This window comes from Anaerofustis butyriciformans (assembly GCF_036289385.1).
GTDB lineage: Bacteria > Bacillota > Clostridia > Eubacteriales > Anaerofustaceae > Anaerofustis > Anaerofustis butyriciformans.
Window position 1 is genome coordinate 460,529 of the sequence record NZ_JAYFFH010000001.1, and the last position, 57,671, is coordinate 518,199.

General features: G+C 31.0%; 66 protein-coding genes (2 of these 66 running past the window's edge). 16 read left to right on the forward strand and 50 right to left on the reverse strand.

Features of this window, described 5'->3' with window-relative positions:
- A protein-coding gene (locus V2W16_RS02220) for a glucose-6-phosphate isomerase (RefSeq protein ID WP_329380691.1) crosses the window boundary here: on the reverse strand, window positions 1-464 show its 5' end (the start). It extends 763 nt beyond the left edge of the window; only the first 464 of its 1,227 coding nucleotides appear in the window; it begins with the start codon at window positions 462-464; the stop codon falls past the left edge of the window.
- 21 nt (window positions 465-485) lie between these two features.
- Window positions 486-2,111, reverse strand: a complete 1,626-nt coding sequence (locus V2W16_RS02225) for a phospho-sugar mutase (RefSeq protein ID WP_329380694.1) — start codon at window positions 2,109-2,111, stop codon at window positions 486-488.
- An 841-nt stretch (window positions 2,112-2,952) separates the two neighbouring features.
- On the opposite strand from V2W16_RS02225, the gene V2W16_RS02230 reads away from it, so the two are divergent.
- On the forward strand, window positions 2,953-3,723 hold the full coding sequence (locus V2W16_RS02230; protein ID WP_329380697.1) for a hypothetical protein: 771 nt from the start codon (window positions 2,953-2,955) through the stop codon (window positions 3,721-3,723).
- A gap of 50 nt (window positions 3,724-3,773) precedes the next feature.
- Here V2W16_RS02230 and V2W16_RS02235 read toward each other — a convergent pair whose 3' ends face one another.
- Together V2W16_RS02235 and V2W16_RS02240 are read right to left on the reverse strand one after the other, a co-directional pair.
- On the reverse strand, window positions 3,774-5,111 hold the full coding sequence (locus V2W16_RS02235; RefSeq protein ID WP_329380700.1) for an MFS transporter: 1,338 nt from the start codon (window positions 5,109-5,111) through the stop codon (window positions 3,774-3,776).
- Window positions 5,095-5,469 (reverse strand): MFS transporter, encoded by a 375-nt coding sequence (locus V2W16_RS02240; protein ID WP_329380702.1) that lies wholly within the window; start codon window positions 5,467-5,469, stop codon window positions 5,095-5,097. Before V2W16_RS02240 ends, V2W16_RS02235 begins: the two co-directional genes overlap by 17 nt.
- A gap of 172 nt (window positions 5,470-5,641) precedes the next feature.
- On the opposite strand from V2W16_RS02240, the gene V2W16_RS02245 reads away from it, so the two are divergent.
- On the forward strand, window positions 5,642-6,076 hold the full coding sequence (locus tag V2W16_RS02245; RefSeq protein ID WP_329380705.1) for a MarR family winged helix-turn-helix transcriptional regulator: 435 nt from the start codon (window positions 5,642-5,644) through the stop codon (window positions 6,074-6,076).
- Between the two features lie 24 nt (window positions 6,077-6,100).
- On the opposite strand, the gene V2W16_RS02250 is transcribed toward V2W16_RS02245, so the two are convergent.
- The 5 genes from V2W16_RS02250 to V2W16_RS02270 form a co-directional block, all read right to left on the reverse strand.
- Window positions 6,101-7,384, reverse strand: a complete 1,284-nt coding sequence (locus tag V2W16_RS02250; protein ID WP_329380708.1) for an McrC family protein — start codon at window positions 7,382-7,384, stop codon at window positions 6,101-6,103.
- A gap of 20 nt (window positions 7,385-7,404) precedes the next feature.
- Window positions 7,405-9,462, reverse strand: coding sequence for an AAA family ATPase (locus V2W16_RS02255; RefSeq protein WP_329380711.1), 2,058 nt, complete (start codon window positions 9,460-9,462; stop codon window positions 7,405-7,407).
- Between the two features lie 129 nt (window positions 9,463-9,591).
- A complete protein-coding gene (locus V2W16_RS02260; RefSeq protein WP_329380714.1) occupies window positions 9,592-10,110 on the reverse strand; it encodes a hypothetical protein in 519 nt (172 codons plus the stop codon).
- 141 nt (window positions 10,111-10,251) lie between these two features.
- Window positions 10,252-12,996: an SMC family ATPase gene (locus tag V2W16_RS02265; RefSeq protein WP_329380718.1), complete on the reverse strand. Its 2,745-nt coding sequence runs from the start codon at window positions 12,994-12,996 to the stop codon at window positions 10,252-10,254.
- Window positions 12,996-14,132 (reverse strand): exonuclease SbcCD subunit D, encoded by a 1,137-nt coding sequence (locus V2W16_RS02270; RefSeq protein WP_329380721.1) that lies wholly within the window; start codon window positions 14,130-14,132, stop codon window positions 12,996-12,998. Before V2W16_RS02270 ends, V2W16_RS02265 begins: the two co-directional genes overlap by 1 nt.
- 432 nt (window positions 14,133-14,564) lie before the next feature.
- Here V2W16_RS02270 and V2W16_RS02275 point away from each other — a divergent pair, with 432 nt between their 5' ends.
- The 6 genes from V2W16_RS02275 to V2W16_RS02300 are packed head-to-tail and all read left to right on the forward strand — an operon-like array spanning window position 14,565 to window position 16,908.
- On the forward strand, window positions 14,565-14,876 hold the full coding sequence (locus V2W16_RS02275) for a helix-turn-helix domain-containing protein (RefSeq protein WP_329380724.1): 312 nt from the start codon (window positions 14,565-14,567) through the stop codon (window positions 14,874-14,876).
- A gap of 3 nt (window positions 14,877-14,879) precedes the next feature.
- Window positions 14,880-15,428, forward strand: coding sequence for an ImmA/IrrE family metallo-endopeptidase (locus tag V2W16_RS02280; protein WP_329380728.1), 549 nt, complete (start codon window positions 14,880-14,882; stop codon window positions 15,426-15,428).
- A 33-nt stretch (window positions 15,429-15,461) separates the two neighbouring features.
- Window positions 15,462-15,626 carry a hypothetical protein gene (locus V2W16_RS02285; protein ID WP_329380731.1) on the forward strand — a complete coding sequence of 55 codons (165 nt, stop codon included), beginning with the start codon at window positions 15,462-15,464 and terminating at the stop codon, window positions 15,624-15,626.
- 17 nt (window positions 15,627-15,643) lie between these two features.
- Window positions 15,644-16,309: a DUF4417 domain-containing protein gene (locus V2W16_RS02290; RefSeq protein ID WP_329380733.1), complete on the forward strand. Its 666-nt coding sequence runs from the start codon at window positions 15,644-15,646 to the stop codon at window positions 16,307-16,309.
- Window positions 16,309-16,719 carry a DUF6883 domain-containing protein gene (locus V2W16_RS02295; RefSeq protein WP_329380736.1) on the forward strand — a complete coding sequence of 137 codons (411 nt, stop codon included), beginning with the start codon at window positions 16,309-16,311 and terminating at the stop codon, window positions 16,717-16,719. Before V2W16_RS02290 ends, V2W16_RS02295 begins: the two co-directional genes overlap by 1 nt.
- A gap of 3 nt (window positions 16,720-16,722) precedes the next feature.
- Complete coding sequence (locus V2W16_RS02300; protein WP_138269480.1) at window positions 16,723-16,908, forward strand: DUF4926 domain-containing protein; 186 nt, start codon at window positions 16,723-16,725, stop codon at window positions 16,906-16,908.
- 470 nt (window positions 16,909-17,378) lie between these two features.
- Here the strand turns inward: V2W16_RS02300 and V2W16_RS02305 are convergent, their stop codons facing one another.
- From V2W16_RS02305 to V2W16_RS02370, 14 genes are all read right to left on the reverse strand, one after another.
- Entirely contained in the window at window positions 17,379-18,071 is a 693-nt protein-coding gene (locus V2W16_RS02305) for a metallophosphoesterase (protein ID WP_329380741.1), read from the reverse strand.
- Window positions 18,072-18,142: 71 nt separating this feature from the next.
- Window positions 18,143-18,469: a hypothetical protein gene (locus tag V2W16_RS02310; protein WP_329380744.1), complete on the reverse strand. Its 327-nt coding sequence runs from the start codon at window positions 18,467-18,469 to the stop codon at window positions 18,143-18,145.
- A 33-nt stretch (window positions 18,470-18,502) separates the two neighbouring features.
- Window positions 18,503-21,571, reverse strand: coding sequence for an AAA domain-containing protein (locus V2W16_RS02315; protein WP_329380747.1), 3,069 nt, complete (start codon window positions 21,569-21,571; stop codon window positions 18,503-18,505).
- 33 nt (window positions 21,572-21,604) lie between these two features.
- Window positions 21,605-22,243, reverse strand: a complete 639-nt coding sequence (locus V2W16_RS02320; RefSeq protein ID WP_329380750.1) for a hypothetical protein — start codon at window positions 22,241-22,243, stop codon at window positions 21,605-21,607.
- A gap of 223 nt (window positions 22,244-22,466) precedes the next feature.
- Window positions 22,467-23,045, reverse strand: coding sequence for an exonuclease/endonuclease/phosphatase family protein (locus V2W16_RS02325; protein WP_329380753.1), 579 nt, complete (start codon window positions 23,043-23,045; stop codon window positions 22,467-22,469).
- An 11-nt stretch (window positions 23,046-23,056) separates the two neighbouring features.
- Window positions 23,057-23,218 (reverse strand): hypothetical protein, encoded by a 162-nt coding sequence (locus V2W16_RS02330; RefSeq protein ID WP_329380757.1) that lies wholly within the window; start codon window positions 23,216-23,218, stop codon window positions 23,057-23,059.
- Window positions 23,219-23,552: 334 nt separating this feature from the next.
- Window positions 23,553-25,349 carry a recombinase family protein gene (locus tag V2W16_RS02335; protein WP_329380760.1) on the reverse strand — a complete coding sequence of 599 codons (1,797 nt, stop codon included), beginning with the start codon at window positions 25,347-25,349 and terminating at the stop codon, window positions 23,553-23,555.
- Between the two features lie 54 nt (window positions 25,350-25,403).
- Window positions 25,404-25,544, reverse strand: a complete 141-nt coding sequence (locus V2W16_RS02340; protein ID WP_329380763.1) for a hypothetical protein — start codon at window positions 25,542-25,544, stop codon at window positions 25,404-25,406.
- Window positions 25,537-25,740 (reverse strand): hypothetical protein, encoded by a 204-nt coding sequence (locus tag V2W16_RS02345; RefSeq protein WP_329380767.1) that lies wholly within the window; start codon window positions 25,738-25,740, stop codon window positions 25,537-25,539. Before V2W16_RS02345 ends, V2W16_RS02340 begins: the two co-directional genes overlap by 8 nt.
- Window positions 25,688-26,134: a type II toxin-antitoxin system PemK/MazF family toxin gene (locus V2W16_RS02350; protein ID WP_329380770.1), complete on the reverse strand. Its 447-nt coding sequence runs from the start codon at window positions 26,132-26,134 to the stop codon at window positions 25,688-25,690. The genes V2W16_RS02345 and V2W16_RS02350 overlap by 53 nt, the downstream gene beginning before the upstream one ends.
- Complete coding sequence (locus V2W16_RS02355) at window positions 26,124-26,327, reverse strand: hypothetical protein (RefSeq protein WP_329380773.1); 204 nt, start codon at window positions 26,325-26,327, stop codon at window positions 26,124-26,126. The genes V2W16_RS02350 and V2W16_RS02355 overlap by 11 nt, the downstream gene beginning before the upstream one ends.
- A gap of 604 nt (window positions 26,328-26,931) precedes the next feature.
- Window positions 26,932-27,321, reverse strand: a complete 390-nt coding sequence (locus tag V2W16_RS02360) for a sigma-70 family RNA polymerase sigma factor (RefSeq protein ID WP_329380776.1) — start codon at window positions 27,319-27,321, stop codon at window positions 26,932-26,934.
- A 29-nt stretch (window positions 27,322-27,350) separates the two neighbouring features.
- Window positions 27,351-27,587 (reverse strand): hypothetical protein, encoded by a 237-nt coding sequence (locus V2W16_RS02365; RefSeq protein WP_138269472.1) that lies wholly within the window; start codon window positions 27,585-27,587, stop codon window positions 27,351-27,353.
- A gap of 353 nt (window positions 27,588-27,940) precedes the next feature.
- On the reverse strand, window positions 27,941-28,099 hold the full coding sequence (locus V2W16_RS02370; RefSeq protein ID WP_329380781.1) for a hypothetical protein: 159 nt from the start codon (window positions 28,097-28,099) through the stop codon (window positions 27,941-27,943).
- A gap of 41 nt (window positions 28,100-28,140) precedes the next feature.
- Between V2W16_RS02370 and V2W16_RS02375 the strand changes: the two genes are divergently transcribed.
- Window positions 28,141-29,160, forward strand: a complete 1,020-nt coding sequence (locus tag V2W16_RS02375) for a plasmid recombination protein (protein ID WP_329381537.1) — start codon at window positions 28,141-28,143, stop codon at window positions 29,158-29,160.
- Window positions 29,161-29,213: 53 nt separating this feature from the next.
- Here V2W16_RS02375 and V2W16_RS02380 read toward each other — a convergent pair whose 3' ends face one another.
- The 17 genes from V2W16_RS02380 to V2W16_RS02465 form a co-directional block, all read right to left on the reverse strand.
- Window positions 29,214-30,011, reverse strand: coding sequence for an aminoglycoside phosphotransferase family protein (locus V2W16_RS02380; RefSeq protein ID WP_211963913.1), 798 nt, complete (start codon window positions 30,009-30,011; stop codon window positions 29,214-29,216).
- Window positions 30,012-30,028: 17 nt separating this feature from the next.
- Window positions 30,029-31,477, reverse strand: a complete 1,449-nt coding sequence (gene aac(6')-I, locus V2W16_RS11160) for an AAC(6')-Ie family aminoglycoside N-acetyltransferase (RefSeq protein WP_412112194.1) — start codon at window positions 31,475-31,477, stop codon at window positions 30,029-30,031.
- Entirely contained in the window at window positions 31,477-31,908 is a 432-nt protein-coding gene (locus V2W16_RS02395) for a GNAT family N-acetyltransferase (protein WP_236877649.1), read from the reverse strand. Before V2W16_RS02395 ends, aac(6')-I begins: the two co-directional genes overlap by 1 nt.
- Window positions 31,898-32,881, reverse strand: coding sequence for an ATP-binding protein (locus tag V2W16_RS02400; protein WP_329380792.1), 984 nt, complete (start codon window positions 32,879-32,881; stop codon window positions 31,898-31,900). Before V2W16_RS02400 ends, V2W16_RS02395 begins: the two co-directional genes overlap by 11 nt.
- 20 nt (window positions 32,882-32,901) lie before the next feature.
- Window positions 32,902-34,932: a protease Lon-related BREX system protein BrxL gene (gene brxL / locus V2W16_RS02405; RefSeq protein WP_329380795.1), complete on the reverse strand. Its 2,031-nt coding sequence runs from the start codon at window positions 34,930-34,932 to the stop codon at window positions 32,902-32,904.
- A gap of 11 nt (window positions 34,933-34,943) precedes the next feature.
- Window positions 34,944-37,487 (reverse strand): BREX-1 system phosphatase PglZ type A, encoded by a 2,544-nt coding sequence (gene pglZ, locus V2W16_RS02410; RefSeq protein WP_329380798.1) that lies wholly within the window; start codon window positions 37,485-37,487, stop codon window positions 34,944-34,946.
- Between the two features lie 11 nt (window positions 37,488-37,498).
- On the reverse strand, window positions 37,499-37,798 hold the full coding sequence (locus tag V2W16_RS02415) for a hypothetical protein (protein WP_329380801.1): 300 nt from the start codon (window positions 37,796-37,798) through the stop codon (window positions 37,499-37,501).
- 122 nt (window positions 37,799-37,920) lie between these two features.
- Window positions 37,921-39,132 carry a tyrosine-type recombinase/integrase gene (locus V2W16_RS02420; protein WP_002576318.1) on the reverse strand — a complete coding sequence of 404 codons (1,212 nt, stop codon included), beginning with the start codon at window positions 39,130-39,132 and terminating at the stop codon, window positions 37,921-37,923.
- 145 nt (window positions 39,133-39,277) lie between these two features.
- Complete coding sequence (locus V2W16_RS02425; RefSeq protein ID WP_002576319.1) at window positions 39,278-40,489, reverse strand: tyrosine-type recombinase/integrase; 1,212 nt, start codon at window positions 40,487-40,489, stop codon at window positions 39,278-39,280.
- 84 nt (window positions 40,490-40,573) lie between these two features.
- Window positions 40,574-40,804 carry a hypothetical protein gene (locus tag V2W16_RS02430; RefSeq protein WP_002576320.1) on the reverse strand — a complete coding sequence of 77 codons (231 nt, stop codon included), beginning with the start codon at window positions 40,802-40,804 and terminating at the stop codon, window positions 40,574-40,576.
- 476 nt (window positions 40,805-41,280) lie between these two features.
- Complete coding sequence (locus V2W16_RS02435) at window positions 41,281-41,751, reverse strand: RNA polymerase subunit sigma-73 (protein ID WP_002576321.1); 471 nt, start codon at window positions 41,749-41,751, stop codon at window positions 41,281-41,283.
- Window positions 41,752-41,918: 167 nt separating this feature from the next.
- On the reverse strand, window positions 41,919-42,746 hold the full coding sequence (gene bcrD / locus V2W16_RS02440) for a bacitracin resistance undecaprenyl-diphosphatase BcrD (RefSeq protein WP_002576322.1): 828 nt from the start codon (window positions 42,744-42,746) through the stop codon (window positions 41,919-41,921).
- The gene (locus tag V2W16_RS02445; protein WP_002576323.1) at window positions 42,746-43,495 is read right to left on the reverse strand and encodes an ABC transporter permease; all 750 of its coding nucleotides are present in this window, start codon (window positions 43,493-43,495) and stop codon (window positions 42,746-42,748) included. The genes bcrD and V2W16_RS02445 overlap by 1 nt, the downstream gene beginning before the upstream one ends.
- The gene (gene bcrA / locus V2W16_RS02450) at window positions 43,488-44,405 is read right to left on the reverse strand and encodes a bacitracin ABC transporter ATP-binding protein BcrA (RefSeq protein WP_002576324.1); all 918 of its coding nucleotides are present in this window, start codon (window positions 44,403-44,405) and stop codon (window positions 43,488-43,490) included. Before bcrA ends, V2W16_RS02445 begins: the two co-directional genes overlap by 8 nt.
- A gap of 180 nt (window positions 44,406-44,585) precedes the next feature.
- Window positions 44,586-45,200 carry a bacitracin resistance transcriptional activator BcrR gene (bcrR, locus tag V2W16_RS02455; RefSeq protein ID WP_009269230.1) on the reverse strand — a complete coding sequence of 205 codons (615 nt, stop codon included), beginning with the start codon at window positions 45,198-45,200 and terminating at the stop codon, window positions 44,586-44,588.
- On the reverse strand, window positions 45,190-45,387 hold the full coding sequence (locus V2W16_RS02460; RefSeq protein WP_009246557.1) for a helix-turn-helix domain-containing protein: 198 nt from the start codon (window positions 45,385-45,387) through the stop codon (window positions 45,190-45,192). Before V2W16_RS02460 ends, bcrR begins: the two co-directional genes overlap by 11 nt.
- 128 nt (window positions 45,388-45,515) lie before the next feature.
- Window positions 45,516-45,683 carry a BrxA family protein gene (locus tag V2W16_RS02465; protein WP_329380897.1) on the reverse strand — a complete coding sequence of 56 codons (168 nt, stop codon included), beginning with the start codon at window positions 45,681-45,683 and terminating at the stop codon, window positions 45,516-45,518.
- A 221-nt stretch (window positions 45,684-45,904) separates the two neighbouring features.
- On the opposite strand from V2W16_RS02465, the gene V2W16_RS02470 reads away from it, so the two are divergent.
- Entirely contained in the window at window positions 45,905-46,345 is a 441-nt protein-coding gene (locus tag V2W16_RS02470; RefSeq protein WP_329380899.1) for a helix-turn-helix domain-containing protein, read from the forward strand.
- A gap of 6 nt (window positions 46,346-46,351) precedes the next feature.
- On the opposite strand, the gene V2W16_RS02475 is transcribed toward V2W16_RS02470, so the two are convergent.
- Both V2W16_RS02475 and V2W16_RS02480 read right to left on the reverse strand, forming a co-directional pair.
- Window positions 46,352-47,014 carry a PleD family two-component system response regulator gene (locus tag V2W16_RS02475; RefSeq protein WP_138268519.1) on the reverse strand — a complete coding sequence of 221 codons (663 nt, stop codon included), beginning with the start codon at window positions 47,012-47,014 and terminating at the stop codon, window positions 46,352-46,354.
- Window positions 47,011-47,559 carry a hypothetical protein gene (locus V2W16_RS02480; protein WP_138268520.1) on the reverse strand — a complete coding sequence of 183 codons (549 nt, stop codon included), beginning with the start codon at window positions 47,557-47,559 and terminating at the stop codon, window positions 47,011-47,013. The genes V2W16_RS02475 and V2W16_RS02480 overlap by 4 nt, the downstream gene beginning before the upstream one ends.
- A 190-nt stretch (window positions 47,560-47,749) precedes the next feature.
- On the opposite strand from V2W16_RS02480, the gene V2W16_RS02485 reads away from it, so the two are divergent.
- Both V2W16_RS02485 and V2W16_RS02490 read left to right on the forward strand, forming a co-directional pair.
- The gene (locus tag V2W16_RS02485) at window positions 47,750-47,983 is read left to right on the forward strand and encodes a helix-turn-helix domain-containing protein (protein ID WP_138268521.1); all 234 of its coding nucleotides are present in this window, start codon (window positions 47,750-47,752) and stop codon (window positions 47,981-47,983) included.
- Between the two features lie 57 nt (window positions 47,984-48,040).
- Window positions 48,041-48,304, forward strand: coding sequence for a hypothetical protein (locus V2W16_RS02490; protein ID WP_329380904.1), 264 nt, complete (start codon window positions 48,041-48,043; stop codon window positions 48,302-48,304).
- A gap of 27 nt (window positions 48,305-48,331) precedes the next feature.
- Here the strand turns inward: V2W16_RS02490 and V2W16_RS02495 are convergent, their stop codons facing one another.
- The 5 genes from V2W16_RS02495 to V2W16_RS02515 all read right to left on the reverse strand — a co-directional run bounded on the left by V2W16_RS02495 (window position 48,332) and on the right by V2W16_RS02515 (window position 52,368).
- Entirely contained in the window at window positions 48,332-49,954 is a 1,623-nt protein-coding gene (locus V2W16_RS02495) for a recombinase family protein (RefSeq protein WP_087231426.1), read from the reverse strand.
- Window positions 49,955-50,053: 99 nt separating this feature from the next.
- Window positions 50,054-50,248, reverse strand: a complete 195-nt coding sequence (locus tag V2W16_RS02500) for a hypothetical protein (protein WP_002334813.1) — start codon at window positions 50,246-50,248, stop codon at window positions 50,054-50,056.
- Between the two features lie 72 nt (window positions 50,249-50,320).
- Window positions 50,321-51,265 (reverse strand): MobV family relaxase, encoded by a 945-nt coding sequence (gene mobV / locus V2W16_RS02505; RefSeq protein WP_122790866.1) that lies wholly within the window; start codon window positions 51,263-51,265, stop codon window positions 50,321-50,323.
- A gap of 182 nt (window positions 51,266-51,447) precedes the next feature.
- Window positions 51,448-51,843, reverse strand: coding sequence for a replication initiator protein A (locus tag V2W16_RS02510; protein WP_008666017.1), 396 nt, complete (start codon window positions 51,841-51,843; stop codon window positions 51,448-51,450).
- Window positions 51,844-51,954: 111 nt separating this feature from the next.
- A complete protein-coding gene (locus tag V2W16_RS02515) occupies window positions 51,955-52,368 on the reverse strand; it encodes a cysteine-rich VLP domain-containing protein (protein ID WP_058722955.1) in 414 nt (137 codons plus the stop codon).
- A 338-nt stretch (window positions 52,369-52,706) separates the two neighbouring features.
- On the opposite strand from V2W16_RS02515, the gene V2W16_RS02520 reads away from it, so the two are divergent.
- The 4 genes from V2W16_RS02520 to V2W16_RS02535 all read left to right on the forward strand — a co-directional run bounded on the left by V2W16_RS02520 (window position 52,707) and on the right by V2W16_RS02535 (window position 55,845).
- Window positions 52,707-53,504 carry a helix-turn-helix domain-containing protein gene (locus tag V2W16_RS02520; RefSeq protein WP_002578724.1) on the forward strand — a complete coding sequence of 266 codons (798 nt, stop codon included), beginning with the start codon at window positions 52,707-52,709 and terminating at the stop codon, window positions 53,502-53,504.
- Window positions 53,505-53,528: 24 nt separating this feature from the next.
- Window positions 53,529-54,299 carry a nucleoside phosphorylase gene (locus V2W16_RS02525; RefSeq protein WP_002578723.1) on the forward strand — a complete coding sequence of 257 codons (771 nt, stop codon included), beginning with the start codon at window positions 53,529-53,531 and terminating at the stop codon, window positions 54,297-54,299.
- Between the two features lie 24 nt (window positions 54,300-54,323).
- On the forward strand, window positions 54,324-55,100 hold the full coding sequence (locus V2W16_RS02530) for an ANT(9) family aminoglycoside nucleotidyltransferase (RefSeq protein ID WP_002578722.1): 777 nt from the start codon (window positions 54,324-54,326) through the stop codon (window positions 55,098-55,100).
- Between the two features lie 199 nt (window positions 55,101-55,299).
- Window positions 55,300-55,845, forward strand: a complete 546-nt coding sequence (locus tag V2W16_RS02535) for a P-loop nucleotide/nucleoside kinase family protein (RefSeq protein WP_161213558.1) — start codon at window positions 55,300-55,302, stop codon at window positions 55,843-55,845.
- Between the two features lie 724 nt (window positions 55,846-56,569).
- Here the strand turns inward: V2W16_RS02535 and V2W16_RS02540 are convergent.
- The 3 genes from V2W16_RS02540 to V2W16_RS02550 all read right to left on the reverse strand — a co-directional run.
- The gene (locus V2W16_RS02540; protein WP_329381049.1) at window positions 56,570-56,698 is read right to left on the reverse strand and encodes a helix-turn-helix transcriptional regulator; all 129 of its coding nucleotides are present in this window, start codon (window positions 56,696-56,698) and stop codon (window positions 56,570-56,572) included.
- 129 nt (window positions 56,699-56,827) lie between these two features.
- The gene (locus V2W16_RS02545) at window positions 56,828-57,004 is read right to left on the reverse strand and encodes a hypothetical protein (RefSeq protein WP_171020572.1); all 177 of its coding nucleotides are present in this window, start codon (window positions 57,002-57,004) and stop codon (window positions 56,828-56,830) included.
- Between the two features lie 133 nt (window positions 57,005-57,137).
- On the reverse strand, window positions 57,138-57,671 hold the 3' portion of the coding sequence (locus tag V2W16_RS02550) for a ribosomal RNA small subunit methyltransferase A (RefSeq protein ID WP_329381053.1). Its footprint extends 378 nt past the window's final position; the window shows 534 of its 912 coding nt (coding positions 379-912); its start codon lies off the right edge, out of view; it ends in the stop codon at window positions 57,138-57,140.

Consider the following 57,671-nt stretch of genomic DNA (forward strand, 5'->3'; position numbering starts at 1 on the left):
TTATCTGCTTCAGCTTCACCGTATTTTTCAATTAATTTTTCTTTCAAAATTGAATAAGCCATTAATGGTTCAACAGTTCCGCCTGATTTAGAAATAACACAAATACAAGTTTCTTTTTCTTCCATTGCTTTTACAACTTTATTCATTGTTGTAGCTGACATATTATATCCTGCAAACATTACTTCAGGATAATCATTTTTGCTTCCATCAAGAGCATCAATTACTGCTTGAGCTCCAAGATATGAACCTCCAATACCTATAACAACAAATAAATCACATTTTTCTTTTATTTCTTTTGCTGTTTGTTTAATATCTTCAACCATATCTTTATCTATTGTTGATGGAAGATTTGCCCAACCTGTAAATTCTTGATCTCCTTTTGCAAGTTCCCTATGCCATTTACTTGCAACATCCATTGACTCCTGTTTAATTTCAATACCGTTTCTTGATAAATCTATTCTCATTTTTTATCATTCCTCCTAAAATTATAAAATTGTATTAAAGCGATTTAAAATATCTGCTTTTCTTTCTTCTAATTTAGCTTCATCATCTTCATAGAAAGACATGTAAAGTTTTACTTTTGGTTCTGTACCGGAAGGTCTTACAATTACCCTTGTTCCGTCACCTTTTTCAATTAAAATCATGTTTGTTATAGGAAGCCCTGTTCCTTCTTTGCTGTAATCTTCATATTTAACTACATCAGAAAATACTTCATTTGCGCTTTCTTTTGTTGAAATCTTATCCATGATACTTGATACTTGTGATATATCATCAATATCTACGCTTACTGTTATATCAACACAGTGTCCAAATTGTTCATATAAACCGTTTAGTACATCAAATAAGGTTTTACCTTGTGCTTTGTAGTAAGCAGCCATTTGACAAATTAATTTTGCAGCAACAATACCATCTTTGTCTCTTGCATATTGACCAACCAAATATCCATAACTTTCTTCAAATCCGAAAATAAATGAATCTTTTAATAAATCAATTTGTTCACCAATCCATTTAAATCCAACAAGTGTTCTTCTAACACTTACACCGTATTTTCCAACAACTTTATCAACCATTGGAGTACTTACTACTGATGTAACAATTGTTTTATCCTGTGGATTATCTACTCTTGAACTAATATAATCAGCAAGCAACATTCCGATTTGATTACCTGTTAATACTTGATAATCATCACCAACTTTTATCATCATTCCGGCTCTATCACAATCCGGATCCGTTGCAACAATAACATCTGCATCTTTTTCTTTTGCAAGTTTTATTGCCGGTGTATAAACTTCATATTTTTCAGGATTTGGAGCAGGACATGTAGGGAAATTACCGTCCGGTTCTTCTTGTTCTTTCACTACATATACTTTATCAAAACCATTCATTGATAGAATTTGTTGAACAGGTTTATTACCTGAACCATTAAGAGGTGTATATACTATTGAAATATCTCTTTCGCTTGACCAATCTGAAGCTTTGTTTGCTTCTTCAAAATATGCATCCATAACTTCATTTGGAACATATTCCCCATTTCCATTCATTGCTTCGTCAAAAGATATATATTTAACATCCTCGAAAATATCTATTCCAGCTATATTGGCTTCTATTTCATCTGCTGTTTCATCTAATATTTGACCACCTGTTGAAGCATAAACCTTGTATCCGTTATATTCTTTCGGATTGTGACTTGCCGTGATCATTATACCCGCATCACATTTCAAATATCTTGTTGCAAATGAAAGTGCGGGAACAGGCATAAGTTCACTAAACATATATGTTTTTATTCCATTTGCTGCTAAAACTCCCATTGACTCTTCGGCAAATAATCTTGAATTATTTCTGCTGTCATAACTTATCACAACAGTTGGATTATCAAAGTATTTATTTAAATACATAGCAAGCCCCATTGTTGCTCTTCTGACAACATAAATATTCATTCTGTTTGTACCAAGACCCATTATTCCTCTAAGACCTGCAGTACCAAACTTTAATTCTTGAGAAAAAGCCGAGTTTAATTCTTCGTCACTCATCGAATTAAGCGTCTGTTTTTCACTGTCAGTAAGTAATACACTGTCCTTCCATTTTTTTACCTTTTCTAGCATATCTATCATACTCTACACCTCTTTAAATATTTATTATTTCACACTTTAAAAGTGAAACGATTTCATATATTTATTATAACGTTTTCATTATCATTTTTCAAGGGTAGGTTGCATAAATATAGAATATTTACACAACTTTTACGAAACCATAAAAAATAACATATATTTTTTATATTTTTTTTATTTACAAAAATAGTGAAAACAAATAGAATGAGAAAATAAAAAATTTTTTATAATCTTGCATTTTATTTTAATTTAAAATTTTCCATAAAAATAATATAATGAAACTAAAAATCTGCTTAAACTTTTTATGTATTTATATTATAGCAGTATTATAAATGTTTGTCTTAAATTTTATGTAAAAAATGAGAATAATAACAAAAAAATTTAATTAATTTTTTTTATATACAATATATAGTTTTTGCTTATATCAACATGCTTACAGCTTGTATGTCCCCTATTTATATTTATTTTTTTTATTTTTTTGTTATTAATAATTTTTTTTGACCATTTTTTATTGATTCTTAATATAAACAATAAAAAATCAATTAAAAGAAGTCATATTACTTCTTTTTTATTTCCTACCTTTTTAGTTGTAAATTTTATGAATAATATTTTATTCTTTTTCATAAAAAAATAAATTTATTTTTTTTAAATTTTTACTGTTTTCAAACTTTTTCTATAATTTAGTATTTAAAATATAACTTTATACTTTATATATATACATAACATTGTATATATATAATTTTATATAACATTTTAAATTGTATTGCGTTTAAAATATTATTTTTATATAATTAAATTGTTAATTTTATTGTCTTTACACTAAATAAATTCTGTAGAGGAAAAAATGAAGTCTAAAAATAAAAATCATATAAATAATTCCTTTTTATATATGGTTTTGGGCGTAGTTATAGTTTTTATATTAATTACAAGCACACCACTTAAATCTTTAACTTATTATTTTACTTTACCATTTTACGAAACCGGTGGTATGGAACTTCAAATTACCATATGGAATGCTATTAATATCGTTTTATCTTTAATAGTAGGAATCATCGCTGGAAAAATTATAGGAAATAATATTAATAACAAAAAAATCCAAAAGCAAAAAGCTTTAATGGAAATGGCACAACAATATAGCACTAAACCCAATACTTCAAATGTAAATCAAAAATATTCAAATAAATCTACAATAAATAAAACCTTTAGTATCAATACTCTTACAGGTAGAAATTTATTAATGGGTTTAAATAAAATTGTTATACCTGCAAACAGTAAAACTATAAAAAATTCAATGAATCATTTTTACGAAATTATTGATTCCATAGGAGCAGAATATCAAATTACAGATGCTCATGTGAAAAATGTATTCTCAGAATTTCCTGAACTCATTATGGATGTAAAAATAACATTCATAAAAGGAGCAAGCAATTTTGGAAATTCAAATAATACATTTACAAGTAAAATGCATCAAAAATATAAAGATAATTTAAGCGAAGAAGAAATCAACATGATTAATCAAAACAAAGAATATCTTAAGGATAAGAGAAATCGTGAAATGCTTCAAATGGAAGCTATTGTATTAGATGCAGAAGTTGAAAAAGGATATGAAGGATAAAAAAGACCATATATAAATGGTCTTTTTTTATAATTAACATCAAATTATTATTAAACAATTTCTTCTTTCTTTTTATTTTTTAAATATTGTTTTACAAGATACCTCTTAACCAAAAACTGCGTCATTACACTACGAGAAATTATTCCAACAATTTTATTATTCTTGATTACCGGTATTTTCTTTATACCTGTTTCACTAAGTAATTTTAAAGCTTCTTCCATTGATGCATTAATATCAATAGTAATAGACTTATTTGTACCTATCTCAAGTACGTTTAAGTCCATAATAGAATTAAGTTTTTCTTCAAATTCATTATCTGTATTCCAGAAATAATCCATAAACATTACAGAACTATCTATAGCCGTAGGATGGTGCTCATCTACTTTCATATATCTCATAATATCTCCATCTGTAATATAACCCACTGGTTTCCCTGTTTCAGATATAATAGGAGCTCCACTAATATTTTTTTCCGTAAAGAACGTTATGGCATATCTAACCGTCTTATTTTCATTAATAGTATATATTTCATGTTCCATATACTCTGATAAGAAACCTTTGTGTTCTTTTTTTGAACCTTCTTTGTTTTTTAATTTTTCATAATATTTATCTACATATAACATATAAACAATAAAACCAACAATATAAGCTACTACGGTTAATGCAAAGCCATTAGATAATCCTATGCTTTCCTGCATAAAACCCATTAATAAAGAACCTATACCAATACCAATATCATATGATAATAGATATGTTGCATTTGCTACCCCCCTCTTTGGTGCCAGTGTAGTACCGGTAACAAAAGACTGGAATAAAGGTTGTAATATACCATAACCAAGACCAAAGAAAAATCCCGCTAAAAGTAAATGTATACCTGTATTTAAGAATTTATAACTAACCATTGTTAATATTAAAATTACTAAACTAATATACACTAATACTTTATGTTTTCCTGCATCAATCATTTTTTGTGTAGATAGTTTTGGTAAAAGCATTCCAACAACAAGGAAAATATAAAAATAAGGAAGAAATCCTGTTAAATTCTTTTCTCCCGCTAAGATTGATGAATATGCTATAACTGCTCCGTATGGAATCATAAGAAACATCATATTGAACATAAACGGAAAAGCAGGTTTATAAATTGTATCTTTTAGCGCAAATTTCTTTCTTTCTACTTTAGGATATTTTATTTTACAACATAACACACATATTAAAGCCACAACCGTTATTGCAAAAACCGTTAAAAAAGATGCTTTACTGCTTAAATAGTTCTGAACTTGAATGCCTACAAAAGGACCAACTGCCATACCAATTGATATTGTAAATGCAAATCTGCTTATTCCTTCTGTAATCTTTGAAGGTGGTAAAACATCACTGGCAAGAGTCATTGTTGCTGAACCACAAATAGAATAAACAGCCCTCCATATATAAACGTATTACAATTAATGCCCCAAACATTGGAAATAAAATAAAACTTGTGAAAGATAGGCAAAATAGAGCCAAAAACAAAACATATATAAGATAACGATTAAAATTATCAAGTAAATATCCGGCTATTGGACGAAATAAAATTGTCGCAACCGACATAGCAGATAGTACTATACCAACTTTTGAACCGGTTATCCCTATTTGCTGACAGTATACCGGAATAATAGGTATGGAGGCATAAAATGCCGCTAAAACCAAAAGATTAGTAATAAATAATAAAATAAAATTTTTATTCCATATTTTTGTTATTTTTTCCATATAATGCACTCCTTTTTTGTCAAAACATAATATAGTGGCAATTGCCACTATATTATAAAATATCATAGAAAATATTTACGGTCAAAAGTTTAGTGGCAATTGCCACTAAAAAATATTTGCAAATATTAAATCAACCAACTATAATATTTAATATATAAAAGGAGGCTTTTTTATGTTTGATATTATGGACAACCCTTTTAAATTTATATCTATACTATATAGAAAATCACACATGTTTCTTAATAAGAACTGTGCAAAATATAATTTAACAGCACCTCAAGCTGTTATTATTTTAATTATTTGTGACTTTGAAAAAATAACTCAAGATGAAATAACAAAAAAAATAGGGCTTGATAAGAGTGTAGTTGCCAAAACTTTAAATAAAATGGAAGAAAGATGTTTTGTTGAAAGAACTACAAATATAAAAGACAAAAGAACATACGACATAAAACCAACAAATAAAGCCTTAGAAGTGTACCCTTTTGTAAAAGAACAAGTTAAAATATGTTTTGATAGAATGACAGATAAAATGACAAAAGAAGAAAAAAATGAATTTAAAAGACTTTTACTTCTTGCTGCAAATTCAACCATATCAATGGACGAATAAAAACACTCTAAATAAGAGTGTTTTTTAATTCATATTACTCATTATTTGTTTAAGAGTATCTTTAACATTATATAAATCTATAAATTCAACATTTATTCTTGCACCATCATTTGAATAAAATCGTATTTTTTTATTTTTATCTATATTTGGTGTAAGAGGATATAACAATGTTACATTCCTAGAATCATATTTTTTATTATAAGCATACATTTGATATATATCAGATTGAGATATACCATAATTATTATTTTTTTCTGATAAAAGTTTCCACTTTGTATCCATAACATAAATATAATTATTAATTTTATCTTTTAAAACAATATCAGGCTTAATTAAGAATTTCTTTTGAGGCTCTTCAAATAAATGATATCTGCCATCTTGAAAAGAAATAGAGTATTTATTATTGTCTATTACTAATTTTAATTGTTTTGCAATATATTTTTCAAATAATTTTTCCATTGGGAATAATAAAGCAAAAGATATTTTAGAACCTGAGAAAGAAGTAAAACTTTTACCAAAAAGAAAAATCTCACTCCACATTATGGCTCTTTCATAATATTTTTTATTTCTATCTATAACTAAATTATCAAAATCAACTTTTGAATATACTTTAAGTGTACTAACATTCTCAAAATTATTTAAAAGAATTTTTATATCTTTTTTGTTTTTTGATGAAGATGTAACTTTGTATAAGTATAATAATGTTTCTTTTATAATTCTGTTTTCAATACAATTTGTATTATAATCATCATAACAAATAAAAAATCTTTCTTTATGTATTAAATTATATTTAATTTGTTTTGAGAAATCTATCTTTCCCTTTAAAAATGGTTTGTTTTCTGACACTCTTTGGTAATCACTTTTTATTCCTCTTTTTACAATATAAAAAACTTCATCAATAAACATTCTTATAAATATCTCAAATATATTCATTTTTGAAATATCCATATTTGCCATTTGGAAGTTTTTATATGGAAATTCTTTAAATGATTTCAGCATATCTATAAACAGCTTTTTTGTCTTTTGCTCATTTTCTTCTTCTTTTGAATAAACTTTTGGAAGTATCTCTATAATAGTTCCTTCATTCATTGTAATCATGCCAACATAATTTTGGGCTGTAATGATTTTTCCTATTCCCCTTTGAACCGATAACTTCATAATATCAAGAGCAGAAGTTTCTTTAAAAGAATTTGAAAGTATAAAATTCTCCAATTCATCAAACGTATCATTAGGTAGAGAAATATATCCTTCAATCTGACTACCTTTTGTAAATGAACCATATTCTTTTATTTGATATATTTTTTTCATATAATATTACTTCTTTCAACTTATATCATCTTATATGCATTAATATTTTCAAATGCATCTTCATTGATTTCATATATATAAGGTATATCTATATCAATATCTACATTACTGCCAAACAACATATTATAATCACAATCTTTTTTTACAATAAATTTATCTTCATGGTTTTTATTGTTATCTCCAAGAATTAATCCAATCTTTTCGTAATCTTCATAAAAATACTCTTGTAATAACGGAATAATATTCTTTTTAAATATCATTGATAAAGTATCTAAATTAGGATTATTTATAAGTGGAATAAAGTACGAATGACCAATCATATGCTCTCTGTCATATAATGCTGCTATTCTCATATTTATTTTTTTAAGCATATCTTTAATAGAAACACCTTCTACATATACATCATTTAAAATTTCTTCATTTGGTAAAACTTCAACGAAATCAAAACGACGTCTAAGGGCTGTATCAATAAGAGCAATAGAACGGTCGGCAGTATTCATTGTTCCAAGTATGTAAATATTATCCAAAACTCCAAAAAGCTTTTTTGAGTAAGGTAATCTTAATTTTAATTCTTCTTTTGCACCTATTCTTTTACTTTCTTCTATAAGAGTAATAAGTTCCCCAAATATGCTTGAAATATTTCCTCTATTTATTTCATCAATTATAAAAACAAAGTTACTTTTTCTTTTTTTAGAATGTAATAACACACCTGAATATTTTGAAATAATATTTATTACATCTGACAATGAAATGTTTAACCTATATACAGAAGATAATGTCAATGAACAGCCATTATTTATATCAACAATATTTTCTTTTATTCCTTTTACTATCCATTTTACTTTTCTTAAACGCTTATACTTTTCATATTCATCATGCCATTCATATTCACCACTTACAATACCAATAGCATCAATTGTAGTAGAGCTATAGCAAGATAAAACAATATCTCCTACTTTCATTTTGGAAATAAACGCATTTAAAACATTTTTACCCCCAAATTCAAATTTTGTTTCATCTTCTATATTTTCTCCATAAAAATCATATCCAATTCTTATGTGACCATTTTCCATACATTCACTTCTTGTCCTGTTTTCACCTGTACCCTCTAAGGAAACTTTCCATATCTCAGGTGAATTATTTAATTCCAAATTATAATTTGAATTACTTAAAGAAGCTGTTTCTGCTTTATCACAAAAAGCCTTAAAAACACCCGGTTCAATTTTATAATTTACATCACTGTTTTCATCTTCATTATTATTAATAATCGGTTTTATCCCCTCTATAAATTCTTCATATCCATAAGATTGATGAAATGTTGTAAATTCAATTAATCCATCTGATTTATACTGATTATATCTTTTTAATACCTCTTCATATTTTTCACTTTTTATATCAGCTAATTTTTTATTTTCTATTATTGCAACTGCATATAATACTGTATTATATGTTTTCCCTGTACCAGGAGGTCCATATAAAATAGTATTTTTTCTAATATCCGTTACTTGCATATTATTTTCTTCTTTCGTTGTCCCTTTAAGTAAATTTTCATTTTCACAAAATGGTGAAATATCTGATAAATCTATTTCATTTAATGCTTCTCTTAATTCCTTCCTTATAGAGTAAACAAAACTTTCTGTATTATGTTCATTTGTTTTTTTACCTACAAAAGGAATTACATATATTCTTTCTTTACCATTCTCTATATAATTTTCTAAATTAAAGTATTTTTTTGCATTTTTACCAAGCCCTAATGTAGCTTTTACATAATAATCTACATTTCCTCCATATTTTTCTATTAATTCATTACAATAAGCCTCACCACCTAATTCCATTATTGCTTTTAACATTTTTATTGATGTTAAATTTGATGGTTTTTCAATGTTTATAATAAATTTTTTCCATTGTTCTTTTGTAATATTGGGATTATATTCTTCAATATTTTGTGTAGAATTAATTTCTTTATCTATATTATTTTTATTATTGTTATAGTAATTCCATGCAGAAGAAGACAATTCAACAAAATTTATAAATGGATATTTTCCGCTGTTTAAATTAGTAGAAATATTTTCAATCAAATATAGATAATCTTGCCCCTTTGGAATATTTTCTAATCTTCTAGTTAAATAATTTATTCTACTGTCAATTAAATTATTTTTAATTATAAAATCTCTATTTGTTGCATCTAAATTTACATATGCATTAGGTCAAATCCAGAATAATCCCATTGTAATATTCCAATTCACCCCATATTGTTTTATTACATTATTATAAGCAATAATAAAATCATTTCTTGTTTTATCATTTTTATTATCTGCATAATTAATGCCTGCTTCAAACATTTTCCAAAGTCCGTCTATATCTGTACTTTTTCTCTTTTCTTTAAAAGCAAAAAAAGATGAACTAAGATTATTTAAAATAGGAATACCATCAAAACCTAAAGGAATATTACTTTTAAGACTAAATTCTTTTGATATACCCTCTAAAATTAGTTTCCTGTTACTAGCTTTTATTCCCTTATTAAAAAGACCAAAAACTGAAAAAGGATCGATATCTATAATGTCTTTATCTTTTTCAAATGTTGGAAATTTAATATATTTATCATTTTCTCTATATATTCTTTTTAACTTATCTATAAGAACATTTCTATTATTTTTATAATTTAACAAAACTGAAGCAAATTCCATATAAAAATTTATCCATGTTAAACCGACTTTATTATCCATATCATTTCTCCTTATGATAGTTTACCATCCATTATAAAAAATTTTATCACAACAAAATATCAAACTCAATTATATATACTTACAAATAAAAACAAAAAAATAAAAACTTCCTAAAATATTACATTTTAAGAAGTTTTTTTATTATACTTCGACTAATACTTTGCTCCCGCCTGCTTTTTCTTTCTTAACTATAATCTGCTTGTCTATTTTTTCTCTAAGTTCGCTTACATGGGATATTATCCCTACAAGCCTGTTACCTTCACATAGGGCTGAAAGTGTTCTTATAGCCTGAGATAAAGATTCTTCATCAAGAGAACCAAAACCTTCATCAACAAACATTGTATCAAGTTTTATTCCTCCTGCAGAGGACTGTATTTCATCACATAATCCAAGTGCCAAACATAACGACGCCTTAAAAGATTCTCCTCCTGATAATGATTTAACATCTCTTTTTGAGCCGTTATAATGGTCTATTACATCAAGTTCCAATCCACTTTGCTTTCTTTTATTATCGGCAGAAGTTTTTCTTATTAATTCATACTGTCCCGAAGTCATACTGATTAATCTAATATTTGCCCTGTTAATTATTCTGTCAAAATATGCCATTTGTATATAGGTTTCAAGCATTATCTTTTCTTTACCTGTTAAAGTTCCATTTGCAGTACTGCTTAATGCATTTAACCATTTATATTTTTCTTCAACCTTTTCTTGTTCTTTAAGCTTTGATTGTATTTTTTCTAAATATGAAGAATTGATTTCTTTTGTTAGGTTAATATTTTTTTGCTTATTTTGTAAATTTTGTTTTTCTGTTTTTAAATATGCTTGTTTTTCTTCTTCTTTTGTTATATCTATATCTTCACTATTTTTTAGAATTTCTTTATTAGTATCTATTTTTATTTTTATCTCTTTAATACTTCTTTTACAATCTTCAAATGCTTCATTTGTTTCTTTATAATTTTCTTCAATAGATTTTTTAGTTTGTTCTAAACTTTTCTTTGTTTTTAAAGCAGCATTTTTATTTTCATATTTAAGATTACCTTTTAAATTATCTATTCTTTGAGAAATGTTTTTTAACATAGTTTCATCTGTTAGTTTTGAATTTATAATGCTTTGCATTTCATCTTTTAACTTGGCCAAATTATCTTTGTTTTTTTGTAGTGACTGATTAAGTTCTTCTTTTGTTGTTTCTTTATCTTCTATATCACTTATTTTATCTAATACTTCATTTAATAGATTTACTGTATCTTCTTTCTTTTTTTCTAATGACTTACCATTTAAAATATCATTTGAAAGTTTATTTAATCTTTCTTCAATTTCTTTTAAGGAACCTTTTACTTCTCCTGCTTTTTCACTGGCTTTTCTTTCTTTTTCTTGTGCTTTTTCAGATTCACTTTTTAGTTTTTCAAGCTCTTCTTTTGTAGGAGCATTAAACTCTTGTTTTGCAGGATTTGGATGAGAAGTTGAACCACATACAGGACAAGGCTCATTATCTATTAAGTTCTTAGCTAAAATACCTGCTTGTTCATCGAGATAAGCTCTGTTTCCTTTATCATACTTTTCCTTTAAAGCTTGTGCCTTTTCTGATTTTATTTTGTAATCATTAATCAAGTTTTCATATGCTTCTTTAGTTTTATCAAAGTTTTCTTTATAACTTATAATAGTATCAATATCTTTTTTTTCTTTCTCTAAATTTGACTTCTCCTCAATATAATTACTTTTATTTTTTATTATTTCATCTATACTTCTTATTTCTTCTTCTATATTCTTTATTTCTTCTTCCAACTTATCTTTACTTAAAGATTTTTTCTTAAATGATTTATCATTATTTTCTATTCTATTCCTTATATTTTCTTCTTCATTTATATTTTTTTCAAGCTCATCATAATCATCAAGCTTGATTTCAATTTGTGTAATTTCGTTTAGAATATCATCTCTCTTATCGTATTCTTTTTTTGCATCTTCTACTTTTAAACTTAATTTATTTTTTTCTTCTTCTTTTTCAAATAGTTCATCTTCTAAATCTTTTATGCTTTCTTTAGCATTTATAAGTGTTTTTGCTTTTGTAAGAATTTTTGTAATTTCTTCTATTTCATCATCTAACTTATTTATTTCAATTTGACATTGTTTTTCTTCTTCAATACTGTCATTTATGCTATTTTCTATTAACGGAATAACATCTATAAAAGGAGTTTCTTCATTTTTTATCTTTTCTATTATTAAATAAAGATTCTCATCCTCTTCACATTTTATTCCATCAATATACTGAATAAGAGTACTTTTCAAGCTGTTATATTTTTTATTTATTTCTAAAAAATCCTCTTTTATTTTTTCTTGAAGTAAATTATATTTTTGTGTCTTAAATAATTTTTGAAAAGTCTGTTTTCTTTCATCGGTAGAAGAATTTAATAATTTTAAGAAATCACCTTGTGCTATCATAACAATTTGAGTAAATTGATGATAATCAACACCTAAAATATCTATAACAGCATCATTTACTTCTTTTGGTTTATCTATTGTTTTACCGTTTGGCAAATAAAGTTCTACACTTGCCTTTTGAGTTGTAAATCCATCTCCTCTGCTTTTAGGTCTAACATATTCTGGATTTCTTTTTATATAATATTCTTTACCGGAGTATGTAAAATTTAGTTCAACACTTGTTGGAGTGCTTTCAAGTGCATATTTTGAACGAAACATGCTTGCATCTCTGTTTTCTCCACTGGCTCTTCCATATAATGCATATGTTATTGCATCAAAAATAGTTGTTTTACCTGCTCCTGTATCACCAGTTATTAAATATAGTCCGTTTTCCCCAAGTTTATCAAAATCAATTTCAACTTTATTTGAATATGGACCAAAAGCTGACATTATAAGTTTAGTTGGTCTCATTAATTATTCCCCCATATTTCTTCAATCGTATTTTTAATATAATTATTCTGTTCTTCATTCATGCTTTGATTATTCTGCTGTTTATAAAAATCTGAGAATAATTCAAAAGGAGAAAAACTTTCTATATGTTCAATTTCTTTAATCTTATTTGAAGATCTCGTTCTAATGTTATCATAGTCAACTTTCATTATATTATGATAAACTGCTCTAAGTTTTGTTATAACATCAGGTATATCCTCTTCATCTGTAAGAATAATATGCATATAATCTTCCCTATAAGATGTATCTTTATAAAAATCAAGTCGCATAATATCATTATATTTTCCCTTTATTTCTACCATATCCCTTAAAGGTTTAAAAGGAACTGTTTTAATGCTTATATTATTCTTTTCCTTAATATCTATAATCGTTGCACTTTTTTTATCCTTAGCTTCCGAAAATGAATATTTAAGTGGTGTTCCAGAATATCTAACTCTTTCTGATTTACAATTTTGCGGACGGTGTATATGCCCTAAAGCTGTATAATCAAACTTATCAAAATTCGATACATCTATATTATCGCTCCCACCTACTGATATTTCTTCTGAATCTGTTCTTTCTGCTCCCGTTACAAATTGATGTGTAATCATTATATTTCTTTCGTTTGTATCTATTTTAAGATTATCTATTACTGTTTTTACAGCATCATTATAAGTATTTATCACCTTATCTTCATAAACCTTACGAACATTTAACGGTTTTATAAAAGGTAACATCCATATATTTATTTTCCCGTATTCATCATTTAATTCTATTTCATTAATTTCTCCGTTATATACAGGGGAAAAAAATATTTTACTTTTACGCATAAATGAATTACCAAAGGCAATACGCTCCGGTGAATCGTGATTCCCGCTTATTATAAATACATAAAGATTTCTATTTTCAAGTTCTTCAAGAAAATCATTAAATAACTCCACCGCATCTACAGGAGGCACACTCTTATCATAAACATCTCCTGCAATTATTACACTTTCAATATTTTCATTATCTATAATTTCTAATATGTTATTTATAATATATTTTTGATCTTCAATCATTGAATAACCGTTTACTTTTTTCCCTAAATGAAGATCCGACAAATGCATAAATTTCATTTCTTACTCCCAAACAAAAATTATTTTAAACCTTAATCATTTTCATTCTATAAATTTTATAATAACATAAAAATAAGTTGTTACTAAATAAAAATATCAAGTAACAACTTAAAATTATTTTAGGTTTTTTTAGAAATATTAAGTAACACATAACCTATTATTTTATTATCAAGTAATATTTATAAATAAGGTTAATCAATATAGTTTAATATAGTTATTTTTATTATATTTAATTTGTCACCATAAATCAGATTTAAATAAATCATGTCACAATACTGACTTTAAAACAAACATTGAATTATATTATTTTTTATTAATTATATTAGTTATATTAATTATTTATATTATTTTTGCACTTGACTTTTTTGGTAAGTTGTATTATACTTTTGGTAAGAAGAACAGGTAATGTTCTTCTTATAAGGAGGATATATAATGAATAAAGAATTTGGACAAAGATTATTAACATTATTGCAAAAACAAAATATGACACAAAAACAACTTGCCGATAGAATAAATACTACAGAAGCTACACTTTCTCGTTATATTTCTGGTGCCAGAGAACCCAAAGCAGATATGCTTGCCAATATTGCAACTGCACTTCATACAACATCAGATTATTTACTTGGTATAGAACAAAATGATTTTGATTTTCCAAAAGTAGAGCGTATATTGGCTAGAAATTCTGCAAACATGTCAGAAAAACAAAAAAGAGCACTTATTTCAGCTCTATTTGGGGAGGATTAATGAATGACATTTAGATTATCAGACCAACGTTGTGAAGAAATTAAAGATATTGTCGTTAGTACATTTGAAAAACTTGATATTAGATGTATCCCAATAAGTGGCTTCGAAATAGCTACAAAGCTTGGTGCAATGATAATTCCTTATTCTTCAAAATCCATAGAAGAACAAAAACTTATGTTAAAGGAAAGTGAAGATGGATTTTCGATTAAATACAATGGCACTTGGTATATATTTTACAACGATAGAAAAGGATACGGTCGTACAAATAATACTCTCACTCACGAATGCGGTCATATTGTATTAGATCATTCACAAGAAAGTAATTTAGCTGAAGCTGAAGCAAAATTTTTTGCAAAATATGCTATCGCTCCACCCGTTTTGATTCATAAGTTAAATCTAAAAAATTCACTAGAGGTTTATAATCATTTTTATATTAGCCTTCAAGCAGCTTCATATGCTTTTTCCTATTATCAAAAATGGTTGACTTATGGCAATAAGGATTATACTAATTACGAATTAAGATTACTTCAGCTTTTTTCAAAAGCTATGTAATAAAAAATTTTAATGAAAGGATGGTGATGTTATATGATTGTAATATGCTTTCAATTAAATAATGCACCTAATAAATTGCAACAACAATTTACTAAGTGCAATTTCTTCGGATGCGAGCATCCACTATTTGAATATGAAAATTATGCCACATCTGAAGAACTTTTTCAAGAGATAACCGTTATTTTTAGATTAAAATAGATAAGGAGGCATAATTTATGTCAAAAGTAAATAGCACTCGTAATGGGTGCAAAGACGTTTTTCACGCATTTTTAGTAAAAAATGCTACTTACGATAATCCGTTAGAAATTCCATGTTTAAAATTGGAAATACAAAAACCAAATAAATTGATTTCATTTACAAAGGCTTTAAAAAGTACTGATTATGATGCATGGATACATTTCTATGAAGATGACACATCATTTGAACGACTTTGGAATAAGCCAAATACTTATCTTCCAATTCTAAAAAAATTTAAGGGTGTTATATCACCTGATTTCAGCATTTACCGTGATATGCCATTAGTCATGCAACATTGGAATATTTACAGAAGCCGAGCTATTGGTTTTTGGTTACAAGAAAATGGATTAACTGTAATCCCAAACATTCGATTTAGTGATGAACGAACTTATAAATTGTCTTGTGCAGGAATACAAAAAAACGGAGTTATTGCAGTAGGGTCTCATGGATGTATAAAGATATTGACTGATAGAGCTTATTTTCAAAATGGACTAAACTATGTAATTGATACCTTGAAACCTACCACGATTGTTGTCTATGGAACTGCACCACAAAATATTTTTGCTCCATACAAAGAAATCGGAATTGAAATATTACAATTCGATAGTGAATTTATGCAAAGTCGAAAGGTTGTGAATGCTTAATGGGAGCAGGTTTTCATGGTGGCTTTGGTGATACATATGGAGCTAAACAAAATAATGTTCCAGTCAATGACCCAAAAAATGTCAGATATAGCAAAAAGAAAACTGAGGAGTATTTACTAAATATCAATCATCCTATAGGCGGTTCTAAAGCGAAATTTATGAAAGATGTCTTAGGATATTCGCAGAGTGATTCAAAATTGTTTCACAAAAATGTTGTAGCTTCTCTAGTAGGAAAATCACCTACAAAGAGCGAAACAACTCCATTTGGAATTAAACATACTTATAACACTAAAATTATAGGTAAATCTGGTAAATCAAGTAATGCCAATGTTGTAGTTGTTATACAAAAAGACAATAGTAGAGTTACATATAAAATAGTAACAATCTACCCCGATAAGAAAGGAAGATAGATTATGAAAGAGTTAGATGTAGTAAAACTTATTAAAGAATTTAATGGTCTTCCCGTTGGAACTAAAGGTGCAATTGTTTTAGAATATGATGGCACTTATTATGAGGTTGAATTCTTCGATTCAAATGGTGATACCATTGGTGTCTTTACTACCCCATGTAATGCATTAGAACTTGTGATTTCAAACTAATATAAAACATTATAAAAACATGGCAGCAACAAATTCTATGCGCCGTGTTTTTTCATCTATTTACAAAAACAAATCGACTTCAAAGTCTAACATTATTTTTTAATTTTCACAAAAATTGTACTTTAATTAGAATTTTTCTTTTTATATTTAATGTTCGCAAGCTATATAGAGTGTAAATATTGTATGATTAATAATCTTTAGCATAACATTTCAAATCCAACATAAATATATATTGAAAGTCCTTAGTTTGCCATTATTTAATTTTCATACTTTTTAATTGAATACCTATTTTTATTATCATTTCTTACAATTTATCTATGTATTTGAATATTTAAAATATGAATTTTATTTATTCTTTTAACAAGTTCTTCTACATTTGCCTAACTTTTTTATCAAGAGTAATTTCTATATTTTACGGCTTATTATTTGATATCATGCTTATATATTGGGTTGTTTGGTATATAACTTTTTTATTTAAACTCATCTATACTTTTATACATTATTTTAATTTTATCAACTATTTTTTCACAGTGATAATGTCCTAAATACCATCTTTTATATTTTAGTTTATTTTCTATTTCATTAAGCCATTTTTCAGTAGATTTATCAACACTTTTTTGATTAATAAATGGAAGAAAATACTCTACAGGCTCATATTTTAAAGAGGATGTATGAGATAAAACATAATCAACTTCCCAATTTGCTTTATTTAGATTATTTTCCACATGTTCTTTTATTCTTTCACTTGGTTGCTCTGATTCAAACCAATTCAAACCGTTTTTTAATCTATAATCCTTATCAACACTATATGCACCGCCTATAACAATTACTTTCTTACCATCAAAATCATAGATTTCTCCATCTTTTGCAAATAATAAATTAGGGTAATCTTCTTCATAATATACAATACCATTTTTCCATATCTTCTCTTTGTAACTATTAATATTACTTGATCTTTCTTCATGGTTACCATGAATACAGAAAAATGTTATATTTGCCTGTAATAACATATTTTTTATCATATAACTTCTTTCATCTTGATAATAATTAATACCGCTATCCCCTAATATTATCATTACATCATCTATATTCGTCATATGTTCAAAAGTAAAATAAATTAAGTCTTCTAAATTTCCGTGTCTATCTCCTGTTATATAGTACATTTTTTGTTCCTTTTTATTTTTACATTCTTTTGTGTTGAAATATAAATCAATTTATTATATACAATTATCTTTTAATCACAATCAAATTTCTTTGTGTTAAATACAAATACATCCTTTCCATCATATTTTTCATAAATTTTATATATACTTTTAAATTCTGAAATAGTAATAGCATGATTTCCTAAAACACTTGTAATAGCAATGCCTGGCATACCAGGGGCATATAATCTATTATTTAAATTAATATATACCCAAGAACATCCACTATAATATCCATGCTTATCCCATTTAGAAAACCCATTATCATTAAGCCATTCAGTAAAAGTATCATTACCATCAATTGCTTTATCATAAACAAGAATTGTAGCACTTCCATCACTTATTCTATTTTCATTCATAATAAACCTCTATACTAATTATATATTTGTCTTTTAACTTTTATTAGCATTATAGTGATCTATTACATTAATAGTTTCTCTTACTACGTTACTTCCAAGACCACTATATAATCTTTTATCACCTATAATATAAAACTCTTCCTTTGCTCTAGTTGCTGCTACATTCATTATATTAGGTTCTGAAACAGCCCATCTAGCAGCACCTTCACTTTTTTTATCTGCCCCAAGAACTAAAAAAACAATTTTTGCTTCTTTTCCTTGAAATGTATGTACAGTACCTACATTTATTATCTTCCCATTTTCTCTTTTTGTAAAATTAATTTTCTCTAAATCTTTCGAAAGTTGATATGCAACATGTCTAAAAGGAGAAATAACATAAATTTCATTAGCTAAACTATGATCTTTATCTATTATCTGTTTTATTATTTCTTGTAAAAAATCCGATTGTTCTTTTACATATTTATCTTTTGCATTACCAGTCACATCATACCAATTTGATATTCCTTGAAAATTATCTAATCCTTGAACCATCATTCCATTATAAGAAATATTATTTGATATATTATACATTGGATTTTTACATCTTCTATGTACACATAAAGGAATACCTATCCACTCTGATTCTGATTTTAAAACTCCATATTTGCATATATCATCAATAATTGTTTGAGTCGATGCATTAATTGATAAAAATTTACTACTTATTTCTTTCTTTTCTGATATAAGACTTAATACATTTTCATCTAAGGTTAACACAGGTTTAATCTGTGCAGGATCACCGACAGCAAGGACTCTTTTACTCCTAAAAATTGCACCTACACTTGCTTGTGGTAAGGCTTGCCCAGCTTCATCTATAAACAAATTACCAATAAAGTTTTCTCCAAAGCCTCTAAACATATTTGAAAAACTTGCAAATGTAGTACTCACCACTGGAATTGTAAAGTTTATCCACTGCCAAGCTTCTTCTAAAACTTTCTTTCCATTTTTTCTATTAATATAATTATTTCTATTTTTAAAAATATTCTTTGCCTTACTTAGGGTTTCTTTATTCTCGCATAAAAATTGTTTTCTTACTTTTAAAGCTAATATAAAAAGTTCTGATTGTAAAGTTCTAAAGTCCTTATCAAACCACGGATTGCTTTTTTGCAGTTCATCATAATCTATATTTAAATCTAATTCATTAAATTTTTTTTGTCTATTCTCTTCTTCTAAAATTTCTTTTTTAGAATATAAACATTCTACTTTTATTCTTTGTCCTCTCTTCCACTGTTCAAAAGATATTTTCTCATTAGAAATATCTTCGTTTAACTTTAATTTTAAATTAATATTTTCTTCAATAGACTTACGATTCTCATTTTGAATAATTAATAAGTCTCTACTTTCTTTTTTAAAACTATTAATTTTATCTAAAACGTTCTCAACTGAACAGATATAATTTAATACATTACTTTTATTAAATATTTTTTGTAGAAAAAATAAAGGAGGCTTGTTTATTTCTTTTATTTTTAGATTTCTATTTTCTATTTCTATATCATAATTTAGAACATTTATTTTTGATTGTAATTCATTTTCTTCTTTTTTCAAATTAATCAAAGTTTGATTGATTTTTTCTAATTCACTTTTTTTTTCACGTAACAAAATCTCTTTTTTTTCTGTTTCTAATGTTATTTCATTTCTTAAATTGATAATCTCATTATCAATTTCTTTTATCATTTTTAAATTATCAAAATATTTTTGTGCTACATTTTTCTCTTTTAATAAAATTTTGTATTTATCTATAAATTCATCGTAAATTTTTTTGTCAGAATTAAAATTCAACTCATTTTTAATTGAATCAATAATACTAAAAAACCTGTTTAAATTTTTCTGACTTCCGCCTTCTAATGAAAAAGTACCCCAATATTTTTCCTTTTTATTTTTTTCAGTATTATCTTTGTTTAAGATACTACTAAAATAATCAATATCTAATATTTCATCAATAAATTCATTAGAAATTGATGACTTTAGTGGTAATTCATTTACAATATTTTGAACAGCTCCATTATTTGAACTTGCAACTACAATATTTTTATTTAATATTTGCATAGGTAAAATAGCAAAAAATTTATCTTCATCAAAAGAAAGTGTCTCATCTATCTTTTTATTATGTAAATTACAAATTTCTTTTGCCTGTTCTACAATAAGATGTGAGAAAATATCACGTAACAATGTAGTTTTACCTGTACCTGGAGGACCATTGACACTTAACATAGTATTTGGTTTATTTATATATATATTAGTTGCTACTTGTTGCATTAGAGATAACGAAAACTCTGGATTTGAGGGAAAACGTCCTAGTGGATAATTTTTTGGTTGTAAAATATTTTCAAAAAAATCATAAGAAATTTTCTCTTTATCTTTTAAATTTAAATCAATTCTTACATTATTATTATCTTCATTATTTATATTAAAATATATATCTAAGTTTTCATTTTCAATCTCTTTTGCTCTTTCTAAATCATTAATAAAAAATGAGTGTAAATTTACTTCATCAATTTCCAAATTATTAATAAATTTATAACAACAATTTATTTTATTTATTTTATACTTACTTAATATTAAAGAAAATACTTCATTAAAATTATCATTTTTTTCAAAAATATCATGTATTTCTTTACATAATTTTTCTTCTATTTTTTTAAATTGTAAAGGAATTTCTTTATAAGATCTAATATAACCACTTATTGTGTAGAAGAATTTTTCATCTAAAAAATTTAACTTATTGTCTAAAAATATTACAAAAGAGAATTTATTTGCTTTATTTATATCATAATATACTTTTTTACAATTTTTTGTACCCAATAAATCATTTAAAATATCTATAATTTCTTTAAAATTGAATATATCAAAATATATTGCTAATCCACAATTTTTAAAATTCTTATCGTTAATTTTATTTTTGTCTTTATTTTTTTCTAAACAAGCTAACAATTCAGACTTAAAATCTTGACTTTGTTTATCAAAAGTAATTATATTTTGATCTTTTTTTATTGAGCCTTCCGATAGTTGTTCAACAATAATCCATGCATCAAGAATATTTTTTTTATTATTTACTTCTTCCACTTTTAACCTCATTTCATTTAACATTATTATTAATTAAAAAAATGACTCTATATTATCCCCATTTTCATCTTTTATTTTACTTATTCTTGCATTTATTAAATCAAAATTACATATACTATCTTTTATATTATTATATTCCCTATAAAAATTTATCATCTCTGTTAAAGTTTTACCTTTTCCACCATTTTTAATAGTATTATTTACCCTAATTATTTTCCAATCAAATGGATTACAATATTTATATTTTTCAATGTCCTCTTTAAATTCAAATAGAGGAGTATCTAATTTTGCATTCCAAATAACTATTAACCACATAATTGCATTATGTAACTGTTCCGCTTCTTTATTCCACTTGTTTTTGCATCTATTTTTATTTTTGTTGTAATTATTTTCTTTTGAATTTGTATTATTAATCTTTAATGGGTTAAATATAGGTAAACCACCATGATTTAATAACCTTAAGAAATCTTTAGCTGCTCCCATTCCACATTGTATTACTTCTTCATTTCCATTTCTTTTATTAACTGCTTTAAAAATATAATATTCATCTTTAATAGTTGATCCTGCATCACTATGTTTAGTTTGGTGAGAGAGTAATTTTAAATGCGCTACAGGAATTACATTATACTCTTTTACAATTTTTTTTCTTTTATCATAACCTCTACATTCCATAAATTTGTCGTCCTTTAAAAATTTATTACTGAATAATAAAAAATTATTATATTATTATATTATAATATTACATACATATTAAAATATAAATTATCTCAACATGATACGAAGTAATAAAACGTTTATATATCAAGAATTTTAATGCTAGTTCGTAAAAACATATTCACGAAAGATTTTTTTTTCGAGGAAATATATACAATCAATTTCTAAATAAATTATGGTATCAATTTACAATAAGTTCAAATGATATCGGATAATGATCCGACAATCTAATGTCATAATGTATTGTTGGATTAAAGCATTTATCTTTATACTTGTTTAAGACCAAAATATGATCAATTGGTGTGTTATATTTTGTTGTTATAACACCGTTGCAAACATCGAAATATCCCATCCTTAAAAGTGTTTTATATTCGCTCATTTTTGTTGCTTTATTATAATCTCCGGCATTAAAGTCCCCTAAAATTATATCAACCTTAATGTTAAGTAATTTATTCCAATATTCTTTATTGATAGGAACATGTACTCCAACAATACTTACATCTTCTATATCAATTTGAACATTTTTTAATTTCCCTGAAAAATTTTCCGAACTAATACTAATTTTATAATTAAGTTTTTCAATTTTATTATTTATAAAAGCACAAGATATACTTTTACGACCTTTTAATAATTCTGTTTTTTTACACCCGTTTGGCAGCTCTAGTTTATAACAACTTTGTAAATTTTCTTTTAGTAGATCCCAAGAGTAACAATTTGTATCAACTTCGTGTAAAAAAATTATATCGTAATTTTTTATCATACATACTGTTTTTAGGACATTTTTTTTATTGTTTGGTAATTATCTCTTCTCCAGTCATCAACAGCATTATTCCAATCATCCCATTCGATGTAACCTTTTATAGAATAATCTCTTGTTTCTGGTTTTGGAATAAATCCTCCCCAATTATTTACATTGAAACTCATGATTTTCATATAAAATATTTCTCCTTAAAAACAATACTTTGACAAATGTTTAAATAGCTCATAAACCAAACCTTATTACAAATACCAATTTCATCAACTTGAATATGTACACATTTCAAAGTACAATTAAAAATTTTATACTATTAAAACCACTTCTTAAGCTATATTCCCAAAATTTTCATTCATACCCACAGTAAAATCAAGATTCTTGACGTGATAGCTCAACCACCGTCTCAACATGCCTTGTTTGTATATTATGACTAGTTGGTTTTGATATGTATTGGTGTAACTGACTACTTCATAATATACATTGTAATATAGTATAATGTGTGTTATGTATAGTTTATTTTTCTACTTCTACTCTAACTCTAATATCATTTTTTAAAAATTTTCTTTGCTTTCCAGTTTCATCTTTATAAAAAACAAAATAGTCTTGATTACTATTAAAATCCAATACTTTAACAAAATCACTATCATCATTTGAAAGATTATTATTCCTAATAATTATATCAGATTTTAAATCATCTCGCAAAGTTTCATTAAATTTTGATTTACATATAAATCTTATCATATTTTCTTCTTTTTTTCCAGTTTCATCAAAACCTCCAATTATAATATAATCTACCAAAGCATCAAAAACATCTCTATCAAATCCATCTAAAATTTGTTTTGAGTTTAATGTGTTCTTTATTTTATTTATACCATCTTCTATTTTATCATTATCTTCTGATAATAATTCGTATTGTTCTATTTCTTTATTTATCTTTTGTAGTTTTTTGTCTAATTTTTCTTTTTTTACACTATAAGTTTCTTTATCTAAAGTCCCATCTAACATTAAATCAACTAACTTATGAATCTGACTTTCCTGATTGCTTTTACTTTTTTTTAATGACTTTATTTTATCTTCAACACTATTATCTCTTATACAACTAGAAATTATTTTTAATAACATTTCAGCATTAAAATCTTTACTGTTACATAATATGTGATATGCATCAACGAAAGCATTTTCTATTAAATTTTCTCTTAATGCTTTACTGTCTTTGCAAGTATCTTTACCAGATTCTACATCTGTTAAGCAATCCCATATTACAGTTGAACCTTTTTTAGAATACATACATCTTCTAACGTATGTTGCTCCACAAAAGCCACATTTTATTTTCCCACTAAAAGGATATTTTCTTCCAATATTTCCTAATCTTCTTCCTGTGGCTCTAGCACCACATCTATCTTTCAATATTTCTTGAACTCTATCAAAAACATCTCGACTTATTATTGCTTCGTGATGGTCTTTTATATAATATTGGTCTGATTCACCATAATTAGTTAATCGTTTATGACTAATTGGATCTGTTGTAAATGTTTTCCCTTGTAATACATCTCCAATATATTTTTCGTTCTTTAAAATGCCTACTACAGTATTAGCACTCCATTTTCCTTTGTTCCTTCTTGTTTCTACTTTCATATCAGTTAGCATTTTTGCTATATAATTTCCACCGTGTCCTTCTAAATATGTCTTAAAAATTAATCTTACAATTTCTGCTTCTTCATTTACTATGCTCATTACATTTGTTTTACTGTCATAAGAATAACCATAGCAATTATTAAAACCTACAAGTTCTCCTCTTTCTGATTTCATTTTTAAACCTAATTTAACGTGAGAAGATATTGTTTCACTTTCTTGTTGTGCGACAGAACTTAATACTGTTAGCAATAATTCACCAGACATTTCTAAAGTATTAATATTTTCTTCTTCAAATAGAATCGCTATATTTTTTTCTTTTAAAAGTCTAACATATTTTAGCGTATCTAAAGTGTTTCTTGCAAATCTTGATATAGATTTCGTCAAAATTAAATCAAACTTTCCTTCTAAAGCGTCTTCTATCATTTTCATAAAGTTTTCTCTTTTATAATCTTGCGTTCCTGAAATTCCTTCATCAGCATAAATACCAGAAAATCCCCATTCATCATTAGACACAATCTTTTCCTTATAATATTTTTTTTGTGACTCATAACTATTTAATTGTTCATCGTTATCAGTACTAACCCTTGCATAAGCAACAACTCTTAACCTTCCTATAGGTTTACCTGTTTTCCTATTGATTCTTTCATCTTTTTTCTTAATTAAAGTAATTTCCATAATAAAATCTCCTCTCTTTTTTTACAACTCAATTATATAAAGTTCCAAAGAGATTTACGATTGTGCGATTTCCTTGATTTGCACAATTGACTTTTTATATGTTTCATTATTTATTAAATTTATTTCCTTTAGATAATTTAATGCTTTTAAATTCAATAAATATTTTATAAACTTTAAATCAATTTTATCATTCAAATTTATCCCTCCTCATAATTTTTGCAGTTAATACAAAATCATTTAATGTTTTATATCCAAAAAAATCACATTTAATTATTACATCTTTAATACTATCTAAGGCTTCTTTTTTATTTATTGCTGTAATATTTATTTTTATAGTTCTATTCGTTCTTATTGCAGTAATACTTACTATATAATTTTTCTGTTCTATCATTATCAATTTCTCCTATTCCTTTACTTCTTAAATACCCTAATAAATCAATATTAAATGTTTCCACTAAAGCATTATCTATTAATTGTTTATGATAATTTGTTAATGTTCCTAAATAATTAATTAATCGAGTTTTATCAATAACTCTAATTTGTTCTAACAATATTTGTGAATCATATTTTAAAAAATAATTCTTGTTTATTGCTATGTGAGTTGGCAAAGTAGTTTTTTTTAAAATTTTTGTTAATGGGGCAATTATTAAAGTCGGATTATATTGGTTCCCATAATCATTTTGAATAACCACCACAGGTCTTAGTCCATCCTGTTCACTACCACATACAGGACTTAAATCAGCATAAAATACATCACCTTTTTTTGTTTTCCATCTATCTATCATTTTTTTCAGCCTTACATATTATACGTGGTGGCTTATCTTCAAATAGACTTACAATATTTAATTTTTTATTTTTTAAGTAATCTTCCAAAACTCTATTAACATCTTTTTCTGCTTTTTTCATACTTTCTTGTGAATGATTCATATATGTTTCAAATATTAATTTTACTTTTACTCTATAATTTTTCATTTTCATAATTATTCCTCCTTTTTATATGTATAAAAAGCCAAAGCATTTTGCTTTGACTTTTGATTAAGAAAAGATTTTTAATGATAATATAAGATTTTTTATGCTAACATAACACAAGTTGATATTTTTCCTCGAACCCCTCAACTTACGGGAAATCATCAAACGATTATTTGCTAAATAATCTCACAGGAATTCCACCTCCCCGAGGATCTCTCCGGGCTGCCCCCATTGCTTGAGTCTGTGGCTAGGCAGGAGTATCTTTAATACTATTAGTTTTCTTCGCAAATTAGGTGCTACCTAATTTTATAGCCAAGTATTTTATCGACAAGCGTACTTGCTAATGTGCTATTCCTAATAGGAACGTATTTGATGAAGTGTATATCAAATTGTCAAAGAACGCTCCTGCTCTAATCACTCTTTACTTCAAACAAGGAAGTTTAAATAAAATGAAAGGAACAGGTGAGAAGGATTAACTCCCTCTCACCTGTTTCCTAACTAAAACGCAAAATTGCAGACACTTAATCTAATTTTTTTAATATTTTTTTCAAATTTTTTAATGCTCGTTCTAAAATTATATGAACTGATTGATGAGTAGCATTTTCTTCATCTGCTATTTCTTGTTCTGTTTTTTCATCAAAATAATATTTTTTATTCTTCGCTTTTGAATCTCTGGTAGTTCATTTATTGCTTTTTTTAATTTTTCAAATGTTACTTTTTGAATAATCATATCCTCTAATAATATTTGCTTGTCCTTTGCTCTTGATTCAAGATTGTTTTCAAATATTTCTGAATGTTCAATATGATTATCATATTCGTTCATTTCAGATAAATCATCTAATTCAAACCTATCAAGTGCTTTATATATTTCCTTATTAATTTCTACTTCCTGTAATTTTCCCTTTACATCTTTAAAACTAACTGTATAAATATTTTTACTTTCTATGTAATTTAAAGTATAAGGATTATCCTTATATTTTCTTCTTTTTGGGCGTTCTGCCATATTATTTTCCTCCTATCAATTTCAATTTTTTAATAATCAAAATTGATAGATGGTGGGCTTCTACACCTAACAATTATCTTTTTTATAATTAACAAAAAAACGCCGAATGCATTACTCAATAAACGAGTCATACATTCGGCGTTAAATCCATATTGAAAATCATTAACATCAAAATAATCTACTTTTGGAGCGTCAAATTCCCCTTGATAAATTACTATTTGTTTTAAAATTAATGTTAAATAATACAACAATTCTTTTTCATTCATAAGGGATACCAACTCCTACAACAAAGTAACAATGCCATATTTTTTATATGAGCAATCAACTTTCTTATAATTGGTTTCCTCTTATGAAAAAAATTAACCAGTAATATAATCTAATTATTTTATTTAAGAAATACTACTGCTTAATCATTTCTTTTTTTATTCAATTTAATTTCTAAATACCTCTTTTCCATATATTACATAGTTCAGCATTGTTATTGGTGCCATTATACAACAATTTTTTCGCAAAATTTGTCGAATTGTGTAATAGTCTGGTTTTATGTCATTAAATGTTGCTTTTTATCACAGAATTAATATTTTTATGCACAAAAAAAATAACAGCAATAAGTTTGCTGTTATAAAAGGTTATTTATATCTTTAAATAATGTTTCAAATCTTGCAAGTGTACTTTCTGAAAAATAATCTTTATCTACACAAAGGGAAGTTAAGTATCTTGAAGGTCTATAATGATTAAATCTATTCTTTTGAATAATTTGATTTATTTGAAGAATCAAGGTTAGTTTATAATAATAAACAAATAAGAGATGATAGAAAAATAGATAATTACTTTAATAAAATATCTAATGATGATAAACACGATTTAGCTTGTGAGATTATAATTGAACTTGGTGATATGTCTTATTGGGAAAATAAAAATTTAGAAGAAAAATATAAAATGATTAATGTATTTGAAAAACAACTTGATGATTTAAAAGAAATAGTACCAAGCTTTTATGTAGCTAATGCGACTTGTCATTTTGATGAACATTCTCCACATCTTCATATTGTTGGTGTTCCAGTTAAAGAAAATTGTAAAACAGGTTTATCAAAACAAGTTGGTAAAACATCAATATTTACTAAAGAATCATTAGTTATTATTCAAGACAAAATGAGAGAAAAATGTATTGAAGAATTTAATAATATTTATGAATTAGATTCTAAACTTAAAGAAAAGCAAAAAGGTAAAAATAAAGATTATACACCTTACGAAAGATTAATGTTTAATGAAAAAGCAAATGAACTAAAACAAGAATTAAATAATCTTCGTAATGAAGTTTCTGATTTAGAAGATAATAAAAAATCGATTAGTAAAGAAATCATTAATCTCAATAAAGATAAAGAAGATATAACTGATGAAATTGATAAAAAGAAAAAACTTAACAATAAAATTATTATTAAGTCTAAAAATCAATTATTAGATGATAACAAAAAATTACAAGAAGAAAATGAACATTTAAAATCTATGAATTATCAATATAAAACTAGATATAATGATTTAAAAGAAAAGAACGATTATCTCATTTATCATTTAAATAAAATTATTAAAAAATTACCAGAGTTTATTCAAAATATAATTGATAGATTATTTAATCAATGCAATATTGATTTAAAACATTTTAAACAACAATATGACCCTGAAGTTAAAAGAAAAGAAGAAAGTAGATTTAAAGGTTTCAATCTATTTAATAAAAAAGAAATTGAAAAAGCAACTAAACATATTAATGATAAGATGGATGAATATGCTGAAGAATTTTATTCAAATAAAAAGCAAAAAGACGATGACTTATCACTATAGTCATTGTCTTTTTATAGCTACTTATTACGAAAAACGTTATTTATATCACTAATTTATAATACTTTTTTTATTTTCTCAATTTGTTCGTTAATTTCTTCCGGAAAATTATTAACCATATTTTCAAAACTCATTACTTCTCTTGCTTTAATAAACATATTAATTCTTTTTTCTATATCTTTATCACTATTTTTATAATATTTCAAAAATAAATTAATAAATTCATTACCTAAATAACAAAGTGCTGATATATCGGATGCTGGATCTCCATATTTAGCGTTTTCGAAATCTATAATTCCAGTAAGTTCATCATTATCATCTAATATATAATTCTCATACCATAAATCACCATGAATAAAATGATAATTATCAAACTCACTTAAATATTCAATATATTCATTATACCAATTTAATAATAATGAATATTTTTCATCATCTAAATATTCTCTTAACAACTCTAAATTAATTTTTGCATTATTTAGTTCTTGTTCAACATATATTTTTTTATCAAAGATTACTGGAACTTCATATAATTCATTCATAAAATCAGCAAGTTTTTTTGCTAATTGTTCTTTATCAACTTTATCGATGTATGACTTTGTAAATGTATGACCTTTAATCATTTTATAAACCATAGCTCCATTTGGAAACTCATTATTAGGCGCTATTAATTCAATGATATTAGGAATTTGAAGTGATTTAACATCAACAAGTTTATTAAGACTTTCGGAATACTTTTTATAATTATCATAGGAATTTTTATTTACACCTTCTAGAAGTATATACTCATCATTAATTATATATGCTTTACTATTAAATCCCTCATTAATATATTTCTTGCTTTTAATCTCCATTTTTATCACAACCTATATTATTTATTTTTAATACTTATTTCACAATATTCTTTTAACTCTGATAATCCTTCAGTAATCCAATCATTATAATTATATTCATAACCATAAATTATTTTTTCAAACATCCAATAAAATTCGTGAAAATCTGATTTTCTCAACATTTTTTCAATGTTGTCATAACCATAATAATTTAAAACTTTTATACCAAAACATCTTCCTAATTCTTCATCTGAATCTTCTAATAAACAATAAAAATCATTATCAGTATCAGAAACACAAGAATCCCCAAAATCAATAATACCTGAAATTCTATTTGTTGTAGTATCAAATAAAATATTACCACAACTAAAGTCGTTATGAACAAGAGATTTATTTATTGTTAGCATATCATCATTAGATAAAATGCTATTATAAATATTATTAATTACCATTTTTTCATTATCATCTAATTTATCAAAAATTAATTCAACTAATCTTGCATAATCTTTTTTGTAATTCTCAATTGTATCGACTTGGTATTTATTATAATTGGAACTATGTAGTTCTTTTAAAAATCTTGCTAAATCTTGTGCTAATTTATCTTTTTCTTCATCAGTTAATCTTTCATATATTTCTTTACTTAAAGAAACACCATTAATTTTTGTAAAACAAGCAATACAATATTTATAATTTGAATTATCATTATTAACATATAAAACTTTAGGTATATTAAAAGTTGTTTTATTTTCTAAATATTGTAGTATTTCAATTTCTTTTAATAAATTTTCATTTGCTTTTTCGTGTCTAGGAAATTTAAAAATCATATTATCATTAACTTCATAAGCAAACGAGTCATTACCATTACCAATTAATTTAATAGAGGTTATTTTGATATCAAAACTATGTTCAATTATATATTTTATTGCTTTAACATTAGTTTCATTATCATCATATCGATATTCCATTAAATAACAATCTTCTTTTTTACCTTCGTGAAGTTCGTGTTCTGGTAAATCTTCAATAATTCTAAATCCTGCTTTTTGATACATTCTAATTGCTCTTGGATTATCTTGGTGTGGGTCCAATATTACAGCATCTGCATTTCTTTCTTTTTTTAAGAATTCAAAAATCATTTTTGTATATTTTGTTCCTATGCCTTTGCTCCAATAATCAACTTCACCAATAAATTGGTCCATACCATAAACAATATCATTACTTCTAGGGTAATGATAATCATCATATAGTTCATCATACATTTTATATATTTGTCCATAACCAATAGGTTGACCATTATATTCAATAATTACTCTTATAACTTCATCTTCCCAAGGTTCTGTATAATGTTCTTTTAAAGTTTCTAATGTATATTTTTTATCTCTACCACCATAAAATTCTAATACTCTTTCATCGGTAAGCCATTTTAACATTAATGGAAAATCATTATCATTTAAAGTTCTAACCCTTATATTCTCATTTTTAATATCTATCATTTTTCATCACCTTCAAAATCATATACATAGCAAATTTCATCTTCAAAATCATTTTTGCCACCTAATTTTTCATATACATGACACGCTCTAGGATTTCCTTTATCAGTAAGAACAAACATTTCAAAGAATCCATTAGAACTAATATAATCTTTAATAAATCCTAATAATTTAGTTCCATAACCTTTATCTTGATAGTCTGGTAACATTCCAATAGAATAAATAAAATATGCATGTTTTCCATTTGGATGAATAATATCATATCCATAAGCAAATCCTACAATTTTATTTTCAGCTTTAGCAATAAACCCAATAACATTTTTATCATTATAAAATTCATTTATTTTTTCTAAATCAAATTCTATATCATCATCTTCGATGATTTCTTTCATTAATTCTAAATCTTCTTTTTCTAATAATTTATATTCCACAATTAATCACATCCAATATTATTATATCACTAATTTTATAAATTCTAGTTGATGTGTTTTCTTTTGTTTGTATTTCAAAGTTTATTTCTAAATTTTTATTAGTAGTCCAATATTCTAATAATTTATCTGTTATATTATTTGAAGTTGCTTCTAGTTCAGCAATAAAGTCTTCATAATTATTTGAATCCATAACTTTCTTTATATCAATATTTGATAATTCAAATAGTGCTTTTGTAATATCATTTTGTTCTTTTGTAAATGTATCATCAACTTGTCCATTTAAAAATTTCTGTAAATTAATAGTACCAGGTAAACTATAATATTCATCAAAATACAAAAATTCAGGTAAATTAGGAATTATATATTCACTTATAATATAACTTACTAATTTATCTTCGCTGTCTGTTTTTGGACTATCTATATATTTTGTTTTTAACTCTTTATATGCATCTGTAAGTTCTTCAATTTCCTTTAATTTTTCTGCTAATTCTTCTAGTGAATTACTTTTTATGAGTTCTTGTTTTATACTGTCTTCTAGCGTGTAATTTTGTAAGAACTGTTCTATAAATTTTTTTGTATTAGTTGATACATTATAAAACCTTTTAATATTATTATATGTTTTTGCAACTATAATTGATTTACTTGTAAATACTTCTTTTCCTACGTCTTCTGAAATCTGATTTAATAAATCATCAGATAATTCAAAAGTACAAGTTATAACATCAAAATCTTCATTTGGATATTCTTGTTGATATCTTTTTAATTCGCCTCTTGGATAATCGTTTGTACTATTAAAAGTAAATGTTTTATCTTTTGAATCAAAATAGTTGAATTTTGCCATTGCTTCAAGTAATGCAGTTTTTCCACTTTCATTTTTCCCTACTATTCTTGTAACCCCATCTTCAATCTCTATTTCTTGCTTTTCTAAAAAACTTTTGTATTTATTAATTACAACATTCTTTAATTTAATCATTATAAAACTCCCTTCAAAAATTATTCTATCCCTAAGGCTTTATATACTGCGTCTTCTGGGTTATTATAAAATGATATATTAAATTTGGAAAATAAATCACTTGGTACATTTGATATATCACTTGCTGAAGACATAGGAAGCAATATTTTCTTTGCTCCAGAATCAAAACATACTTGGAGAGTATTTGCTAATTCTTCCACTTTACTTATTGTCCCACCAATGCTCATACTTCCTAGTATAACTAAACTGCCCTGCATTGGCTTTTTTAAGGCACTACTACACATTGCAACAAAAGATGCAAGAGAAATATCTTTTGAAGCACCTACTCCTTGTAAATCTTCTATATGTAACAAATAATCTACATTATCAACTTGAATACTTGCACTTATACTTTTTTTATTTGCTTTAAAATAATTAAATGCTGTATTCAATGCTTCTTTTGTTTCTCTATCAGTTCCTATACCAGATATTGCAAATTTTCCGTGTCCACTTGGTGATTCAACTTCTATTTTAAATGTTCCTATCATTCCAGAATTACCTCTACCTATAAAATAAGTATGTCCTGCTTTTAACATTCCTTCTGGAATAAGTTTTCCTCCCCCACTCTCTGGTACAGAAATAAACTTTTCTTCCATAGTATCTAAATCAATATAAGAAAAATGCACATCATAGAATTCCATACCACCAATTTTCTTTAATTGTTCCTTAACACGTCTTCTTCCGACTAAAGCATAAGAAAGTATTTCTTCAAGTTCTTCTTTACTATATTCCCCATCTGGGTATAATAATTTTACTAAACCAGATACTGTCTTTCTTACTGCGATAACATCTCTTTGATTTAGATTATTACCTAATTTAAAGTATTTATCAAAAGAATCAGAAAATGTCCTTTTTCTCATTTCTCTAAAATATTCTGATAAGTAATCAGTAATAAATCCATATTCATCTGTTATTAATTCTGGTCGCATTTTAGGTATTTCCCATCCAGGTAAATAATAATGCATTCTATCAAAAAATGCTGAATCGTTTGCCATTTCTTTTGGAAAAGGCTCAAACAAATGAGAAGTTTTTAATAATACTTCAACACTTTGATTAATATTTCCAACAAACACCATTGAGGCGTTAGCATTCTTTTCTTCTTTACCTCTTGCAAATGAGCCAGAAGCCATATAATCTTTCATTATTTGAATTCCGTCTTTGTCTTTGAAAGTTATTCCGGCAACCTCATCAAATGCCACACAATCCCACATACCAACTAAACCTATTTTCTTTTGTCCCATATTATAGAACAAGTTGGCAACTGTAGTTTGTCCACCAGATACTAATATGCTATTAGGAGATATTTCTTTATATATGTGTGATTTTCCTGTTCCTCTTGGACCTAATTCACACAAATTATAATTATTTTCTACTAAAGGTACTGCTCTTTCTATGAAATGCCATTTTTGTATTTCAGTTAAATGTGATGGCTCTATTCCCATTGAACGGATTAAAACATCTATCCATTCTTCCTTTGTAAAGTGCTTTCTTCCCTCAAATAGTTGATTTAAGTCCATATTTGGAAGTTGTATAGGATCAAGCCCTGCTACTACAAAAGGCATTCTATGTTTATCTTGGTCATCAAAACTATAACTTACTTTTATAATACACCATATACCACCAACTAAAAGTTTTTCATATTTACTAACAATTCCACTATCAATTAAAGCATCTTTTATTCCTAAATTAGAAAACTCTGCCTGATATATATCTAATTTCTCATTTAATTTAACTGTTACCTTATCAATGATTGTGTATATTCCTTTTTCTTTTATTTTTGATTTAATTTTTTCGGCTTCATCTGGTCTAACAAAGTTATCTGCTAATATCTTTTTTACTGTTTCTACTCCATCTGCAATAGCATTTTCATCATTAGTTGCACAATACATTCCAAGTAAATATTCAAGTACATAAACAGGAACATTAGCCCCCTCTTTTATTTTCTTTGTTAAATCTTTTCTTACAACTTTACCTGCAAAGTATTTATTTAACTTTTCATTTAATTCTTCCACTATTACACCTCCTAGAAATCAAAATTATTTACAATAGCAATATCAATATAGAATTTTATACGAGTAGATTCTATTCCCGTTTCTTCATCAATAATTACTAAATAATAAGGTTTATTTCTATCATAAGTAATATTTTTAAATACAAACTTTTCTCTAAAGAATCTATCTTTAACTTCAGTATTTTCATAATTTGCAATAATTGTACATTCATCAGATATTCTATTTCCATCTTCATCTTCAAAATGTAATAAGTATCTACAAGGTTTATTATTATCATCAACATTACTATCTTGTAAAAATTCTAGATAAGTAATAGCATTTGTTATTTTTGTTGATAACCCACTGTAGGTAATTCCGACTTTTTTACTTTGTTCTGTTGTTCTTGTTGATTTAAAATCAATAACAGGTATTATTATTTCTTGAGGAAGTATTCCACCGTGAACATAATTTATGCCACTACCTTGTCTTGCAAATATAATATTTCCTTTAGGAATATTTACATAGCCACTATCTTTTCCAAACACATAATCTAAATTTATTGATAAAATACCTTCTTCATTAGATAGACTATCTGAATATGAATATCTTGTTTTTTGTTTTGTAGCATTTACTATCTTACTTGTTTTTTCATAACTTTCTATCTTACCTCTTTTATAGAAGAATCCGTGATCAGCAGTTATAAAAGCATTTATTCCACTAAATGTTGTATGTAAATCTCTAACTAATTTTTCTAATTCATTTATCGCTTTATCACAGGCAGTAAATATAGTATTTTCATTATGTTCTCCTGCATTATCTATTGTATCGTGATAAATATATACCACTTTTTTACCAGAAAATAGTTTTTTCCATTCAAGTTTTGTCATTTCATATAAATCATCATATTTCACAGCAATAGAGTCTATGTTTTCTTTTTGAAGTAATAATTCTCTATCTTTTAAACTTGAAGAAACTTGTCCATCTACTAAAATATCATCACTATCTTTTACTCTTGACAATTCTTTATTAGGTAATAATGAAGCCATTCCCAATTTTGTATATGACGGAACAATTCCTTGCATATATCCAATATCTGATTTACTTGCAAAGTTTTTCAATTTGCTATTAAGTTCTTTTGCGCATTCATATCTAAATGCATCAGATATAATAACAATTATTCTATCTTTTTTATCATTAAATGGCTTAATATAATTTTTATAAAAATCTTTCTGCAAAGTCATACGATTAGAATCATATTTTGGCATATTCTCTATCATATCACTCCATTTAATTGATAATTCGCTCATAAAATCATTTACATATATATTTTCAATTTTATTTTTTAAATTAATGAATATATCTTTATCTTCAATACTATCATAATAAAAATATATTTTTCTGTATAAAGTATCTACTTCATAGAAATTATCAGTATAATCTTTTGCAAATCTATCAATATCAACTATTTTTATTGCATTTTCAATACTATTTATTTTTTCAAAAAATGCTATTGAATTTTTTAACAAGTTATATTCATTTTCTAATTTTTCGTACCAGTATTTATTTTCTCTTGTATCTATATAATGTTTATATACTTCATACTCACCAATACTATTGAATAATTTATCTACTATATATTTGATTATATTTTTATCAATACTTATAAAAGCATCACTCAAACAATAATCTTCAATATCCATTCCATTAAGTAAGTCAATGATTCCAAATTCTGTTTCTATATCCATTGACAGTTTTTCAAAATATTCTCTTGCAGTCTTATCTCTCATCAAATTATTTATAAATACATAAACATTAGTTGTTTTTTTAGTTAATAAATATTTACTATATCTACTTGCTTTTTTAATATCTTTTAAACTTGTAGCAAAATATGTAAATACTAAAGATTTATATACATCAAGTAAATCGTCATAAGAATTTGCATTAGAGCCAAAAGTATCATTAAATAAACTTAATATAAATTCTTCATTACCAAACTTGAACAATTCTTCATATTTCTTTTCATCTTCAAAATAATATCTAATTATTTCTTTTAATATATCATCTTCATTTATTGATTTTATATTAAGCATAATTGCAGTAATAATTAAATCAATATTATCATTATTTTTTTCTTCAATATCAAAATTTTTAAATTCTGCTTCTCTTTTTTTGTTGCCAAAGAACTTGGCATATTTATTTATAATCTTTCTACAATCTTCTGTTAATCCCAAGTTCTTTAATCTCATAGTTGTTGAATCCGGATTAAATAATAAATCACTATTAGCAGTTTCTAAATCCAATAAATCATTATCTATACCCTTTTTTCTTTCAAAAGGAAGATAGATAATAATATTTTTATTAAGTTCTTCTTTTTCTATATGATATCTAATCCAAAAACTATTATTATCGTACTTAATAATTTCTGTATCTTCTAATTCAAGTTCATTTATGAAATCTTCATATTCTTGTTTAGAATCATACCAAAATATTATTTTTCTTATTCTTTTTCTTTCAGTATCTCTAGAAAAAGCACCTTTTAAAGTATCTTTTAATAATTCTAATACTTCGTCAAACATATTCTATCCTCCTATTTTATTTTAGCAAGTATATCTTTAAACTTATCGTAATTTACTTTTACTCCATCATCTAAATCAATACTTATTCTTTGATTTGCAATATGTGCTATTTTTTCATCATATTCTTTTATTTCCTGTAATTTAGCATTTAAATCTGCTTGTCTTTTTTGTGCTTCTTTTTTATCTGTCATAGATAATTCTGATGTAAGTTTATCATTTACATCTGCTAATAAATTTTCATAAGTTGTCTGCATTCTGTGTAAGTAGTCAAGTCTTACTTTTGGTATTAAGTTTTCATTATATCTATGCATATAGACAAGTGCTTTAAATCCATTCTTCAATCGTCTGAGCGATGATTTTCCTTGATATTCCGGGCTTTTTTGAGCCTCGGCCCCTCGGTTGTCCTATTCCTTAACCAAAAAACAGGCCACTTTTACGAGGGGACAGCTTGATGAAATGCAGAATTTACTACATCGAATAGCTGTTCTGGTTTATTATACTTTACTCTTGCATAGATGTCCATAGTTGTCTTGCTGTTCTCATGTCCGGCAAGGTACTGGACCGTCTTGGGGTCAACACCTGCATACAGAAGATTGGTGATGTAGGTATGCCGCAGCAGGTGCGGTGTCACATCGAAGTCCAGGCTATACACAATGTTGGGATTGTTTTTCTGATGTCCTCCCAGACTCGGCTGAACAGTGTACTTGATGCTCTGTCCGTTCACATACTTATAATAGGTACGCTCCTTGGTAGACCGAACAACGATGTACTGCCAGACACGTTTGAACTGCGAATATGACAAGGGCTGTCCCTCACTATCGGCAATCACATATTCCGATTTGGAGGCAGCCTTGGCTTCCCGCAGACAATTCACAAGGCATTTGGGAATGGGAATATCCCTTCTTGCTGCTTTCGTCTTAAGCGTTGTAGAGATAACCGGTCTGTTATGCTCTGATCGCCATGCGCGCCGCACAGAGATATATGGAGTGGGTGCATCGAGGAACACACAATCCCATTGCAAGGCGAGAGCTTCTTCTCGGCGCAGACCGGCATATAAGCCGATCATGGTAAACAGATACGGCGGAAGTCCTTTGACGGTTTCCAGCAGCACTTCCACCTGCTGGTCTGTCAGCGAATCTTTCTTTTGGGTCGGTTTCCCTCCTTTTGCCGAAATCCCCTCACACGGATTGTATTCCAGCAACTGGCTCCGCTCTGCCGAGTAAAAAATGCACTTGAGGAGCATATTCACCGTATTGTGCAGGCTCTCGGACTTATTGGACAATGGGATCAGCGCCAGACGAATATCATCCGCTGTTACTTCCTCCATATACATATCTCCCAAAGGCTTGATAATGTAGTTCTTCATATTGGAGGCGTAGCCCTTCAGTGTAGCCGGCGACACTTTTGCGGATTGCATCAACAGCCACTTCTCACAATACTCGGCCACAGTAGGATGCTCCCGGTGGAAGATGATCTCCGCTACCTGGCGTCTCGCCTCCTGCTCTTTATCGTACAGTTCCTCGCAGGTAGTCCCATACAAGCTCACCTGCTTGCCGTCTGCGTCCAGAATCCGGGTTCTGTAATACAGGACACCCTTTCGTGTGACGGTTCCATATTGAGGTATGTTTTTTTTCTTCTTTGCCATAATTAATTTCCTTTCTCGCGTGGTGATGTATCTACACCTCCTTTTTATCAGAGATTTCAAATTGAATCAAAGATACGGCCAAGGAAAAACTAAGAGCGAGACATCCTTGTCTCGCTCTTACTTCATTTTCTGAATTGTTCGGAACTTACACAGCGTCCCATAAGTCAAAGGCACAGCCCATTGCTTTGACAAGATCATCCGGCCTGTTGTATTTGACCTTTGCGTAAATGTCCATCGTGATTTTGCTGCTTTCATGGCCCGCCAAATATTGTACCGTTTTGGGGTCCACCGAAGAATGAATCAGATTGGTGATGTAGGTGTGCCGCAGCTGATGCGGTGTCACTTCAAAATCCAGGCTATATACCACATGGCCGTTATTCCTGGCTTTTTCTCCAAGTTTCGGGTAAAGCATATATTTTACATACTTTCCGTCCACAAGTTTTCTGGCCATTCTCGGCTTTGCAGTCCGCGTCACAATATACTGCCACAGCCGCTTAAACTGTGTATAGGATAGCGGATCACCGTCCCGATTGGCAATCACATAATCCGAAGTGGATTTTTTCTTTGCATCTTTCAGACATTCAACCAGACAGACCGGGAGAGGAATGTTTCTTTGTGCCGCTTTGGTCTTTAGCTCGGTAAGAATGACCGGCCTGTTATGTTCTGTGTGCCATGCCCGCCGTACCGTTAAGTACGGAGCCTCTGCATCCAGATACACAGAATCCCATTGCAGCGCCAGGATTTCTTCCCGGCGCAGACCGGCATATAAACCGATCATCACAAATACATAGGGCGGCAAATCCCGGATCGTGTCCAAAAGCCGCTCAACCTGTTCATCCGTCAATGCCTGTCTTTCTTCCTGGGGAACTCCTCCCTTTGCATCCAGGTATATGGTCGGGTCCTCGTCAATCACATGGCTCTCCTTGGCCGCCCGGAAAATGGACTTGCAGAGAATCACCACAGACTTATAAACCGAAGCCGACTTCTTGGAAACAGGTACGAGGGCAAGTTGGATGTCATCCAGGGATACATCAGCCATTCTCTTGTCTCCCAGCCCTCCAATAATGTGCCGCCGCACCTTAGAGGTATAATCTGTCAAGGTGGTGGCCCGAACATGGACGGACTGCATCAGCAGCCACTTCTCACAGTACTCAGCAACCGTAGGCGATCTTCGACGAAACGTAGTACTGTCAATCTGCTCTAACGCCTCCAGTTCCTTGTCATAAAGCTTTTCGGGCGTCTTTGCATAAAGCGCCACTCTGTTTCCATCCGAATCTTCGACTCTGGTTCTATAATATTCAATGCCGTTAAGCACGACCGTACCATATTGAGGAATTGCCCTTTTTCTTTTTGCCAATTCCGTCACCTCCTAAGAATAATGTCCAGCGCTGTACCTTTGTTTTATCAGACATATTAGGTTCCAGCAAGGATACGGAACAGCTCAAGCTCGGACACTTCGCAGCTTGCGGTATGTAGCGCTTTTTTCCACTGGCTTTGCACGATGGGTGCATTTTGCGATATACTCCTGAAGGCCAGCATCTGTAAAGTACACGCAACCATTTTGCACATACTGAACATAGGAAATTAGCCCACTGTTTCGAGCTGCATCCAAAGTGGCAATGCTAATCCCCAGTAATTTGGCAGCCTCTTTCCGCGAAATCAATTTTTCCATAGGTGGTCCCCCTTTCTGTCAAAGATGTGGTTGTTGCTTTCAAAATCACATGAATGCGCTGGCAACCGAAGCTGCCAGCGCATGGTATCTGACTTTGAAAAATTTACTCGCCACATTTGCCACGCACCCCTGGCGATGGGGACATTCCGGTCTCCGCTGGCGCGGCTGTCATAACTCCACAGCGTCGTTTTACTCGTGCGCCGCAGAGTTCCCCCCAAGTCTTTAGGAGGCCGTGAGGAAGTATCTTTAACCCCTATGCAGTCATCGCGCCCTGAAATGCCACTTTCGGGTATCAGGCTGACGTGGATCGCTCGGAACAGTCCTATTCATCACCTCCTGGGGCTGTCCATCTTCGCGGCGTGCCTGATTCGCTCGTACATAGGTTATGTACCGGAAATGCCGTCTATGAAATTGTCAAGCTCCACATTGGGAGAATGTTCTTCCCTCAATGGGTAGGCACTGATACGCTTCATTTGTTAAGTGTTATTCAAAAATTTTTTTATTTTTTTAAATCTTTGTGCAACAGCACTTCTGGAACAATGCCAAAGACGTGCTACATCAATTTGACGATAACCATCCACAAAAAGTAATGTCAATAGCTCCAAATCTTTCTTCGACAGCTTCTTCAATCTCAACAGTAGTTGTTCGTTTTCCACCGAAGCCAACCATCCATATCGCGTTTGATCAATCTTATCAACATCCCATTGATAAGATAACGATGCAAACTTTCGGAACAGCTGTGATTGACCACATACTTCATCATATTGTTCACAAGGTATTGGTTGCGTATGGTTTTGAAAAACCCTTTGACTGCAAAACCATGCCCAGTCATATTCTTTCATGGCAGCAATCTGTTCTTCGCTCATCCCTGCATCACAATACTCAACTTCTAAACGCTTCCATCTACTATCAAACTTCTTTTTCTCATATCCATAATTAAATCCCATTATTAACCTCCTGTAGATTCAATTTGCAAAATTCACCATGCAAACTAAAATCAGGAGGAGATCGACAACGAGAATCTCTGGGTTGTTTTCCATCCCCAGAAACAAAAATGCCAGCTGATCTTAAGGACCAACTGGCATTTTTATTCGCGCACAAAGAAAACGCATTATTAAGATTTTATAAGTACAACAAGTATACCAAGCACAATTCGATACCAACCAAACACCTTAAAATCATGTTTTTTGATAAAGTTCATTAGGAATTTAATTACTAAGACAGATACCGCAAATGCCACAGCCATACCGAGAACAAGAGCGAGCAGTTCTGCACTTGTAAATTCAAACCCGAATTTTAACAGCTTAAAAGCACTTGCTCCAAGCATAGTAGGTACTGCGAGGAAAAAAGTAAACTCTGCTGCTGCCACTCGTGAAACTCCTATGAGTAAAGCACCTATAATCGTTGCTCCCGACCGTGATGTGCCGGGTATAAGTGATAACACTTGAAATGCCCCTATCAAGATTGCTGTTTTATAGCTGATGTCAGAAAGTGCCATAGTAGTAGGAGTACGCTTTTTATTCCAATTTTCTATGAGAATGAATAACAAACCATAAAAGATTAACATGATTGAAATCACAATGGGGGTTTGGAGGTAAGCATCCAAATAATCATCAAATAGAATCCCCATAATAGCTGACGGTACACAAGCTACCGCAACCTTGAACCACAACGAGAAAGTATCCTTTTTAACAATTGACTGTGCTTTGTTCTTAAATTGAAAGGGAAACATCTTGTTCCAAAACATTACAACCACTGCGAGTATAGCTCCAAGTTGAATAACAACAAAAAACATTTCTTTAAATGCTTCGCTCATATTAAGTGTGATAAATTCGTCCACAAGAATCATATGTCCTGTGCTGCTGATAGGTAGCCACTCAGTAATACCCTCAACAATTCCAAGAAAAATAACTTTTAAAATTTCTATAAAATCAAGTACCATTATTTCAAATCCTCCTTTTTAAAATGATGAAAGGTCATAAGAAAACCAACTGCTGATACAAGAATAATAATAGATACAGACAGCAGTGTAGGATAGCCGGTACTCTGAAGTTTACCCTGCACCAAGAAATAGGTGGCTGTCCACGGATACAACGCTCCCCATTCTTGATTTGAAAGTGCGGCACTTCCCATGACAATCACGGCAGAGCCAATCATCGGGGCGACAAATCCTTTTGTTTTCATAGCAACAAACACAAAAGGAGAAACTGTTAAAAACATCAGGATACTGCCAAACAAAAACTTGGGGAGCCATACTATTGCCACTAGTAAGCTATATCCCTCCAATGTAAAGACAGCGTCATATAGCCCACAAACGATAAATATACCTGCCCATGTTACAAGGGTTAGCATAACAATCCAAAGAAGCAGGGTGCAAAATTTTCCAATTAATAGTTTTGTCCTTGAAATGGGTATGGGCAATATGGTTTTGAGGGTGCTTTCTGTGTACTCTCTGCTAAACAAGTAAGCTGCAATTGCCACATATATCATAATGTTTACCAGCAGCATGATATACAGTACACTGTCGCTGTATATGTCAGACAAGGTAAAGATAATCTCCGGCTTATCAAAATGTGTTTGCAAGGCTTCTATTAACATCAAAAGTGGGGTAGATAATACCCCTGCCACACTAATTAGCACCATTTTTGAACGCTTTAGTTTTAATAATTCACAAGAAATAAGATTAAGCAATACCGCCACCTCCAATCAGTTTAGAAAAGTAGTCCTCTAAGTTTTCCTCACTATCATTTATCCTTGTCACGAGCAGTCCATTTCGTGCAAATTCTCGATTGATTTCTCCAACACTTTGGCTAAAGTCATAAATTCTCACCGTACCGTCCTGCACTGTAAAATCCGTCATGTGGTAGTGGTTTTCTAAAATCTTTCCGGCTATCTCACTGTCAGATAAATCAAATTGAATGTATTTTCGATTCCTTTTGTGAAGCTCGGATATATTCACTTCCTCTACTAAATGCCCCTCGTGCATAACGCCGATAATATCTGCTATCTGTTCAATCTCGCTTAAAACATGGCTTGAGATAAAAATGGTAATGCCATGATTGTGACTAAGTTCAGATAAAAATGAGCGTATTTCAACTATTCCAATGGGGTCAAGTCCGTTAATCGGTTCGTCAAGTATTAAAAGCTCCGGCTCGTGCATAATGGCGGCGGCAATACCAAGCCGTTGCTTCATTCCGAGGGAATAATCGGAAAAGACTTTTCTTTTCTCCTTATGCAGCCCCACAACTTCAAGAGCTTTTTCTACTCCACTTTTAGATACTCCCCCTCGCAGTTTAGCGAGAATTTGCAAATTCTCATACCCTGTTAAATTACTGTAAAATCCCGGTGTTTCGATAATAGAGCCTACTTTGCTATAAAGGGTATGGATATTTTCCTTATAGTTTGTGCCAAACAAGCGTACCGTTCCCTCCGTTGGGAAAGCAAGCTGCAACATCATTTTCATTGCTGTGGTTTTGCCTGCTCCGTTTCTGCCGAGCAAACCATAAATTTTGCCCTTTGGCACATGAAGATTTACCTTATCGACAACGGTGGCTGTTCCGTATCGCTTCGTAAGATTTTCTGTTTCAATGATATAATCCATATTTGATTCTCCTTTCCGTGGGTTGCTGTTCTTGTTTTCGCTGACCACAATCTTATTATCCACGAGTATTGCATAGAAGCCAAGAAATCTACCGTCACAATGCCGACACAATAGATGTCAGCACGAAAAAAGCTCCGACACTTATCGTGTCAGAGCCTATTTTAAAGGGTTTATGGCATTTTACTTTGTTTGGGTTTGCTTTATCCAGACAAATATTTTAGCAACAAATAGCAGAAACATAAGGGCGGTTACATAGGGTTGTCTTGCCGCAGCGAAGAAGCAGATAACAAGCGTACTCAGCACGAGAGAGCATTTTGTGATTATGTTGCTCCATGATTCCTTTTCAAAACAAACACACATCAGTTTCGCTATCCCAAGTGCAATCAAAACAATAAAAACAATCCAATAGATTGCAAGATATATTGGGGTAGTGTCTGTAAATGAAAGTAGATTGACAGAATAAATATATCCGTCAACAAGGTTACCATACAACGGCAAAAGTATAAAAGTAACCGCCATCATATCTAATATTCCATAAATGAAACTGTAAATTTTTTTCAAGTTGGAACGATTTTCAGTTTCGGCAAGTGTAATCAGTTCTTCGCCCGATAGCAGTTCATCTATGGTCACAGAAAAGAATTTAGAAATACACTTGAGCGACTCAATGTTAGGGTAACCCTTGCCGCTTTCCCATTTTGAAATGGCTGTTCTTGATACATATAATTGCTCCGCAAGTTGTTCCTGCGTTAAGTTCTTTCCAGTCCTAAGCTGTTGTAGCTTTTCATTAAATTCCATGATTCTCCTCCTGTTTGTTCCTTGTTTTCATACGTCCATCAACGGGTTTTTCTGCATCTTTTGGTATCATCCATGCACGACCAAATTTTTCAGTTCCGTCAATGCGATTTTCCTCACATAATTTTTGTATCCGTCTTTCCGATATGCCCCATTTTTCAGAAGCGGCTTTCACAGAAATGTAATTCATAATATCAACTTCCTTTCGCAAAGAGTATATAATTATTATATACGGAATGACGAATAATAGCAAGTTTCTCTCCACTAATACGAAATTATACACTACTAAACATAAAATCATACTTCGTTCAAATATCATCACCCGAAATGTACAATGATATAGGATGATATTAAAATCAAGTTTTCTTCAATATTCCTTTTTTTTAGTTCTTGTTCATTCTCCCCGTCTAGTAAATAACGCCCTATAATTTTTGTTTCATTATATAAAAAAGGTTCCCCTGTTAGTTTTGCACTATAATCCTCCATATTTCCTCCTTTTTCACCCGTAAATTGACAATAAACTTATATCATATATTCTTTTATTTGGAAAGTATTTGAAGAAAAATAAAATAAATATTCGCAAAAAAACAATTATTTTTATGTTAAATTCGCAAATAGATATGTATAAGCAAAAAAATATAATCTATTTCCCCTAGAAAAATAATATTTGCCCAAGTTAATGGAATAATTATAATGGGTGAAGTTATATGATAATTAAAAATTTACGAGAAAGTAGAGAATTAATTGATAAAAAACAAAAAGATATAGCAGAATTGATGAAAGTTAATTTTACAACAGTATCTGGTTGGGAAACTGGAAAAGATACTATACCATTAAAAAGATTGATAGAATATGCAAATTATTTTAATTATAGTTTAGATTATTTATTCGGTTTGACTAGAACTAATGATACAAACTATCTTCCATTAACTATTAACCTTGATTTAATTGCCAAAAATTTAAAATTATTAAGAAAAAAACATAATCTTACTCAAGTAGATGTTGCTAAAAAAATAAATACTACTCAAGCCTCTTATGCTCATTATGAAAATGCTATCAATTTAATTCCTACTACATTTTTATATAACCTAACACTTATTTATTCTTCCTTTTCAATTGATGAATTATTAGGTAGAAAAAAGCAATAAGTCCTATTAAGATTTATTGCTTTTTTGTTTTTCTATTTTTATAAATTTTAACTCGTTGATTATTTTAGGGAATGTTTCTTTAACTTTTTCTTGCGTTAACAGTTTTGTAATATACTCATCAAATCCATAATACCCTACAAATGTATCTCTTTCATTTTCCGAAACTGTTAATACTATAACGGGAATATTAAAACCTTCTATTTCTTTTAGATGGTCTAGAGTATTTGGACCGTCACAATGTCCTCTATCATAAATATTATTTGTAATAATTAAATCATATTTTTCGCCATCTTTAATTCTTTTTACAATTTCTATACCACTTTTAGCAATCGTTGTTTTTATTCCCATACTTTCTAAAATGTATATTGTGTTTGATATAGAACTTTTACTATAATCGCCAACAAGAACATTTATTTCTTTATTTGGTTTATATTTTGTTTTTACTTTAATAATTGGAATCAAATCTTTTCTAACTTCTTTTTCCCACTCACCAACTTCATATCCACTTTTTTCAATTTCTATATCTAGGGTATCAAAAAAAGTATTTTTTTGTTTTGCATTATCATCTTCTTCATTATCTTTATTTTTTACATAATTGTATAATTCATATATTAAACAAATTAAAAATAATACAATTAAAAATACTAATATAAATTTTTCCTCGCTCATCTAATTTTACCTCCTATAAATTTATTTAAATTTACTTTATATTTTTCTTTTAAAATTTCTTTTGTTTTTTTATATATTTCACTTTTTAAACATAAACATTCGTATTGATAATCAGATCCAGATGTAATAGAAGCAAATAAATCTTTATCTTTGACTTCCCAAAGTTCTTGTAAATAATAATTTTCATAGCATTCATAAGCAAAAAGTGACGCAAATGCTTCTACTATACTTTGCTTTCTATTTTTCTTTACTAATTGCATATTTTCATATAATCTTTTAATTTCTTTATAATCTGAACTTGAAAGTAGAAATTCATTAAAATTAGGATTATCAAGTATGTTATAACTTTTTAATTCATCTCCTCCATCTTTTGAACTAGAAGGGAGTCTTTTTATTATTGCCTTAAAACAATTATTTTTTTCCTTTTTTATAAATAATTCTATACACCATATATTTTCATCAATTCCAATTATGTAGCCGTCTTTTTTATTAGTCACATCTTTCTTATCAATTATAAAACTTTCTTTTCCGTCCGTTATTGTCACAATGTCACTCCTCTATATTATTCTATTTTCCCAAGTAATTGGTAAAAAAAACACAGTACACCTAATAAATAATGTACTGCCTTCATTGTGTTTATATTATAGCACCTTATTTTTTAAAAGTCAACGGCTATCCGTGAATAATTTCTCCGGTTTTCCGTTAAAATATTACTGAAGAAATGAGGTGTGTGATATGTTATTCAAAGAAGCAGTAAGTAAACGAATATATGAATTATGTAATACTTACAATTATACTCCTAACAAATTGGCTGAATTATCTGCTGTCGCACCATCTACTTTACAAGATATGTTAGCATTAAAAGTTAATAAACCAAATGCTTATGTTATTTATCAAATATGCAAAACATTAAAAATTAAATTATATGATTTTTTTAATAGCGACCTTTTTGATAATTTAGAAGATTAAAAGACTATTCAATGTATGAATAGTCTTCTTTATATATTTTAATAAATAAATTGTAATTTGTATTACTTTTTAAATACTTTTAAAACGAAACCTAATCCCAAACCAATCATAGCAAATACATATCCTAACATAAAATTATCAAAAACAATTCCTAATGTATTTCCTATAATAAATCCTCCGATAATTAACCATTCTATTTTATCATCATTATCATTTTCTATTTCAATGCCAAGTGCGTTATCAATAGAAAACTCTAATAAAACTGCTAATTTTTTTAAACTATCAATATCAGGAATGGTTTCTCCGGTTTCCCTTAGTTAAAGATATTGTTGGGTATCTCAAGATGTGTCATTCGATTTTGCCGATAAAGCGGTAGAAGATTTCTACCTCCCGTTCCCGGCTTCCGTCCTCACTTTTGACCGCTTCATGGACAAGGATTTTTTCAATCAGCGTATTCAGAAGTTCAGCCGTCAATTCTGTGGGATTGACATACTGTTTCATCAGACCTATCCACTTTTCAGCGTCAACCGCTGTCTGGGCGGCGGCCTCCATCGCTTCGTGAAGCCGTTCAATTTTTGCGTCCAATTCTCGCTGTTCGCCCTGATACTTTTCGGACAGCATATTGAAATTGTATTCTGTAATGCGTCCGGCAGACCAGTCCTCATACATTTTTGCAAACAGGGTGTCTACTTCTGCTTTGCGCTTTTCCGCCTTTTTCAGTTCGGCTGTCTGCCGCTTCCTTGCAGTATTGCGTTCCTTGTCGCTGGCGTTAAGTAGCCGTTTCAGAAGTTTGTCCCCATCCTGCTGTGCCAGCACAGACCAGTATTGCAGACGGGAAAGGACATAGGCGTAAAGCACATCATAGCGGATATAGTGCATGGAACACTGGTGCAATCCTTGCCCGTACTTGCTACAATGGTAGTGGGCATAGGGATTTTTGTTCTGGCTGTTCATACCATAGGCCAGCGACCAGCCGCAGTCCGCACATTTTACCAGCCCGGAAAATATCTGTGTTGTGCCGTTCTTCTGCCGTCTGCGCCTGTTGCAAATCTGCTCCTGTACTTGACGGAACACATCTTCGGAAATAATCGCTTCGTGGGTGTTCTCCACACGATACCATTCCTCTTTTGGCTTGCGTACTTTCTTCTTGTTTTTGAATGAAATATTGGTCTGCTTATTGTGGACGCTGTGTCCGATATAGGTTTCCTCTTTCAGAATACTTTTCACCTGCGCTATCGTCCACGCATAGGCTTTTTCCTCCGGCGCTCCGGCATAGATATTTGCGAAAGTGCCGTATCTCTGGAAATTCAGCCAGCCGGGAGTAGGTACTTTTTCTTCGACCAAAATCCGTGTAATGCTGGCGGCTCCCCGGCCATGAACGGCAAGGTCAAAAATCTTTTCGATAATCCACCTTGTTTCCGGGTCAATCAGAAGATGGCCTTTCTTATCTGGGTCTTTGACATAGCCAAGCGGAGCATAGGCTCCATAGTGTGCGCCATTTGCGAACCGTGTCCGCATGGCCGCCTTTACCTTTTTGCTGGTCTGGCGGGCGTGCATTTCATTCAGAATGTTGAGGAATGGGGCAAGCTCATTCTCTCCGTTGATGGTGTCCACATTGTCATTGACAGCGATATAGCGGACGCCTTTGCTGGGAAAGTAGATTTCCGTGTACTGGCCGGTCAGAATGTAGTTTCTGCCTAAGCGGGATAAATCCTTCGTAACAACGCAGTTGATTTTCCTGTCCTCAATGTCATCAATCATTCTCTGAAAATCCGGCCTGTCAAAGTTCGTTCCAGACCATCCATCGTCGATATATTCATCTATGACATTCAGGCCATGCTCGGCGGCATATTGCCGGAGCATCATGCGTTGTGTCTGAATACTCCCGCTTTCTCCTTGCAGTTCATCGTCCCGGCTCAATCTCATATAAAGCGCCGTGTTGTAAATCGTAGTATTGTAAGGTTGTTTCACCGTAAAAATCCTCCTTCTAAAGAAACAACCCACGCTTACAATACTTTTGCTCTATGGCAATTATATCATAAGCGTGGGCGTGTTATCAATGATGGGCTATCAGGTTGAAGCGGCTTTTTCTGCGGTATGCCGCACCACATCTACAATCAGATCACCGAGGGGCTTCCCGCCTGCGGCGAAGTGTTCGGAGATTTTTATACGGTTGTTCCCACATACAAAATACTGCGTGCCGTTCTCTGCTTGTATAACCTGCCCTGTTCGGGGTGTAAAAATATCGCTTTCACTTTTTGCCATCCAGTGTCCTCCATATTCAGTTTTCAAGGTACAATGCCGCACAAAGGCGGCGAAAATTTCTGCTTATATCTATCACCTTTCCTTTACCGTGTGCCGCTGCTGACGTTTCAGTTCCGCCAGTATATCCGGCGGGATACGGTCAACCAGCCGCTGTAAATTGTCCAGTTCGCTTTTCAGCTTTGCCCGTTCCATCGTATCTTTCATCTTTCCTTTTTCGCTGGCCTTTGCCCTTGCTTCCAACTTCTCATTCTCCGCCAGCAGGTCATTGATTGTGACCTTGTACTTTTTCAACTGCCCGGAGAAATTCTCCATCTGCGGGAACCACTTTTTCAGCATGGAGAGGGCTTCCTCTTTTTTCTTTCCGGCGTTCAGCGGGTTAATGCCGTCCAGTGTGGCTTCAATGGCTCTTGCCTGCCGGGAGAGGGAAACCGCCTGTTTGAAAAGCCGGGTGGGGATATGCTTCCGGCCTGTCCTGCTGGCGCTCTCCCCACGCTCCAAGTCAGGATATTTCTCCACCATATAGGCGTGAAAATCGTCCTGCCACTTCGTCAGGTTTGCCCGGTTGCCGATAATCTCCTTTGCACACAGGCGGTTGTCCTTTGTCAGCGGAACAAAGGTCAAATGCAGGTGGGGCGTTTTCTCGTCCATGTGTACCACCGCCGACACGATATTTTCCCGTCCTACCCGGCCAATGAGGAAGTCCGCCGCCCTCTGGAAAAACGCCTGTATCTCCTTTGGGGATTTCCCCTTGAAAAACTCCGGGCTGGCAGTTACCAGCGTATCGACAAACCGTGTGCTGTCCTTGCGGGTTCGGCACCCGGCCTGCTCAATCCGGCTCTGAATGAAGTGGTAATAGCGTCCCTCCGGCTTGACGATATGGAAGTTGTATTTGCTCCGGCTTGTGTCAATGTCGGGATTGCTGGCATACTGTTCTTTCTGTCTTTCGTGATGGGCTTCCAGCGGCCTTGCCGGGTTGCCCTTGTGCTTCTCAAACCGTAAAATTGCGTGTTGTGCCATTCTGCTCCTTTCCCCATTCCTTTCCTATCCGGGGTTTTCCACAGGGAAAATCCCGCAGAAAATAGCTCGGATAGGATTGGAATGGATAGAATATAAATCAATCTTTTTATCTTTGTATTTCTATATACCGTCCGGTTTTCGTACGTCTCAGGAGTGATTTCCGTACTTCATGGGTACGGTTTTCAGTCCTCCGGTGTACCAGAACGGGATTTCTTAAAGTCGGTGTTTGGAACCGCTTCATAGGATTTTGGGAAAATGCGGTTGGGTTTTCCACAGCCCTGCTTCTGGATCTCCACCAGTCCGGCGTATTGCAGTTCCCGCAGGGTATTCACCGCTTTCTGCCGCCCACAATGGAGCAGTGTGACCACTTCACAGATAGGGTAATACAGGAAAATCCGTCCGCAGTCATCCGCCCACCCATTCTTGCGGGATAACTCTGTCCGGCGCAGGATAAAGGCGTACAGAACCTTTGCCTCGTTGGACAGGGGCTTGAATGTGGGGGCTTCAAAGAGAAAATTCGGGAGCCGGGTGAAGCTGAACGCCTTTTCCGGCTGGTGGATATAGATGGTATTTGTCATAGTTCGTTTTGTGGACGGTTAGAAGCCCGTTTTCCGGGGCGGGCGATACTTTATACCACCTGCCCCGGTTTGGGGCTTGCAAAGCCTGATAAATCAAGGCTTTTTTCGCTCCTAACTGTCCACAGCAGACCTCCTTTTCCGTTCACTTTCTGTTTTCTGCCGCCTGTGAACTCTGGCGGCACAGCCGGGGCAGTATTTTGCCCGGTTGGATTTGGGGACGAACACGCCACCGCAGACCGCACAGCGTTTCAAGTCCTTATCCCGGAAAATTTCCGCTTCCAGCGTCCCGTCCAGCGGCAAGACCGCCCAGCGGAACCACTTACAGCAGACCGAGAAAGAAATCGTCTGCGGGCAGGTGCAGGTGTCCCCATCATCAAGGACAATGCAGTTGCCGTCCTCACAGCAACAACACTCCCGGCGTATCAGGCTGGCCGCCTGTTTTCTCTGCGCCGGTGTCATGCGGTAAAGGGAACCGTCCGGCCTGCGTTCCAGTGGCGGCAAGTCTTTATAGGGGTTATCTCTCATGCGTTCCCTCCATTTTGCTTTCCGTTGCCGTTCTCCCCGAAAAGGTTTCCTGCCCCATTCCTGCGGCGTGTTCCGGCGTTGGCACGCTCCCCGCAGCTTCGGGACATTTTGTCTCGAAGTCCGGTTCCTTGCGGTGCTTCCCCAGCCGGGGTATTCCTTTTCGGACGGTCATTCTGTTTTCAAGGTGCTGTCCATCGATGAACTACCCTAAGTCTACACGAAAAAAATGCAATCCCCGGAATTTTGCGAGAATTGCATTTTGATGAAGTTTACACTTTGGATATTGCATTTTTGCAATCATTCTGTATAATGGAAGTATGCGGAGAAGGTGCGTATCTATGGCTTTACCCGGAACACCCGGACAGCGGATTTCCGATTTATGCAACGGGAACCACATCACACAAAAGGAGCTTGCGGAGAAGATAGGGGTTTCCGCTTCCCAGTTGAGCCGCATTGTCAGCGGCGAAACGAGAACGGTCAGCAGTGATATTCTCATAGGCGTGGCAAAGGAATTTAAGGTATCGACAGACTACATACTGGGCTTATCCACCGTGAGCGTCCGTAAAAGCTACGATATTTCTGAATTAGGCTTGTCCGAGGGAGCCGTGAGGGGGCTCGTGACGGGTGCTGTTGATGTGCAAATCCTCAACCGCCTGTTGGAACACAGGAATTTCCCTAAGCTGATAGATTTGATACGGATTTATTTTCAGGACACAGCGGCAAAAGGCATAACAGCAAGAAACCAGCTTATCGAGATAGCAACGGCTTCCCTGTCCGACCTGATGAAAGAACACCCGGAACACCGGGCGGAAGCAAAGCAGGATTTACAGCTTTTGAACGCCCAGAAGATGGGGGAACATGAGGCGGAGATTGAGAAAATCAAAAATGTGTTCCTTGCTATCCTGCGGGATATTAAGAAAGACATTGACAACGGGGAACAGCCGGGAGAAGCTGTGACCGCCGCGATGTTCCAAGCCATGCGGGACGCATTGGCGGAACAGAAGCAAAACCCGCTTTCCATTGACGATGTAGCGGCGATGGTTGCCGGACAGATCGGACAGCTTACGCCGATGGATGAAGAAACTGCCGACCTGTTCAAGCAGTTGGCAAAAAAGATGATGAAAGGAATAGAATAATAGCCTGTTATTCGAGATAATAATATGCCATTAGTAAAGCATGACTACCCTGTTTTAGAGTACGATACCGCATCAAAAGCTGTTTTTCAGCCGGGAAATGGGAAAAAATGTTTTCCTGCAAAAGCAGTGTTTGCTTTTTTAGGAGACGAGGTTGAAAATTATGCACATACCCATGATGGAATACAGATAGATGAATTTGAAAGTGCAACAAGACGATATCCTATTTATGAATGTCTTTATAATCAGGAGAAAATATGTCTATGTCCGGCTCCTGTGGGAAGTGCTGCTGCCGTCCAAGTTTTAGAATATTTAATTGCAGGGGGTGTAACAAAGATTATTTCCGTCGGCTCCTGCGGCGTATTGGAAGACATCCCGGAAAATAGATTTTTGATACCTGTTTCTGCATTGAGAGATGAGGGAACATCTTACCATTATCTTCCTCCCTCCCGAGAAGTAGAGATTTCAAAGGCTGGTATAAATGCGATTGAATCTGCTTTAAGCCAAAAGAATATACCATATTGGGAAGTTAAAACATGGACAACAGACGGTTTTTATCGAGAAACAGTAGAAATGGTTCAGTATCGGAAAGAAGAGGGATGTCAAGTAGTAGAAATGGAATGTTCCGCATTGGCGGCGTGTGCAAAATTTAGAAAAGTTACATGGGCTATGCTGCTTTTTTCAGCCGATACTCTTGCAGACCCTCATAAATACCAAGAAAGAGAATGGGGAAAAACAAGTATATCCATAGCCTTAGAATTAGCCTTAGACGCTGTTTTATCAGTTGTTGAGGAGTAAAAATAAATACATATAGGAGTTACAATGAATATAAATGAATTTCCACAACAAGTAAATCAAGTTATTTCAATAGCAGAAACCATATTACAAGGTCAAATATTGGGGATATATTTATATGGTTCAGCAACAATGAATGGGCTGCGTCCAGATAGTGATATAGATATACTGATAATTACTAAACAAGAATTGAGTAATTCAATCAGAGCAGATCTAACAAAGCAATTATTGAAAATTTCTGGCTCCGTAGGCTGTATTGAAAAAAGACCTTTAGAGGTAACTATTATCAATCAATCTGATATTGTTCCGTTGCAATTTCCGCCAAAATGTCAGTATATGTATGGTGAATGGCTAAGGGGAGAGATGGAAGCAGGAGAATATCCGCAAGCCTGCAATGACCCAGATATAATGATTTTATTATGGCAAGCAAGAAAAAATAGCATAACTTTGAAGGGGGCGGAAAGCAAAGAGCTTATTCCCGCTATCCCATTTCACGAAATTAAAAAAGCAATTCGGTTTTCTTTACCTGGTTTGATTTCCAGCTTTAAGGGTGATGAAAGAAATGTGTTATTAACCTTATCACGAATGTGGTTTACTTTAGTAACAGAAGAAATCACGACAAAAGATGTTGCCGCAAAATGGGTAATTTTAAAATTGCCGGAGAGATTTCCCCCCCTGCTAACAACGGCAAAGGAAGCTTATTTGGGAAATTTGTCTGATGAATGGGAGACTGTAGAAAAGGAAGCGATGGCACTTGTAGAATATATGAAAAAACAAATTGAGGAATTACTTAGAACAGAGTAGCAAAGTTAGCGGGGCCAATCAACGGTCAAGATGAACGGCGCATAAATGCGCCGCCGTTGACAGTCCCGCCCGTCTTTGCTGATGGGCAATCAAGGCGGGAAAGCCCTAAAATGGCTTCCCGCCCATTTCAATCTTGAGAGAAGAAACGCTCCAAAATCAGAAAGAGAGCGGTAAATCTGAATTGCGAGGGAGAATGTAGATGAATCAAGGAAGAATTATTGTGATTACAGGTTCGCCGGGAACAGGAAAGACAACAACTGCGTCGATTGTCGCAAAAGAATCGAACATGGATAAATCTGTGCATATGCACACAGACGACTTTTTTCATTATTTAAGCAAAGGAGCAATATCGCCGCATTTACCAGAGTCCAACGAACAAAATTTAGTTGTCATTGAAGCCTTTTTAGAAGCTGCAAAGCGCTATGCCCGCGGCGGATATGATGTAATTGTAGATGGAATTGTCGGGCCGTGGTTTTTAGAACCATGGAGAGCCCTTGTTCGAGAAGATTATGAAGTACACTATATTGTTTTAAGAGCCAGTAAAGAAGAAACTATGAAACGAGCTGTGGAACGTTCAAAATTAGACAGAAAAACAAATGTTGAATTAGTAGAAACAATGTGGGAGCAATTTTGTAATTTGGGGATATATGAATCGAATGTTATAGAAACGACAACCTATTCTATCCAAGAGGCTGTTTTTGCAGTAAAAGAAAAAATTTCAAGTGGAGCCGCATTGCTATCTTAAACGATTTCTAAAAATCGAAATTTCATTTATCAGAGAAATAGCAAAGCCAGTCAACGGTCAAGATGAACGGCGCATTTCATGCGCCGCCGTTGACCGTCCCGTCTGGCTTTGCTGATGGGCAATCAAGGCGGGAAAGCCCTAAAATGGCTTCCCGCCCATTTCAATTATGAGAAAAGAAACACTCCAAAATCAGAAAGAGAGCGGCCAAGCACTTTGAGGGATTGGTCGCCTTGTTCACCCATTCAGCGGGACGGCGGGTGGCGGTCAAGGCCGGGTGTAAGCCCGTTCATTTCAGCCTTGACGGTTGCCCGCTGTCCTGTTACTTTTCCGGGAGTGTAGCCACAACTTCGGGACACTTTGTCCACAAGTCGGAGCGTAGGACGAGGGACGGGGGCTTTCATATACGCCCAGTCTGCTGTTGAAACCAGACCTGTGCTTACGGCTCTACGCCACGCAAGCACAGCCCTGTTTTCCTGCTGCTCCAAATGCCCTTGCCCTCCCCGGCGGCAACGGCATTTTCACGGCAACGCCGACAGAGCGTATAACACACTACACTTTGCTTCGCAAAGTCGTGTGCCAAATGGGGGCGTTGCCCCCTTTGGAAACCCCCACAAGAAAAGGCGGTACGCTACCCCTCCACGGGGCGCATACCGCCTTTTCTTGTTATCCAGCCCTCCGGCTGTATCGGTTGAGCAAAAGTCAGCGTGGGATTGATGTGGTATCTTTATCTAAGTGAACCCCCTGTTTCCCATTTAGAAACAGTTTGTCTTGCAACATTTAATTGTTCAGCAAGTTGTTCTTGTGTCATATTTTTTTCTTTTCTTTTTTGTAGTATTATATCCTTTAATTCCAATATTCCCACCTCCAATATAATTTTATATTATAAATATATTTCGCACCACCTATTAGAAGTGGAATTTTCGCACTTCATTTTAACATTTAGATAAATTACTATTTATTAAACAAATCACTAAATTGTAATTTATATAAAACTTTTTTTCAAACCTTTTTTAAATACTAAAATTGCTTTTGCTGTTCCTGTAATTGACATAGTAACTAGCTCATAACCATCTTGTAACATTTCATTTGCTTTTTCTTCTACTTTTTGTGCCATATCATCTGCCTTTGGTGAATACTCTATAACAACTGTTTTATACATTTTTCCACCTCCTAATCTATCACAAATTGTAATTTATAATTTGCTTATTACTTTTTTCTGTCAACTTCTTTGTTTACACTATTGCTAATAATATAGAAATTGGAAATATAGCTACTGGATAAAATTCTTATTTTCAATTTTTCAATTTAAAAATTTTCTTTTGGCGCTTAGTTTCAAATTTCCAATAACCATGATTACGATTTCGATGTTTTTTTTGAATCTTGTTTTGATTGTTTTTCATGGCTTGTTCAGCATTTAATATAATAGCTTTTTTTTCGTTGGAAACAAATTTAAGAAAAACATCATATAGGTATAGCCATCCATCGTATGAGATCTCAGTAAGCGTTGACTCTAATTTGATTTTTAAAAACTTGCAAATGCGTTTTTGTTGCTCATAAGTAAACAATTTTTTTGTTTTATCTTTGAAAGTATTTCCAGACGCTAAAAATATATATGATAAAAAATTTCTATAGTCTGTCGCATCCTCAACATCTGCTGATGTTTTTCTTTGAAAGTGAGCAAAACATATTCGTGCATTTGGCACAGGATAAAAATCTGATGGTTTAAACTCATAAATCAATTCAGCGGAAAACCAAGGTTTGTATAAAAGAGACCTCAAACTTTCGTTATAAAAAGGCTGTCCAGAATACCTTAGAAAAGCTTCATA

Coding starts and splice junctions, on each gene's coding strand:
- mobV (WP_122790866.1), bottom strand. CDS start 51,265: ATGGCACAACACGCAATTTTACGGTTTGAGAAGCACAAGGGCAACCCG.
- V2W16_RS02485 (WP_138268521.1), top strand. CDS start 47,750: ATGTTATTCAAAGAAGCAGTAAGTAAACGAATATATGAATTATGTAAT.
- V2W16_RS02475 (WP_138268519.1), bottom strand. CDS start 47,014: ATGAGCGAGGAAAAATTTATATTAGTATTTTTAATTGTATTATTTTTA.
- V2W16_RS02515 (WP_058722955.1), bottom strand. CDS start 52,368: ATGAGAGATAACCCCTATAAAGACTTGCCGCCACTGGAACGCAGGCCG.
- V2W16_RS02355 (WP_329380773.1), bottom strand. CDS start 26,327: ATGAAAATGAAAAATTATAGAGTAAAAGTAAAATTAATATTTGAAACA.
- bcrD (WP_002576322.1), bottom strand. CDS start 42,746: ATGGTACTTGATTTTATAGAAATTTTAAAAGTTATTTTTCTTGGAATT.
- V2W16_RS02235 (WP_329380700.1), bottom strand. CDS start 5,111: ATGACTCTTGCCAGTGATGTTTTACCACCTTCAAAGATTACAGAAGGA.
- V2W16_RS02295 (WP_329380736.1), top strand. CDS start 16,309: ATGGGAGCAGGTTTTCATGGTGGCTTTGGTGATACATATGGAGCTAAA.
- V2W16_RS02280 (WP_329380728.1), top strand. CDS start 14,880: ATGACATTTAGATTATCAGACCAACGTTGTGAAGAAATTAAAGATATT.
- V2W16_RS02365 (WP_138269472.1), bottom strand. CDS start 27,587: ATGAATGAAAAAGAATTGTTGTATTATTTAACATTAATTTTAAAACAA.
- V2W16_RS02270 (WP_329380721.1), bottom strand. CDS start 14,132: ATGAAATTTATGCATTTGTCGGATCTTCATTTAGGGAAAAAAGTAAAC.
- V2W16_RS02380 (WP_211963913.1), bottom strand. CDS start 30,011: ATGGAGATTAAAAGCAAGAAATATATTAATGAGGGATTTAATAGTAAA.
- V2W16_RS02265 (WP_329380718.1), bottom strand. CDS start 12,996: ATGAGACCAACTAAACTTATAATGTCAGCTTTTGGTCCATATTCAAAT.
- V2W16_RS02260 (WP_329380714.1), bottom strand. CDS start 10,110: ATGGATAATAAAGTCGGTTTAACATGGATAAATTTTTATATGGAATTT.
- V2W16_RS02415 (WP_329380801.1), bottom strand. CDS start 37,798: ATGCATAGATATAATGAAAACTTAATACCAAAAGTAAGACTTGACTAC.
- V2W16_RS02330 (WP_329380757.1), bottom strand. CDS start 23,218: ATGAAAATCATGAGTTTCAATGTAAATAATTGGGGAGGATTTATTCCA.
- V2W16_RS02250 (WP_329380708.1), bottom strand. CDS start 7,384: ATGAAAAAAATATATCAAATAAAAGAATATGGTTCATTTACAAAAGGT.
- V2W16_RS02525 (WP_002578723.1), top strand. CDS start 53,529: ATGCCATTAGTAAAGCATGACTACCCTGTTTTAGAGTACGATACCGCA.
- V2W16_RS02535 (WP_161213558.1), top strand. CDS start 55,300: ATGAATCAAGGAAGAATTATTGTGATTACAGGTTCGCCGGGAACAGGA.
- V2W16_RS02400 (WP_329380792.1), bottom strand. CDS start 32,881: ATGATTAAATTAAAGAATGTTGTAATTAATAAATACAAAAGTTTTTTA.
- V2W16_RS02285 (WP_329380731.1), top strand. CDS start 15,462: ATGATTGTAATATGCTTTCAATTAAATAATGCACCTAATAAATTGCAA.
- V2W16_RS02465 (WP_329380897.1), bottom strand. CDS start 45,683: ATGGAGGATTATAGTGCAAAACTAACAGGGGAACCTTTTTTATATAAT.
- V2W16_RS02420 (WP_002576318.1), bottom strand. CDS start 39,132: ATGGCAAAGAAGAAAAAAAACATACCTCAATATGGAACCGTCACACGA.
- V2W16_RS02430 (WP_002576320.1), bottom strand. CDS start 40,804: ATGGAAAAATTGATTTCGCGGAAAGAGGCTGCCAAATTACTGGGGATT.
- V2W16_RS02360 (WP_329380776.1), bottom strand. CDS start 27,321: ATGGCAGAACGCCCAAAAAGAAGAAAATATAAGGATAATCCTTATACT.
- V2W16_RS02470 (WP_329380899.1), top strand. CDS start 45,905: ATGATAATTAAAAATTTACGAGAAAGTAGAGAATTAATTGATAAAAAA.
- V2W16_RS02320 (WP_329380750.1), bottom strand. CDS start 22,243: ATGGAATGTAGAGGTTATGATAAAAGAAAAAAAATTGTAAAAGAGTAT.
- V2W16_RS02335 (WP_329380760.1), bottom strand. CDS start 25,349: ATGGAAATTACTTTAATTAAGAAAAAAGATGAAAGAATCAATAGGAAA.
- V2W16_RS02225 (WP_329380694.1), bottom strand. CDS start 2,111: ATGATAGATATGCTAGAAAAGGTAAAAAAATGGAAGGACAGTGTATTA.
- V2W16_RS02460 (WP_009246557.1), bottom strand. CDS start 45,387: ATGAATTACATTTCTGTGAAAGCCGCTTCTGAAAAATGGGGCATATCG.
- V2W16_RS02520 (WP_002578724.1), top strand. CDS start 52,707: ATGGCTTTACCCGGAACACCCGGACAGCGGATTTCCGATTTATGCAAC.
- V2W16_RS02300 (WP_138269480.1), top strand. CDS start 16,723: ATGAAAGAGTTAGATGTAGTAAAACTTATTAAAGAATTTAATGGTCTT.
- V2W16_RS02530 (WP_002578722.1), top strand. CDS start 54,324: ATGAATATAAATGAATTTCCACAACAAGTAAATCAAGTTATTTCAATA.
- bcrR (WP_009269230.1), bottom strand. CDS start 45,200: ATGGAATTTAATGAAAAGCTACAACAGCTTAGGACTGGAAAGAACTTA.
- V2W16_RS02545 (WP_171020572.1), bottom strand. CDS start 57,004: ATGTATAAAACAGTTGTTATAGAGTATTCACCAAAGGCAGATGATATG.
- V2W16_RS02290 (WP_329380733.1), top strand. CDS start 15,644: ATGTCAAAAGTAAATAGCACTCGTAATGGGTGCAAAGACGTTTTTCAC.
- V2W16_RS02240 (WP_329380702.1), bottom strand. CDS start 5,469: ATGGAAAAAATAACAAAAATATGGAATAAAAATTTTATTTTATTATTT.
- V2W16_RS02275 (WP_329380724.1), top strand. CDS start 14,565: ATGAATAAAGAATTTGGACAAAGATTATTAACATTATTGCAAAAACAA.
- V2W16_RS02245 (WP_329380705.1), top strand. CDS start 5,642: ATGTTTGATATTATGGACAACCCTTTTAAATTTATATCTATACTATAT.
- V2W16_RS02510 (WP_008666017.1), bottom strand. CDS start 51,843: ATGACAAATACCATCTATATCCACCAGCCGGAAAAGGCGTTCAGCTTC.
- V2W16_RS02350 (WP_329380770.1), bottom strand. CDS start 26,134: ATGATAGATAGATGGAAAACAAAAAAAGGTGATGTATTTTATGCTGAT.
- pglZ (WP_329380798.1), bottom strand. CDS start 37,487: ATGTTTGACGAAGTATTAGAATTATTAAAAGATACTTTAAAAGGTGCT.
- V2W16_RS02435 (WP_002576321.1), bottom strand. CDS start 41,751: ATGGGATTTAATTATGGATATGAGAAAAAGAAGTTTGATAGTAGATGG.
- V2W16_RS02345 (WP_329380767.1), bottom strand. CDS start 25,740: ATGATAGAACAGAAAAATTATATAGTAAGTATTACTGCAATAAGAACG.
- V2W16_RS02230 (WP_329380697.1), top strand. CDS start 2,953: ATGAAGTCTAAAAATAAAAATCATATAAATAATTCCTTTTTATATATG.
- V2W16_RS02500 (WP_002334813.1), bottom strand. CDS start 50,248: ATGGCAAAAAGTGAAAGCGATATTTTTACACCCCGAACAGGGCAGGTT.
- V2W16_RS02305 (WP_329380741.1), bottom strand. CDS start 18,071: ATGTACTATATAACAGGAGATAGACACGGAAATTTAGAAGACTTAATT.
- bcrA (WP_002576324.1), bottom strand. CDS start 44,405: ATGGATTATATCATTGAAACAGAAAATCTTACGAAGCGATACGGAACA.
- V2W16_RS02325 (WP_329380753.1), bottom strand. CDS start 23,045: ATGATAAAAAATTACGATATAATTTTTTTACACGAAGTTGATACAAAT.
- V2W16_RS02310 (WP_329380744.1), bottom strand. CDS start 18,469: ATGAATGAAAATAGAATAAGTGATGGAAGTGCTACAATTCTTGTTTAT.